The organism is Kitasatospora sp. NPDC048239 (assembly GCF_043202015.1).
Taxonomy (GTDB): domain Bacteria; phylum Actinomycetota; class Actinomycetes; order Streptomycetales; family Streptomycetaceae; genus Kitasatospora.
Genome location: NZ_JBICZP010000029.1, coordinates 1 through 45,983, shown reverse-complemented (window position 1 = coordinate 45,983; position 45,983 = coordinate 1). Strand labels below are relative to the sequence as shown.

The window sequence follows — 45,983 nt, the reverse complement described above, 5'->3', positions numbered from 1 at the left end:
CAGATCTACGAGGGCACCAACCAGATCCAGCGGATCGTGATGGCCCGCAACCTGCCGTAGCGCACCCGCGGCCCCAGACCACCCGGCCCCCGGCCCCCGACCACCGCGCGTGGCCGGGGGCCGGTCGTCTGCTCGGGGCCTTCTCGGGGCCCCTTCTCGGGAGCTGCTCGGGGCCTGCTCAGGACGCGAGTTCGCGGACGACGTCGGCGAAGCCGTGGGTCAGCGGGTTGGCGGTGCCCTCGGGCCAGGCGAGGGCGACCCGCAGCGGCTCGACATCCGTGAGCGGCACCCAGGCGAGGTCGGGGCGGGCGTAGTAGCGGGCCATGCTGGCGGGGGCGAAGCAGATCGCGGCGCCCTGGGCGACCTGTTCGAGCATCTCCTCGACGTTGTCGTTGGTCGGCCCCCAGCGCGGGGTGGAGCCGTCCGGGCGCGGGTTCACCGCCCACCAGTCGACCCAGGCGCGCGGCGCGCGCTCGGTCCACATCAGCGGCTCGTCGTTGACCTCCAGGACGGAGATGCCCTCGCGCCCGGCGAGCCGGTGACCGAGCGGGAGGCCGACGATCCGGGGCTCGCTGTGGACGGTCTCGGCGTGCAGTCCGGTGAGGTCGGCCGGCAGCCAGACGAAGGCCACGTCCACCCGGCCGTCGCGCAGCGCGTCCGCCTCCTGGCCCCAGTCGAAGCGCTTGGGCTCGACCCGGACACCCGGCAGGCGGCGGGCGAACTCGGCCCGCGCCCGGGTGGTCAACTCGCCCGCGCCGCTGGCCTCGAAGCCCACCCGCAGCACCCCGCTCTCGCCGCGCCGGTGGCGGTCGGCGGCCGCCGTGATCCGCTCCGCCTGGACCACCGTACGGCGGGCCTCGGCGACCACGTCGAGCCCCGCCGCCGTCGCGCTCACCCCGCCGGAGTGGCGGTCGAAGAGGCGCAGGCCGAGCTCGGACTCCAGGTTCCGCAGCGCGTAGGAGAGGGAGGGTTGGCTCACGTACAGGCGGGCGGCGGCCCGGCCCAGATTGCCCTCGTCGGCGATGGCGATGAGGTAGTGCAGCTGACGCAGCTCCATCCGGTGATCATAAGTCGTCTCTATCGGGCGGCCGAAGCTTTGTCTTGGACGTCCCAGGGGCTGGACTGGCATAAAAGTGACCGTCAACTTCGCACCACGACAGTCACTTGAACGGGAGAGCCCGATGACCACCCCCACGAAGAACCCCGCCGGCCGGGTCTGGCTGATCACCGGCGCCAACTCCGGCTTCGGCCAGGCGATCGCGGAGGCGGCCGTCGCGGCCGGCGACACCGTGGTGGCCGCCGCCCGCCGCCCCGAGACGCTGGACGCGCTGGTCGCCGCCCACCCCGACCGGGTCGTCCCGGTGCGGCTGGACGTCACAGACCCGGCCGGGATCGCCTCCGTGGTGGCCGACACCCTGCTCTGGTACGGGCGGATCGACGTCCTGGTGAACAACGCCGGGCGCGGTCTGATCGGTGCCGTCGAGGAGTACACCGACCGCGAGCTGCGCGAGCTGATGGAGCTGCACTTCTTCGGCCCGGCCGCGCTCACCCGCGCCGTGCTGCCGCACATGCGGGCCCAGGGCTCGGGCGCCGTCGTCCAGATGAGCAGCATGGGCGGCCGCTTCTCCTTCGCCGGCGTGGGCGCCTACTCGGCCACCAAGTTCGCGCTGGAGGGGCTGTCCGAGGCCCTTGCCCAGGAGGTCGCCGGGTTCGGCGTCAAGGTGCTGATCGTCGAGCCCGGCGCCTTCCGGACCGGTTTCGCCAAGGCCGACGCCCTCGCCCAGGCGGCGGTGATCCCCGCGTACGAGCCGGTCGTCGGCTACGTTCGCAGCGGGCTGCCGGACAGCGACGGCAGGCAGGCCGGCGACCCGGCCAAGGCGGCCGCCGCGATCCTGGCCGCCCTGGACGCCGAGCACACCCCGCTGCGGCTGGCGCTCGGCAACGACGCCTTCGACGGGATCCTCGGCGCCCTCGACAGCGCCCTCAAGGAGGCCGGGGACTGGGAGTCGGTGAGCCGCGGCACCGACTTCGACGAGTAGTGGGTCGACCCACGGAGAGGTTATGGAAACCCTCCAAATACGTAGTGGTCGAATCGGTTGGTCTGCGCACCTGATCGCCCATCACCCCCCTGGCAGAGTTGCGGATAGGTCGACCGCTCCCCGCACCCACCTGTACGGGGAGTTGTATCTCCACGACAATTCTGGGGGTTTCCTCGATGAGTGATGACACCAACCGCGCAGTGGTCACCGGCCTCGGCGCGACCACGCCGCTCGGCGGCGACGTCGCGTCGACCTGGGCCGGGATGCTGGCCGGGGAGTCGGGCATCCGCGCGATCGAGGAGGACTGGGCGGCCGGGCTGCCGGTGCGGATCGCCGGGCGCCTGAAGGTCGAGCCCTCCGAGGTGCTGGACCGGGTACAGGCCCGGCGGCTGGACCGCTGCGAGCAGGTGGCGCTGATCGCCGCCCGGCAGGCCTGGGCCGATGCGGGGGCGCCCGAGGTCGACCCGGAACGGCTGGCCGTGGTGATCGGCACCGGTACCGGCGGTGCGCTCACCATGCTGGGGCAGGACGACGTGCTGGAGACGTCCGGGGTGCGCAAGGTGTCGCCGCACACCGTGCCGATGCTGATGGCGAACGGCCCGGCCGCCTGGGTCAGCATCGAGCTGGGCGCGCGGGCCGGCGCGCACACGCCGGTGAGCGCCTGCGCGTCCGGGGCCGAGGCCATCGCCATGGGCCTGGACCTGATCCGCCTCGGCCGGGCCGACGTGGTGGTGGCGGGTGGCGCCGAGGCGTGCGTCCACCCGCTGCCGCTGGCCGGGTTCGCCCAGGCCAAGGCCCACTCCACGCGCAACGACGAGCCCGGGCGGGCGTCCCGCCCGTTCGACGTCGACCGGGACGGCTTCGTGATCGGCGAGGGCTCGGTGGTCGTCGTCCTGGAGCGGGTGGGCTTCGCCGCCGCCCGGGCCGCCCGGGTGCACGCCACCCTCGCGGGCGCGGCGGTCACCTCGGACGCCCACCACATCACCGGGGCCTCGGCCGAGGGCCAGGTCCGGGCGATGCGGCGGGCGGTGGCCGAGGCCGGGCTGGCTCCGCAGGACATCGCGCACGTCCATGCCCACGCCACCTCGACCCCGCTGGGCGACCTGGTCGAGGCGGAGTCGGTCGCCGAGGCGATCGGTCTGCACCCGGCCGTCACCGCGACCAAGTCGATGACCGGCCACCTGTTCGGTGCGGCCGGTGCGATCGGTGCCCTGGCCGCGATCCTGGCGCTGCGCGACGGCGTCGTCCCGGCCACCCGGAACCTCGACACCCTCGACCCGGCCGTCCGGTTGGACGTGGTGACCGGTGCCCCGCGCCGGGGCGCCCTGGCCGCCGCGCTCACCAACTCCTTCGGCTTCGGCGGCCACAACGCCTCGCTGGTCTTCACCCCGGCACCCTGAGCCGGCCCGCCGGCCGGCCTTCCGCCCGTCCCGCTGTCGCCGGGCCCCGAAAACCGGGGGACGCCCCGGCCGCCGTGGCTAGGGTGACCTGCATGTCTACGTCATTGCGGCTGGAGCCGGTCACCCCCGACAACGTCGATGCCGCGCTCGCGCTGAAGGTGCGTCCGGACCAGGAGGGCCTGGTGGCGCCCGTGGTGAAGTCGCTGGCCGAGGCCTACGCGTACGGCGACACCGCCTGGCCCCGACTGCTGTTCGACGGGGAGGAGCTGGTCGGGTTCGTGATGGCCTTCTTCGACGTCCGCTTCAACCCCGGGCAGCCGGGCGACCGCCCGCGCTCCGGCCTCTGGCGCCTCAACATCTCCGCCGGGGCGCAGGCCCGCGGCTACGGCCGCTTCGCGGTCGAGCAGGTCTGCGAGGAGGTCCGCCGTCGCGGCGGCGCCCGGGTGACGGTCACCTTCGTCCCCGGCGACCACGGCCCCGCCGGGTTCTACGAGCGACTGGGCTTCCGCCTCACCGGTGAGCTCAGCGGCGACCAGGTCGTGGCCGAGCGCGAGCTCACGGCCGGCTGACCGCCCGGCCACCGTCAGACCAGGTGGTCGAACTCGCCGGCCTTCACGCCGAGCAGGAAGGCGCGCAGCTTCGCCTTGCTGGTGGTGACGACGGTGTCGGGGGCGTCCGACTCGCGCAGGTGGATCAGATCGCCGTCGGAGGTGATCTCCAGGGCGGGCGGCTCCTCCCCGGCGCTGCGGGAGGTCGTCGGCCATACGGGCTGCGGGCGGTCGGCATTCGGCATGAGGTCGTCACCCGGCACGCGGTCGTCACTCGGCATGGGGGCAGGCTACCCGCCCCCGGCCGGTCCGACGCACGGCGAGGCGGACGGGCCGCCGGCTCGCCGGTCCGCGCGGCCCCGGGCTCAGTCGAGCAGCGCGGCCGCCTCCTGGCGGGCCTGGCGCAGCCACTGCGCGCGGGCGTCGTCGGCCGAGTCCGTCACCGTGCGCAGGACGAGCCGGCGGACGTCCTCGACGCCCACGTACGGCAGGACGCAGGCCGCCCAGATGCGCTGCAGCGGATCGCCGAACTCCTCGCGTTCGCGCTCCTCCGGGGTGTCGGAGGTGTTCAGCACCAGCGCCCGGCCGGCCTTGAGCAGCCCGGCCGGTTCGCCGTCCGCCGAGCCCAGCTTGTAGGCCACGCCGGGGGCGAGCACCCGCTGCACCCAGCCGGTCAGGACTGCGGGCGGCATGCCCCACCAGTTCGGGTGGACGAACACCAGGGCGTCCAGCGTGGCCAGCTCGGCCCGGTACAGGGCCAGTTGGGGGTCGTCGGCGTCGGCGGCGGCCGCGACCGTCCCGGTCTCCCCGGCGGTCAGCGCCGGCTGGAACCCCTCCGCGTACAGGTCGTGCGCCCGCACCTCGCAGCCGCGCCCGCGCAGTTCGTCCACCACGGCCTCGAACAGCGCGTGGTTGAAGCTGCCCGGCCTCGGGTGCGCCAGATAGACCCCGACCCGCGTCACCGTACCGCCCATGTCCCGTTCCCCCCTAGGGCGATGCTAGGCCATGCCCGGAGCCGGGTGCGGTCGAGGAGGCCCGGACGGCTCCTACAGCGCCCGGGGCTCCTCGACGGCGGCCAGCCGGGCCCGGCCCGAGGCCGTCTCGATCACCTCGTCCAGGACCTCCCGTGAGCGGAGCAGGTCGGAGATCATCCGGTCGATCCGCTCGCGTTCGCCGGTGAGTTCTGAGACCAGCCGCGGGGTGGCGAGTTCGGAGGGCCCGCCGTCCGAGTCCCGCATGCAGGGCAGTACTTCGGCGATCTTCCGGCTGTGCAGCCCGGCGGCGAACAGCTCCTGGATGAGGACGACCCGGTCGACGGCGGCCTCCGGGTAGTCGCGATGGCCGCCGAGGGTGCGGTCGGCGGCCAGCAGCCCCTGCTTCTCGTAGTACCGCAGCGAGCGCTCGCTCACGCCGGTGCGCCTGGCCAGTTCGCCGATCCGCATCTGTCCCCACCTCGACGTTCCCGGAAAGCACTTGAACCTGACACCGATGTTAGCTTCTACGGTTTCCGGCATGACGCAGACGACGAAGAAGACCCCGCAGCAGGCCCCGAAGAGCACGGCGGAGGCCTCGCCCCTGTTCCAGCCCGCCCGCCTCGGCGCCCTGGAGCTGCCCAACCGCCTGGTGATGGCCCCGATGACCCGCACCCGCGCGGACGCGGACGGCGTGCCGCGGTCGCTGATGGCCACCTACTACGCGCAGCGCGCCTCGGCCGGGCTGATCATCGCCGAGGCGGCCACCCCGAACGCCGTCGGGCGGACCTACGTCAACATCCCCGCGATCCACGCCGAGCGGCACGTGGCCGGGTGGCGGAGGGTGACCGAGGCCGTCCACGAGGCCGGCGGGCGGATGTTCCTCCAGCTCCAGCACGGCGGCCGGATCGGCCACCCCGACAACAGCGGCGGCCTGCACCCGGTCGCGCCCTCGCCGGTGCCGCTGCCGGACACCGTCCACACCGCGAGCGGGCACCAGGACGCGGTGGTGCCACGGGAGATGACGGTCGAGGAGATCCAGGCCACGGTGGCCGACTTCGCGGCCGCCGCCCGCAACGCGGTGGCGGCGGGCTTCGCCGGCGTGGAGGTGCACGCGGCCAACGGCTACCTGCTGCACCAGTTCATCGCCCAGGGGACGAACCTGCGCACCGACGGCTACGGCGGTTCGGTGGCGGGCCGGATCCGCTTCACGGTCGAGGTGGTCCGGGCGGTCGCGGCGGCGGTCGGGCCCGAGCGGGTGGGCGTGCGGATCGCGCCCGGGGTCACCGCCAACGGCATCGAGGAGGGCGACACCGAGGAGATCTACCGGGCGCTGGTACCGGAGTTGGCGGTGGAGGGGCTCGCCTACCTGCACGTGGTCTTCGCCGATCCGGAGCAGCCGGTGTTCCGGCGGATCCGCCGGGACTGGCCCGGCACCCTGATCGCCAACCCGGACCTCGGCTGGGGCCGGCCGCTCCCGGAGGACGGCGGCCGCTCCGCCGGCGAGCGCCTGCTCGCGGCGGGCGCGGACCTGATCTCCTTCGGCCGGGGCTTCCTGGCCAACCCCGACCTGGTCGAGCGGCTGCGCACGGGGGCGCCGCTCAACCCGGTGCGCGGCAACCTGATGTACGCGGGCGGTGCGGAGGGCTACACCGACTACCCGACGCTGGCCGCCGCAGCCCCCGGCCCCGCCGAGGCCGCCGAGCCCGGCACGGCGGCGCCCGTCCCGGCGTCCCGTGCGGCGTAGTCCGCGGCCGCGCGGCCCGGCGCCGCGGGTGCCTCCCGTGCGGCGCCCTCGCGCATCCCCACCCTGCGGGCCGGGACGCCGGCCCAGACTTCGCCGGGGCCGGTGGAGCAGGTGAGGACGGCGTTGGCGCCGACGATCGTCCCGGCGCCCACGGTCAGCACGCCCTCCTTGCAGACCACCTTGGCGCCCGCGCACAGCACCGCGCCGTCCTCCACCACCACCCGCCGCATCGCACTGCGCTCCTGCGCCACCCACGGGTCGGCCCGACCGATCGTCACGCCGTTGTAGAGCGTGACGTCCGCGCCGAGCGTGGTGTACGGGTGCAGGACCGTGCCGAAGCCCCGGTGGAAGACCGTCAGCCCCGGCCCGATCTCGGCCGCCGCCGGGACCTCCATCCCGTAGAGCGCGAGCGCCTCCTGGACCAGGCGGCCCAGGAGGCGGTGGCGGCGGCGGTAGACGAGTGCGGTGACGAGAGACATCCACCCATTGTGTCGGCCGCGTCACTCCACGTCACGCGACGCGAGGGCGCCCTACTTGGTGTCCGGGACGGCCGTGTCGTTCTTGAAGGCCTCGAAGACCTGCTTGGCCTTGGCGGAGTCCCACTTCACCGCGGACTCGCCGGTGTTGGTCTTGAAGTCGGGGTTGGCGATCGGCACGGTGATGCTCTTGCCGCCGCCGCCGTTGACGTCCTTCATGGCGAGGAAGAGCGAGCCGAGGTCGGTGAGGCCGGCGTCGTCGTCGACGATCAGGGTGCCGAGCCCGGAGTCCACCAGCGGGTAGAAGGTGAACGGGTTGAGCACGGTGGCCGGCGAGGCGGCCTGCTTGGCCAGGGCGCCGAGGAACTTCTGCTGGTTGCGCATCCGGCCGAGGTCCTGGTCGGCCATCTGGTGGCGCTGGCGGACGAAGGCGAGCGCCTGGGTGCCGGAGAGGGTCTGGCAGCCGGCCTTGAGGTCCAGGCCGGAGTCGGTGTCCTTGACGGCCTGGTCGATGCACATGTCCACGCCGCCGACCGAGTCGACGATGCCGACGAACCCGGCGAAGCCGATCTCGGCGTAGTGGTCGATGCGCAGGCCGGTGTTCAGCTCGACGGTCTGGGTGAGCAGCTTGCCGCCGCCCGCCGCGAAGGCGGAGTTGATCTTCGAGGTGGTCGCCTTGACGGTCTTCCCGTTCTCGCCCGCGTGCTCGGGGATCGGCACCCAGGAGTCACGCGGGATGCTCATCAGGGTGTTCCCGTTGTCCCCGACGTGCAGGACCATCATCGAGTCGCTGCGCTTGCCGCCCGCGTGGCCGGTGTGCAGGTCCTCCTCCTGGCTGTCGGAGAGGCCGTTGCGGCTGTCGGAGCCGACGATCAGCCAGTTGGTGCCCTTCCCGGCGGCCGGGCGGCCGGGGTAGTCGACCAGCACGTTCTCGTGGTTGAGCTTGGAGTCGGCCCAGAACCAGGTGGAGACACCGGTGACCATCATCGCGATCAGCAGGCCGAACACCGTCCACTTGACGATCCGGCGCCGGGGCCAGCGCGAGGGGCGGGCGGCCGAGGGCGGCTGGGTGCCGCCGGGGGCTATCGGCCCACCGGGCGTGCCGGGGCCGCCGGGCGCCCCGGGGCGTGCGCCTGGCGCACCGGGCCCCTGCGGAGGCACCGAGGGGCGGGCCGGCTGCCCGTACGCCGGGGGCTGCCCGTAACCGGGCGCCTGCTGCTGCCCGTAACCGGGGGCAGGCTGCTGCTGCGACGGCTGCTGGGCCGGCGGCTGGGGCTGGCGCGGCGCCGGGGCCCCCGGTCCGCGCGGGTTCAGCGAGGCCGGCAGGGGCGGTTCGGCCGCCGTTCCGCCCCCGCTGCGCCCGTACGCGCCGCCGCCACCGCCGTTGGCGCCGCTGCCGCCGTACGGGTTCCCGCCGCCGCCCGGGCGGCCCTCCTGCCACGTGTTCATGTGGGGAAGGATGCCCGACGCCGGGTGCGGTGACTCCCCCCGGGGCCCCTGCCAGGCCGCTTGTAGCAGTTTTGATGCACGTACCGGATCGTCCCGCCGCACGTTCGCCGGAGGCGGCGCACGATCCGTCCCGGCCGCTCGCCCACCACGCGTCCCGGTGCCCGTCCCACGGCCCGTCCAGGCCTTTGTTCACCAGCCGGACCGAACCTTGACCGGCACAACGCTGCGTGTTTGCATGAACGCCATGGATCAGCGAAGGACTCTCACGCGTCGGCGGCACGTCGACCTTCAGCGTGTGTCCTGTTCGCTCTGTCGCGGCTGAAGCGCGCCCGGCGCACCCTCTCCAGCTCCGCCCCACCCGCCGCCTCCCGTGCGGCGTCCTCACGGTTCCCGTAGCGCCGTCCCCGCGCCCTGCCCGGAGCCGTTCCCGCTTCCAGCCCAGAGGTGAACTCCATGGCCACCGTCCTGTCCGTTTCCGGATCGCCGTCCGCGACCTCCCGCACCACCCGCCTGCTGCGCCACGTCGACGCCCAGCTGGAGGAGCTCGGCCACCACGTGGTCCCGTTCGAGGTGCGCAGCCTGCCCGCGCACGCCCTGCTCTCGGCGGACTTCGACCACCCCGAGATAGTCGCCGCCCTGGAGCTGTTCGCCCGGGCCGACGGCGTGGTGATCGGCACCCCGGTGTACAAGGCGGCCTACTCGGGCCTGCTGAAGACCCTGCTCGACGTGCTGCCGCAGTACGCCCTGGCCGGCAAGGCCGTGCTGCCGCTGGCCACCGGCGGCTCCACCGCCCACGTCCTGGCGGTGGACTACGCGCTGCGCCCGGTGCTCAGCTCGATGGGGGCGGGGCACATCACCCAGGGCTGGTTCGTGCTCGACCGTCACATCACCGTGCGCGAGGACGGCACCACCGCGATCGAGCGCGAGACGGACGTGCTGCTCACGCCCGTGGTGGAGGCCTTCGCGACGGCGCTGGACCGGCTCGCCGTACCGGCCTTCGCAAGCTGACGATCCGTCAGGGCGGGTTCCGTGCGGGCGGACCCTGACGAGGGTGGCGGCTACCCCTAGGGGGAGGGGTGCCGCGCCCCGTACATCTCAGGTTGGGCGGCTTCATACCGGCGGATGACGAGTGGTTCGCCCGTCGCTCCTAACGTGGTTCACATCCCCGCCCGTGCGGACCGGCCCCCTGTGAAGGGGAGCCCGGTACCCATGGTGGGTGGGGCTGACTCCCGGTCGGGAAGTACGGCTTGCACCATGTCCACGGACGGGTGCGCTCGACAAGGCTGGGGTCAACGGGTGGGCCCACTTCTGAGGAGAATCCAGTGACGACGGCAGCAGCAGCCGTGTACGACCCCCAGCTTCCCGGCGGCACCGCCGCCGTCGCCGCCTCGGCCCGCCAGGTGACCAAGGCCTACGGCTCCGGCGAGACCAGGGTCACCGCGCTGGACGCGGTGGACGTCGACATCCAGCGCGGCCGGTTCACCGCGATCATGGGCCCCTCGGGCTCCGGCAAGTCGACCCTGATGCACTGCCTGGCAGGCCTGGACACCGTCACCGAGGGGCGGATCTGGATCGGCGAGACCGAGATCACCGGCCTGAAGGACAAGCAGCTGACCAAGCTGCGCCGGGACAAGATCGGCTTCATCTTCCAGGCCTTCAACCTGCTCCCGACGCTGAACGCGCTGGAGAACATCACGCTTCCGATGGACATCGCCGGCCGCAAGCCGGACGCCGCCTGGCTGGACCAGGTGGTGGAGACGGTCGGCCTCGCGGGCCGCCTCAAGCACCGCCCGACCCAGCTCTCCGGCGGCCAGCAGCAGCGCGTCGCGGTGGCCCGGGCGCTGGCCGCCCGTCCCGAGATCATCTTCGGTGACGAGCCCACCGGAAACCTCGACTCCCGGGCCGGCGCCGAGGTGCTGACCTTCCTGCGCCGCTCGGTGGACGAGCTCGGCCAGACCATCGTCATGGTCACCCACGACCCGGTCGCGGCCGGCTACGCGGACCGCGTGCTGTTCCTCGCCGACGGCGTGCTGGTCGACGAGATGCACGCCCCCACCGCCGACTCCGTCCTCGAACGCATGCGCCGTTTCGACGGCAAGCGCACCAGCTGAGCGGGGATTCGCAACCATGCTGCTCAAGACGTCACTGAGAAGCTTCTTCGCCCACAAGGGGCGGATGCTGCTCTCCCTGCTCGCGGTCGTCCTCTCGGTCGCCTTCGTGACCGGCACCCTGGTGTTCTCCAACACCGCCACCAGCACCTTCGACCGGCTGTTCGCCTCGACCGCCTCCGACATCGCCGTCAAGCCGGCCAAGACCGGCCTCGACGGCGAGGATGACGCACCCCGCGGCACGACCGCCACCATCCCGGTCGACACCGTGCAGAAGGTCGCCGCGACGCCGGGCGTGAAGACCGCCGTCGGCCAGGTGTCCAGCCTGGACGCCGTCCTGGCGAACCCCGCCACCAACAAGGCGATCGGCCCGACCAGCGGCGCACCCACCGTGACCGGCAACTGGACGGACACCCCGCGCAACCCGGTGGAGATCACCTCCGGGCACGTGCCGCAGGGCGCCGACCAGATCGTCCTCGACGCGGACACCGCCAAGAAGGCCGGCCTCGGCCTGGGCGCCAAGGTGCGGGTGATCGCCGGCAGCGGCAAGTACGACTTCACCGTCGCCGGCATCGCCACCTTCAGGACCACCAACCCGGGCGCGGCGCTGGCCTTCCTGGACACGCCCACCGCCCAGCGGGTGCTGCTCGGCACGACCGCCTACACCTCCGTCGAGGTGTTCGGCGACGGCAGCCGCTCCAACGACCAGCTGAAGGCGGCCGCCGTCGGCTCGCTGGGCGCCGGCTACCAGGTGAAGACCGCGGCCGAGCAGAAGGAGGAGAACAACAAGGACGTCGGCTCCTTCCTCGGCTTCATGAAGAACGCGATGCTCGGCTTCGCCCTGATCTCGGCCCTGGTCGGCGGCTTCCTGATCATCAACACCTTCTCCATGCTGGTCGCCCAGCGCACCCGGGAGATCGGTCTGCTGCGCGCCATCGGCGGCAGCCGCAAGCAGGTGAACCGCTCGGTGCTGGTGGAGGCGCTGATCCTCGGTGTGCTCGGCTCGACCGTCGGCCTCGGCGCCGGCCTCGGCCTGGCCGCCGGCCTGATCCAGCTGATGAAGGCCGTCGGCATGAACCTCAGCGCCGCCGACCTGCAGATCACCGTGGACGTGCCGATAGCCGGCTACGGCCTCGGCATCGCGGTCACCCTGGTGGCGGCCTGGTTCCCGGCCCGCCGGGCCAGCCGGATCGCCCCGATGGCCGCCCTGCGCGACCACGGCACCCCGGCCGACGGCCGCTCCAACGCCGTGCGGACCGTGATCGGCCTGGTGCTGACCGCGGGCGGCGGCGGCCTGCTGGCCCTGGCCGCCAAGGCCGACAAGGCCGCCACCGGCGGCCAGTACCTGGGCCTGGGCGTGCTGCTCACCCTGATCGGCTTCGTCGTCCTCGGCCCGCTGCTGGCCACCAGCGTGGTCCGGGTGCTCGGCGCGGCGCTGCCCGCCCTGTTCGGCCCGTCGGGCCGGCTCGCCCAGCGCAACGCGATGCGCAACCCGCGCCGGACGGGGGCCACCGCCGGTGCGCTGATGATCGGACTGGCCCTGGTGATCGGTGCCTCGGTCTTCACCTCGTCGGTGATCAAGTCCACCAACGAGCAGATCGACAAGTCGGTCGGCGCGGACTACATCATCTCCGGCGGCCGCACCGGCCTCACCGCCGAGATGGTCAAGGCCGCCGCGAACACGCCCGGCATCGACCACGTCACCGGCCAGAAGTACCTCCCGGCCGTGCTCACCACCCCGGACGGCAAGACCGCCAAGGAGGGCGTCTCCGCGGTCTCGCCGACCTTCGTCGCGGACTTCACGATGCCGGTCCAGTCCGGCAGCCCGGACTCGCTCAACCAGGGCTCGATCGTGGTCGGCCAGGACTTCGCCAAGGACCACAACCTCCGGATCGGCGACCGGATCGGCGTCGACTACGGCAAGGGCCGCACCCAGTCCCTGCCGGTCGGGATGATCATGACGAAGGGCAACTCGCTCTTCGACGGCAACTACTTCATCGGCGTGGACACCCTCGGCAAGGCCGTCCCGGCCGCCGACCAGGGGGCCGACGTGGTCGTCTTCGGCAAGGCCAAGGCCGGCGCGGACGTCGCGAGGACCCTCACCGCGCTGGAGGACTCCTTCAAGGAGTACCCGCAGGTCACCGTCCGGGACCAGGCCGGCTACAAGGACCTCGTCCAGGAGCAGGTCAACACCCTGCTCTACATCATCTACGGCATGCTCGGCCTGGCGATCGTGGTCGCGGTGCTCGGCGTCGTCAACACCCTGGCGCTGTCCGTGGTCGAGCGGACCCGCGAGATCGGGCTGCTGCGGGCGATCGGGCTCTCCCGCCGCCAGCTGCGCCGGATGATCCGGCTGGAGTCCGTGGTGATCGCCCTGTTCGGCGCCATCCTCGGCACCGGGCTCGGCCTCGCCTGGGGCATCACCGGGCAGCAGGTCCTCAAGGACCAGGGGCTGGAGACGCTGGCCGTCCCGACCGGCACGATCGTCGCCACGCTGATCGCCTCGGTGGTCATCGGGCTGCTCGCGGCCCTCGTCCCGGCCTTCCGGGCGGGCCGGATGAACGTCCTCGCCGCGATCGCGACGGACTGACCCTCAAGCCGGGGGGCGCACAGGGGGGACGGGGGGCCGCAGGGGCCGGGCGCGCATCAGCGCCCGGTCCCTGCGGCGTTCCTCCGGGCCCCGGGGCGGGCTCAGGGGCAGATGATGTCGGAGGCCTTCTCCGCCGCAGTCGCCGCCGGTGCGGCGGTCGGGGTGGCGGCGGTGCCGGGCCCGGGCGGCGGCGGGGCCGGAGCCGGAGCAGTAGCCGGAGAGGGGCCGGGAGAGGCCTGGTAGTCCCCGCCCGCGTACACCTGGAGGGTGGGCCCGAGGCCCGGGACGGCCGTCAGCTCGGCGCCCGGCAGGGCGGCCGCCAGCGTCCGGGCCGACTCGTCCCAGCGCGGGTCGTACCGGACGGCGGTCCGCGCCCCCGCCGTCCCCGCCGGGGCGTTGGACGGGGCCCCGGTGGTGGCGAAGCCGGCCCGCCGCAGGTCGCCGTCGACCCGGGCACCGAGGCCGGGCACCCCGGCCGCGTTGAACACCTGGACGTGCACCTGCTCAGGCCCGACCCCGGGCGCGGTGGCGGCCGCCGCCGAGGGCGGGGCGACCGGGGCCGCCGCGGTGTCCCCGAGCGGGCGCCCGGACCGGACCGCCTCGAACAGGGCCTTCGCCCCGGCCTGGTCCCAGAGCACCGTCGACCCCCACCCGTTGACCGGGTGGTCGAGCTCGGCGAGCGGCACGGTCGCGAAGTCCGCCCGGCCCGCCGAGAGGTCCTTCATCCGGCTCGCCAGGGTGATCAGGTCGTCCGGCGTGAGGCCCTTGTCGGCCTTGACCGAGCCGAGCACGCTGTCGGTGACCCGGGCCAGCCGGACCGGGTTGAGCAGGGTGCCGCCGCTGGTCACCTGCTGCAGCAGCTGGGCGACGAACTTCTGCTGCCGGTGCATCCGCCCGAGGTCGGAGCTGGCGTCCACGTGCCGGGCGCGGACGTACTTGAGCGCCCCGGCCCCGTCCAGGGTGCTGGTGCCGGCGGGCAGGTCGAGGCCGGAGTACTCGTCCTTGAGCGGCCTGGTGGTGCACACCCGCACCCCGCCCACGGCGTCCACGGCGGAGACGAACCCGGCGAAGTCCACCTGGAGGTAGTGGTCGATCCGCAGTCCGGTGTTCTGCTCCACGGTGGCGACGGTGAGCTGCGGCCCGCCCATCCCGTACGCGGCGTTGATCTTGCCCTTGGCCGCCGGGACCTCCTTGCGGGTGACCGGCTCGCGGTGGGCCGGGATGTCCACATAGGAGTCGCGCGGAATGCTGATCACACTGGCGCGGGCGCCGTCCCCGGCGAGCTGGACGATCATCATGGTGTCGGTGCAGTGGCAGGACTCGCCCCCGGCGTGCAGCACGTCCTTGAGGGTCCGCTCCGGGATGCCCTCGCGGTCGTCGGTGCCGACCACCAGGAAGGTGGTGGAGCCGTCGTCGGCCGGCCGGGCCCCGTCGCCGCTGAAGGCGTCGACCCGGTCGATCGAGCCGAGGCCGTGGAACACCGCCCAGCCGCCGCAGGAGGTGGCGAGGACGGCGAAGGCGGTGCCTGCGGCCAGCCTGCGGGGCCAGGAGCGGCGCCGGCCGGGAAGGCCGGAGAGGGGGGAGACGGGCATCTCTCGGATGGTAGGGGCGCCTCGCGCCGGGCCGAGTGAGGGCGCGCCGGGCCCGGGGAGTACGGTGGCCGTGTTCGAGGAAACGTTCCTCCGGTGAAGGGTGTGCGGAGGTACCCGAACCGGGACAAGACGGCGACCCGCTCACACCGGTACGGTTGGCCCCGATGAACACCAAGGCTGCTGAGGAGCTGCCGGCGGTCTCCGTGATCATGCCGGTGCTCAACGAGGAACGACACCTGCGCACGGCAGTCCGGCACATCCTGGAACAGGACTACGCCGGGCCGATGGAGGTGGTGATCGCCCTCGGTCCGTCCACCGACCGCACCGCGCAGATCGCCGCCGAGCTGGCCGCCGAGGACCCGCGGGTGCGGACCGTCGAGAACCCCACCGGTCGCACCCCGGCCGGGCTGAACGCCGCGATCCGGGGCTCCAGCCACCCGATAGTCGTGCGCGTCGACGGCCACGGCCTGTTGACCCCGGGGTACATCACCACGGCGGTCCGGCTGCTCGGTCAGATGGACGCCGCCAACGTCGGCGGCATCATGCACGCCGAGGGCGAGACGGACTGGGAGGACGCGGTCGCCGCCGCGATGACCTCCAAGATCGGCGTCGGCAACGCGGCCTTCCACACCGGCGGCCTGGCCGGCCCGGCGGACACCGTCTACCTCGGGGTGTTCCGGCGCGAGGTGCTGGAAAAGCTCGGCGGCTACAACGAGGAGTTCGTCCGCGCCCAGGACTGGGAGCTCAACTACCGCATCCGGCAGGACGGCGGCCTGGTCTGGTTCACCCCGCAGCTGCGCGTCACCTACCGGCCCCGGCCGAACGTGCGCGCGCTGGCGAAGCAGTACAAGGACTACGGCCGCTGGCGCCGGGTGGTCACCCGCTACCACCGCGGCTCGGTCAACCTCCGCTACCTCGCCCCGCCGGCCGCCTTCCTGGGCGTGCTGCTCGGCCTGGTGCTGGGCGCCGCCGTCCACCCGGCCTTCCTCGCCCTGCCGGCGGCCTACCTGCTCGGCATCGCCGGCGGTGCGCTGGTCGAGGGCCGGGGCCTGTCGTTCAAGGCGAAGGCCCTGCTGCCGGTGGCCTTCGCGACCATGCACCTCAGCTGGGGCTTCGGCTTCCTCACCTCGCCGCGCTCGCTGGCCCGCAAGGTGATCGGCAGCCGCGCGCCGTCCGCCACCAACGTGGTGACGGCCGAGACGACCTGATCCGGCCGACTTCCCCGACCCGCCCTCCCGCCCCGCCGCCCGGCGCTATCGTCGGTCGCCATGGGGACGGTTGAGGGCGGGTTCGGCGTCGGTGCCCGGATCGAGCCGACGGCGGACGTGGACGCGCGGGCGGTGCTCGGCGCCGGGACGACGGTCTGGCACCTGGCCCAGGTGCGCGAGGACGCGGTGGTCGGCGCCGACTGCATCATCGGGCGGGGCGCCTACGTCGGCCCCGGCGTGCGGATCGGGGACCGGGTCAAGCTGCAGAACCACGCGCTGGTGTACGAGCCCGCGGTGGTCGAGGACGGCGTCTTCGTCGGTCCGGCGGCGGTGCTCACCAACGACCTCTACCCGCGCTCGGTGGACGTCGACGGCCGGCTGAAGCGCGGCGAGGACTGGCACGCCCGCGGGGTGACGCTCCGTCACGGCTGCTCGATCGGCGGCCGCGCCGTGCTGGTCGCCGGGGTCACGGTCGGCCGCTGGGCGCTGGTCGCCGCCGGGGCCGTGGTCCACCGCGACGTCCCGGACTTCGCCCTGGTCGCGGGCGTACCGGCCCGTCGGATCAAGTGGGTCGGGCGGGCCGGCGAGCCGCTGGAGCCGGCCGGCCCGGCCCGCTGGCGCTGCCCCCGCACCGGCGAGGAGTACCTGGAGACGGACGGGACGCTGGCCCCCGCCACCGGGTGAACCGGCCCTGCGGCCCGTCGGCTACCTACTTGGCGCAGATGTCGGTGTCGTCCGCCTGGACCCGCTGGAGGTCCTTGGGGGCCTCGGTCGGGGCCGCGGCGGCGGTCGCCGGGGCGGCCAGGACGTCCTTGCCGAGGACCAGGACCAGCGCGTCCCTGGCGCCGGCCTTCGGGTCCTCCCTGACCGCCTCGGCGGGCAGTCCGAGGGCCGTGGCCAGGGCGGCCGCCTGCTCGGCGTGCCCGGCGGGGTAGGAGACCGAGGTGGTCGCCGTGGCGGCCGCGTTGGCGGCGGTGGCGGCCTTGCCGAAGCCCTTCGCCTGGAGCCGGTCGACGGCCTGCTGCGCCTGCCCGGGCGTCCCGCTGCCGTTGCGGACCGTCACCCGGACGTCCTTGGCGGACACGGCGGGCGAGCTGGACACGGAGGGCGCACTGGGCGCGGCGGGCGCCGCGGAGGGCGCGGCCCCCGGGGCGCCGGGGGCCTCCGGTGCGGCTGGGGCGGGAGCCGGAGCGGCGGTCTCGGTGAGCGAGCGGTCGGTGGCGATCATCGAGAACAGCTGTCCGGCGTCCGGCTGCTTGAGCACCAGCCGGTTCTCGTCCTTGGGGTCGTCCAGCACCGGCACGGTCGCGAAGGTGATGTTCTTGGTGTCGACCCCGCTGACGTCCAGCGCCAGGTCCTTCAGCTTGTCGACGCTGCCGATCCCGGAGTCAACGGTGAGCGCCTTGGTGGCGGCGTCCGCGAGCTTCCACAGCTTGGTCGGGCTGGTCAGGGTGTCACCGCTCTTGACCGTGCGGATCATCGAGCTGATGAACTGCTGCTGGAGCGGGATGCGGGTGAGGTCGCCGCCCAGGCCGACGGCGTGCCGGGTGCGGACGAAGGCCAGCGCCTCGTCGCCCTGCACCACGTGCCGGCCCCGGCTCATCTTCAGATGCGAGTCCGGGTCGTTGATGTCCTTTGCCGCGCACACCTCGACCCCGCCGACGGCGGTGGAGAGCGTCTTCACGGCGTCGAAGTTGACCATCACGAAGTGGTCGACCCGAATGCCCGTCATCTTCTCGACGGTCTTCCAGCTGCATCCGGGATCGCGGCCGTCCTGGCCGAGACTGGTGTTGAACATCGCGCGCGCCGAACCGGGGATCTTCTTGCCGGCCGTCTCGCATTCGGGAATCGGCACCATCAGATCGCGCGGAATGCTCATCACCGTCGCGTTGCTGCGGTCCTTGGCGATGTGGAACAACAGGGTGGTGTCGGCGTGCCCGGTGCTGCCCTCGTCGCCGTACTCGCGGCCCAGGCCCGCGCGGCTGTCGGTGCCGAGCACCAGGATGTTCAGCGCGTCGCCGGCCGCCTTGGGCCGCTCCTCCTCGCTGCCCAGCTGCACCTTGACGGCGGTGATGTTGTTGTTGAAGTGCTGGTACACGTAGTACGCGCCGCCGCAGCCGGCCACCAGCGCCATCGCTCCGACGCCCGCCGTCCACTTCAGCACCCGCCGCCGGCGGCCGCGCCTGGCGGCGCCCGCCCTGCGCTGGGCGGCCCGGCCGCCCGGGGCGCGCTCGGGGGCGGGGGCCGGCTCGGGTGCGGTGCGGCGCTGCACCGGGATCCCCGGCGCGGGGTCGAGCCGGTACTGCCCGGTGTCCGGGTCCAGCACCCACTGGTCGGCGGGGTCGACCTCCTGCCTGTCCTGCTGCACGGGTGCTCCCTCCCTCCGACCGGTCCACGGATCGGTGCGCGCGTTCTGCGCACCGACCCGGACACACTAGACGAGCCTGGCGAGGGAATTGTTCCGGATGTGATCTCCGCCATGTTCCGGAACGGCAATTCAGCAGGTAAAACGCTCCCTGGGAATTCACGCGGAAAGCCTTGGAAGATCGTGTTCTTACACAAAAGAGTGACCCGGGGCGGCGTCAATGCGGGGAGCAGCTGTCCACGTCGGCGGTACGGCCCTCGAAGCCGGTCGGCGAGGCCTCGGCGGTCGGTGACGCGCCGCCGGCCCGGTCCGAACCGGCCGAGGGGGTCGCGCCGCCCGGGCTCGCGAAGGGCCTCGGGGAGGGGGTCGGCGACGGGGTCCGCGAGAGGCTCGGCGAGAGGGCGGCGGCACTCGGGGAGGCGCCGGGCGAGGACGCCGGCGGGCGGACGGTGATCGGCCGGTCGTCGCGCAGCGCGGTGAACAGCTGGGTGGTCTGCGGCTGCACGAACTCGTCCCGGTCCGAGTCGAAGCGGTACGGCCGGCGGGGAGCGGTGAGGAAGGTCACGTCGGTGGAGGGGATGCCGCGCAGGTCCTGGGTGAGGTCGTAGAGCGCGCCCAGCGAGGAGAGGCCGCCGTCCGCCTGGATCGAGGAGGTCGCCGCGTCCAGGACCGGCCAGAGCCGGGCCGGGTTCAGCAGCACGCCCTGCGACTGCACCTTGCGGATCAGCGCGGCCAGGAACTGCTGCTGACGGCCCATCCGCTGGGTGTCGCTGCCGTCGCCCAGGCTCTCCCGGGCCCGGACGTAGCCGAGCGCCTGCTCGCCGTGCAGGGTCTGCCGCCCGGCCGGCAGGTCCAGCTTGGCGTCCTTGTCGTGGATCGCCTGCGGCACGCACACCTCGACCCCGCCGACGGCGTCCACCATGGACTTGAAGCCGGTGAAGTCGACGATCACGTAGTGGTCGATCCGGATCCCGCTGAGCTGTTCGACGGCGCGGATCGAGCAGGCCGCCCCGCCGGTCTCGAAGGCCCAGTTGAACTGCATCAGCCCGGGTCTGGTCCGGGTGCCGTCGGGCTTCTCGCAGGCCGGGACGGTGACCATCACGTCGCGCGGGATGGAGACCGCCGTCGCGTGCCTGCGGTCGGCCGCCAGGTGCAGCAGGATCGTGGTGTCCGAGCGCTGGCCGCCGGCCTCCCCGTAGGTGGCGTTGGCACCGGTCCGGTCGTCGCTGCCGATCAGCAGGATGTTCTCGGCGCCCTTGGCCCCGGCGGTCCGACTGGGCCGCTCGGCCTCCAGCTGGGCCAGCAGCCGGTCGGTGGCGGAGTCGGTCCGGATGTTGCCGTCCAGCTTGCGGTAGGCGATCCAGAGCAGCGCGCCGCAGGCGACCAGCAGAAAGGCGAGGGCGCCGGCGGTGATCATCAGCCACCGCCGGCGCCTGCGCCTGCGTCCGGGTGCGGTCGAGGGGGCCCCGGTGGGGGAGTCCTCACCGGGAGGGGGGTCGTCGGTCGGGGGGTGCTCGGTGTCGTCCTCGGCCATGGCAGGCATCCCTACCCGCCGGGCCGTGTGCGGGGGTTACCCGAGGCGCAGTGTCACCCGTTCGGATTCGGTCCGCTTCTCCCACTGCTCGTCGCTCAGGTCCTGGGAGTTCCGGCAGAGCACCACCGAGGCGCCGGCCGCCAGCGGTGCCAGCAGCCCGGCCTCCAGACCCGTCCAGTCGTCGAACGACAGGGTGGAGAGCACGCGGTCGCCGGGCCCCAGGCCGAGCCGGACGGCGCCCTCCCGGGCCAGTGCGACGGTCTGTTCGCCGGTCAGCTTGAGCGGCAGCCCGTCCACGGCGGTCTCCAGGGCGGGGGCGTCCGGGGTGACGGGGGAGTACGGCGCGAAGCGGTCGCCCTGGCCGGGGACCTCGGCGGCGTAGTCGAGGAAGCCGTCCGGGCGCTGCGGGAAGCGGCCGCCGAGCGGGCGCAGGGCGAGGGCCACCCGTTCGCCCTCGCAGGCCTGGGCGGCCGCCAGGCCGTCCGGGCCGCTGACCACCAGGTCGGCGGTGGCGGGCTCGCCGGCGGGTACCGCCGCGACCCCGACCGACCAGCAGGCCAGCAGCCAGACGGCGCTCTGCCAGTGGGCGGGCAGCAGCAGGGCGGCCCGGTCGCCCGGGCCGGCGTTCAGCTCGTCCTGGAGCAGGTTGGCGGTCTTGGCCACCCAGTTGTCGAAGGTCCTGGCGGAGAGCTCGACCCGTTCGCCGGTCGCGTCGTCGTAGAAGGTGACCAGCGGGGCCGCAGGGTCGACTGAGGGAGTGCCACCTCGCAGGAATGCGTGCAGCAGCTCGACGGGGGTTCGGGCATCGGCAGCGAAAGGCGCAGTCATGGTGCGCCCCAGCCTACGGCCTACCGGGTGGCGACCGGGAGGGGTGTCGGCCGGGTGCGGGAGGCGTGGCGGCGGCGTCGTTTTGCGGTAAACATCCCTTGTATGCGTATCTCATTGCCGGCCGTCCTCGTCGCCGGCTGTACCGCCGCCCTGCTCCTCCAGCCCGCCGCCCCCGGCGCCGCGGCCGAACCCGGGCCGCAGCGGCGCGTCTCGGCCGGCGGCGGCTCGGTGACGTCCCTTCCGCTGACCGGCGTGCGCGGCCTCGCGCCGCGCAGCACGCGGCCGTTCGAGTTGCTCGGGGCCGTCTGGGACGATCCCGAGCGCACCCTCGCGGGCGGCGCGGTGCGGGTGCGCACCCGCAGCGCCGTCACCGGGGCGTGGAGCGGCTGGCACGAGCTGGAGGCGGACGCCAAGGACGGCCCGGACGCCCGCGACGGCCGGGACGGTCCGGCCGGGGGCGCGGCGCACGGGGCGACGGCCCCGCTGTGGACCGGGCCGAGCGACGGGGTGGCCGTCGAGGTCGTGGCGGGCCCCGGCGGGCTGCCCGAGGGGCTGCGGATCGAACTCGTCGACCCCGGCCAGGGCGCCGCCGCGCCGTCCGCCGCCAGGGTGCTGCCGGCCGAGCCGCCTGCCGGGCCGTCTGCCGAGCCGCCGGCGGGGCACCCGGCCCCGCGCCCCGGCATCGTCACCCGGGCCGGCTGGGGCGCCGACGAGAGCCTGCGCGACCAGGACTTCGTCTACACCGGGCCGGTCCGCGAGGTCTTCGTCCACCACACCGCGAGCGCCACCGAGTACGCCTGCGCCGACGCGCCCCGGGTGATCAGGGCGATCTACCAGTACCACGTTCAGAGCAGCGGCTGGCGGGACATCGGCTACAACTTCCTGGTCGACCGCTGCGGCACGGTCTACGAGGGCCGGGCCGGCGGGGTCGAGCTGCCGGTGTTCGGGGCGCACACCCTCGGCTTCAACCCCGACTCGTCCGGCGTCGCGGCGATCGGCACCTTCGTCACCGACACCCCGCCGCAGGAACTGGTGGACGGCATCACCCGGATCGCCGCCTGGAAGCTCGGGCTCACCGACCAGGACGCGGCGGGCCACACCCGGCTGGTCTCCTCCTCGGACGCCAGCCGGTACCCGAAGGGCACCGAGGTCGTCTTCGACACCGTCTCCGGGCACCGGGACGCCTTCAACACCGAGTGCCCCGGCACGGTGCTCTACGGGCGGCTCGGCGACATCCGCACGGCGGCGGCGCTCCTCCAGGGGCGCTGACCCGGTACCGCGCGGCCGGGGCTGGCGCTACACCGGTCCCGGCCCGCGGCCGATCAGCGCGCGCAGTTCGGCGGTGAGCGCCCGGGCGAGGTCCGGGCGCAGGTCGTAGCGGGCCGGGGTGTTCTGCAGCAGCGCGATCCGCCAGCCGGCCCCGGCGTTGACCGCGATCACGGTGTGCAGGGCGTTGAGCGCCGGGTCGAGGTCCTCGCTGTCGTCCGGCACCAGGCCGGCGACGGCGTCCAGCTGCGCCACCCCCGGCCCGAGCCGCCGCACCCGGCGGACCTTCGCCACGTACTCGGGGGTGACGTGGTCGGCGAAGATCCGGCCCAGTTCGGCGGCGATCACCGACCGTCCGCTGTGCCGCGTCCCGTCGAACCCGATCACCTCCCCGTCCTCGGCGAACGGCCCGGCGAAGCCCGAGCCGTCCCGCAGGTTCCAGCCGTCCAGCGCCCGGTGGTAGAGCGCGTGGACGGCGCTCTCGTCCCCGGAGGACAGCTCCGGCAGCCGCGTATCGTTCATATCCCCATGGTCGGTGAAGGCGGTGGCGGCGGCAGGCGGAGGAGGTGCAGGGCGGTGACGGGCGAGGCGGTTCGGCGCTGGCGGCCGGGTTTTCCGCTGGACGCGGCCCGCACCCTGCTGCCGCTGCGGCGGGGCCCCGCCGACCCGGCGTACCGGACCACCGGCGACGGCGCGGTGTGGCGCGCCTCGCGCACCCCGGGCGGGATCGGCACCCTGCGGGTGCTGGCCCGCCCGGCCGAGGGCGAGGTGGAGGCGCGGGCCTGGGGCCCGGGCGCCGACTGGCTGCTGGAGCGGCTGCCGGCGCTGCTCGGCGCGCTGGACGACCCGGCGGGCCTGGTCCTGCCGCCCGGCCGGCTGCGGGAGGCCCAGCGGCGGACGGCCGGGGTCCGGCTGGGCCGCACCGGGCTGGTGCTGGAGTCCCTGGTGCCGGCGATCCTGGAGCAGAAGGTCACCACCGACGAGGCCTACCGCGCCTGGCGCACCCTGCTGCGGGACTTCGGCACCCCGGCCCCCGGCCCCGCCGAGGGCATGCGGGTGGCGCCCTCGGCCCGGGAGTGGGCGCTCGTCCCCAGCTGGGAGTGGCACCGCGCCGGGGTGGACCCGAAGCGCTCGGCCACCGTGCTGCGCGCCGTGCGGCTGGCCCCCCGGCTGGAGGAGGCCGCCGCGCTGGGGCACGCCGAGGCCTTCGCCCGGCTGACCGCGGTGCCCGGCATCGGCGTCTGGACGGCGGCCGAGACCCTGCAGCGCAGCAACGGCGACCCGGACGCCGTCTCGGTCGGCGACTACCACCTGCCGAACCTCGTCGGCTGGGCGCTGGCGGGCCGCCCGCGCAGCGACGACGCCCAGATGCTCGCCCTGCTGGAGCCCTACCGCCCGCACCGCCACCGGCTCTGCCGCCTCCTGACGGCCACCGGCGCCCACGCCCCGCGCTACGGCCCCCGCCTGACCCCCGCCGACCACCGGGGCCGGTGAGGGAAAGGGGTATCGGCGGTGTACACATTCGGTGTATGGCTGATTCGCTGAGCATCCGTGAAGCCCGAGCCCACCTCGCCCCAGGTGGAGGCGCCGAGAATCCTCACTGCGCTCACCGAGCTCGGTCATGACCCGTTCGCCGACGGCCCGAACGTGAAGAAGTCGGCCGGGCACGACGGTCTCCACCGGCTGCGAGTCGGCGACTATCGCGTGGTCTACGAGGTGCGGGGCGACGTGATGGTCATCCTCGTGGTCAATGTCGGCAACCGCCGTGACGTGTACCGCCGGTACTGACGGCTACCGCACCTCGATGAAGGCGTCCGCGGAGCGCTCGGGGCGTTCGCGGGGCGGTTCGGCGGGGCGGCCGACGGCGACGGCGCCCATCGGGTCCCAGTCGGCGGGGAGGTCGAGGGCGGCGCGGACGGTGTCGCGGCAGAACATCGTGGAGGAGACCCAGGCGGAGCCGTAGCCCTCGCCGGTGAGGGCGACCAGCAGGTTCTGCACGGCGGCGCCGAGGGCGACGGTGAACATCTCGCGCTCGGCGGCGGTGCGGCGCTCGTCGGGGTAGCTGTGGGAGCCGTCCATCACCAGGCAGGGGACCACCAGGGCAGGGGCGTCGCGCAGGACCTGGCCGCGGGCGGTGCGGCGGGCGATCCGCTGCTCGTCCCAGCCGTCGAGCTCGCGCAGGTCGTGCTGCCAGGCGGTGAGCATCGCGTCCAGCAGCCGGGTGCGCGCCTCGGGGCTCTCCAGCAGGACGAAGCGCCACGGCGTGGTGTGGTGCGGGGCGGGCGCGGTGACTGCGGCGGCGACCGCCCGGCGGACGGCGCCCGGGTCCACCGGCTCGGCGGTGAAGGCGCGGACGGTGCGCCGCAGGGTGACGGCCCGGCGCAGCGCCTCGGAGGTGCCGAGGCGGAACATGTCGTCGGCGGCCGGGCGGATCAGCGGCCGGACGCCGTCGCCGTCCTCGGCGGTGACCAGGTGGGCCAGGCCCCGGACGACGGCGACCGGGGTGCCGGTGGCCTTGCCCTTCACCAGGTCGGCGGCGGCGGCGAGCTCGTCGGCGGTGGCGGTGACGGTCAGCGCCAGCTCGTTGCCGTGGCTGTCGGTGCGGCCGCGGTGGTCCTCCAGGACGGGCAGTCCGGCGGCGCCGATGGCGACGTCGGTGAGGCCGTTGCGCCAGGGCCGGCCGAAGGTGTCGGTGACGACGACGGCGAGCCGGCGCCCGGTGAGCCGCTGGAGCCGGGCACGCAGTGCGCGGGCCGAGGCGTCCGGGTCCTCGGGCAGCAGCAGGACGGTGCCGGCGGCGGTGTTGGAGGCGTCCACCCCGGCGGCGGCCATCACCAGTCCGTTGCGGTTCTCGACGATCCGGATCGGGCCGCGCCGGGCGATCACCCGGACGGTCTCGGCGTCGATCGCGGCCTCGCGGTCGGCGGCGTTCAGCAGCCGGCCCTCGGCCTTGCTGACGATCTTCGAGGTGACCAGCAGGATGTCGCCGTCCTGGTACTCGCCGGCCTTGGCGATCAGCTCGGCGAGGTCGGCGCCGGCCCCGATCTCCGGCAGGCCCTCGACGGGCAGGACGTGCAGCGCGGGGTTCACGCCCGTACCTGCTCGGCGAGCGCCAGCGCGGCCCGGGCCATCTCGGCGGTGGCCGCGACGTCCGTCATCAGCAGCGGGACGGCCCGGCAGGCGATCCCGCCGGCCTCGACGGCGGCCACCGAGGCCTCGTCGGCGGTGTCCACCAGCCAGCCGTCCAGGAGGTCGGAGCCGTAGTCCAGCGCGACCGCCTCCGCCGTGGCCTCGACGCCGACGGCGGCCAGCACCTTGTCGGCCATGCCCCGGACCGGCGCCCCGCCGATGATCGGGGAGAGCCCGACCACGGGTGCGGGGGCGGCGGCCACGGCGGCCCGCAGGCCCGGCACGGCGAGGATGGTGCCGATCGAGACCACCGGGTTGGACGGCGGGAAGAGGATCACGTCGGCGGCGGCGATCGCCTCCAGGACGCCGGGTGCGGGCTTGGCGGTGTCCGCGCCGACCGGGATGATCGCCTCGGCGTCGACGGCGGCGTGCAGCCTGACCCAGTACTCCTGGAAGTGGATCGCCCGGGTGCCGTCCCCGTCGGTGATCCGGACGTGGGTCTCGACCCGGTCGTCGCTCATCGGCAGCAGCCGGACGCCGGGCTGCCACCGCACGCAGAGCGCCTCGGTGACCTGGCTGAGGGAGTACCCGGCGGCGAGCATCTGGCTGCGGACGAGGTGGGTGGCGAAGTCGCGGTCGCCGAGCCCGAACCACTCGGGCCCGACGCCGTACTCCTTCATCTCGGCCTTGATCGACCAGGTCTCGTCGGTCCGGCCCCAGCCCTGCTCCTCGTGGATGCCGCCGCCGAGGGTGTACATCACGGTGTCGAGGTCGGGGCAGACCTTCAGTCCGTAGAGGTGGATGTCGTCACCGGTGTTGCCGATGACGGTGATCTCGTCCTGCGGGCCGAGGGCCTCCTTCAGTCCGCGCAGGAAGCGCGCTCCGCCGATTCCGCCTGCCAGTGCCACGATGCGCATGCGTTCATCCTGCCACGGCCGGGGACCGGTCCGGACGGGTCGTCAGTGCGTCTCGGCACCCGTCCGGGAGCCCGCCTCGGCCTGCTGCTCGGGCACGCGGTCGGCGCCGTACTGGTTCATCTCGGTGAGGCCGGGGGTGTAGAGGTGGATGGAGACCGCGGGCTCCAGCGAGCCGTTGACCACCTCGTGCAGGTAGCCGGAGGAGAACACCCGCTGCCCGCCGGGGCGCAGTGTGCGGGCCTCGGCGCCGCTGGGGGTACCCCCGGCCGAAGACTGGGGGAGCGTGAGGGAGCGCTCGACCAGCTCGCCCTGGACGACGGCCATCACGCCGGAGGACTCGCCGTGGTCGTGGAAGCCGCTGCTCTGGCCGGGCAGCCAGCTGAGCAGCCAGACCTCGTAGCCGGGGCCGGTCTCCAGCCGGGCGTACCAGCGGGTGAGCGCGTCGTAGCGCACCAGCGGCTCCCAGCGGGTCCGGTCGGCGGCGATCTCGCGGACCAGCCGGGCGTAGCCGGCGACGGTGGTGGGGTGCTGGGGCAGGTCGGTGCGGGCGAGGTGGGGGAAGGCGAGCGGGTCGCCGGCGATCGAGACGTCGCTCAGCCCGTCGCCCCACGGGTGGGCGGAGCGGGCGGCGGTCGGGGCGGGGGCGGTGGGCGCGAGGCCGCGGCGGGCGGGCTTGTTGCGGTCGCGGTTGCGCTTGCGGAGACGGGGCATTCGCACGGGAGTCGTCCTCGGAGTACGGCTGGTTCGTCAGGGGATCAGCCGGATCCGGGATGTCCTGGGGCGGGATGTCGCGGGCGGCCTCTGTGCTTCCTGGGCGGCGCGCGGTGGGACGCGGGCGCCTAGATACAGCAGGAACAGAGGCGACAACAGGAGTTCACGGCAGGGCGGAGCGCGGAACCGCTCCGGGGGCTGGCGAACTCTGACATAGAGGAAAGGAGACCGCATGCGGAGGGGCAGTGTCAACTCCGGAGCCAGGACATTCAGGTGGGATGGGTCATGAACTACCGGATGGGGTGATAAATCACCCTCTATGTTTCGATGTGAAGATCGCCGGGAAGGCAGCCCGATGACCGACCTGTCACGGTGACTGCACGTCATCCAGCGGGTCGTTGCGGATGGTTGCAGGTGCTTGCGGATGGTTCCACGGGATCCGGGCGGTTAGTCCGATGTGTCCATATATGTACACTATTCGTAACGGCTTGGTGCCGAGGAGTGAATCCTGGCCCCAATACCAGAGCTCGGCTTGACTGAGCCAGAGTGACGCAACTGTAATTTCACTCGTGTCGTCAGCCGCACCAGGCAACGGCAACCACGGGGACGCCAAGTAGGGGCAGAGGAGGCGCGCCACATGAGCGAGCTCTTTGAGCTGTTGATCGGTGACGGCATCGAGGAGGAGGAAGAGGAACTCGGCTGGCAGGAGCGCGCGCTGTGCGCCCAGACCGACCCCGAGTCCTTCTTCCCCGAGAAGGGCGGCTCCACCCGCGAGGCCAAGAAGGTCTGCCTCGCCTGCGAGGTCCGCTCCGAGTGCCTGGAGTACGCCCTCGCCAACGACGAGCGGTTCGGCATCTGGGGCGGCCTCTCCGAGCGCGAGCGGCGGCGGCTCAAGAAGAGCGCGGTCTGACGAGGTCGGCCCCGACCCCGCCGAGCCTTCGACAACCACACAGCTGTACGGGCGCCTCACCGCGGTGGTGGGGCGCTTTCGCGTCCCCCGTGCACACCCTCTCCACGGACACCGCGGACAAAGGCGCCATCCGGAGCCGTTAGTGTGGTGCGCCATCCGGTTGCCGTTCACCGGCTGTGTCCACCGAGAACTGGGGCCCGCGCACTCGATGACCGTCTACAGCCACCAGAGCGGCTTCACCGCTGCCAGGCCGCCCGCCTATCCGCGCCACCTGGTCACCGCCGTGATCGTCTCGCACGACGGCGCCCGCTGGCTGCCGCAGGCCCTCGCCGGCCTGCTCGGCCAGGACCGCCAGGTCCAGCGGGTGCTCGCCGTCGACACCGGATCCACCGACAGTTCCCCGCAGCTGCTCGCCGACACCCTCGGCGACTGGCTCCCGGAGAGCGGCCCGATCATCCTCGGCCGCCGGGCCGGCTTCGGCACCGCCGTCGCCGAGGCCGTCTTCAACAGCCCGCCACTGCGCCCCGAGGACCTCCCGTACCGGCTCGACCCCTCCGGCTACGACCCGGTCACCGGCGGCTGGGACGACTTCGGCGACCCGCTCGGCCACGAGGACGACCTCGGCCGCGGCGGCCCCCGCGAGACCCAGCCGGTCGAGTGGCTCTGGCTGCTGCACGACGACTGCGAACCGCAGACCGACGCGCTGCGCCGCCTGCTCCAGGTCGCCGACTCCACCCCCAGCGCCGCCGTCGTCGGACCGAAGCTGCGCAGCTGGTACGACCGCCGCCAGCTGCTGGAGGTCGGCGTCACCATCGCCCGCTCCGGCCGCCGCTGGACCGGGCTCGACCGCCGCGAGCAGGACCAGGGCCAGCACGACCAGGTCCGCCCGGTGCTCGCCGTGTCCACCGCCGGCATGCTCGTCCGCCGCGACGTCTTCGAGGAGCTCGGCGGCTTCGACAAGGCACTGCCGCTGATGCGCGACGACACCGACTTCTGCTGGCGGGTCAACGCCGCCGGGCACCGCGTCGTCATCGCCCCGGACGCCGTGCTGCGCCACGCCGAGGCCGCCAGTCGCGAGCGGCGCGCCATCGACTGCGGCCCCTCGCACCCGCACCGGCTCGACAAGGCCGGCGCCGTCTTCACCCTGCTCGCCAACTCCAAGGGCGCGCTGTTCCCCTACGTCCTGCTGCGACTGGTGCTCGGCACCCTGCTGCGGGTCTTCGCCAACCTGCTCGGCAAGGACCCGAAGCAGGCCTTCGACGAGCTCGCCGGCCTCGGCCACGAGCTGATCCGGCTGCCCCGGCTGCTGCTCGCCCGCAAACGCCGGGCCCGCACCCGGGCCGCCGACGCGCTGGACGACCGCACGCTCTTCCCCGCGCCCGGCGCCACCGCACGGCTCGCCGTCGAGGGCGTGATCGGCTCGCTCGGGATAGGGGGCGCCGATGACTCCGGGGCCGGCCGGCACGGCTCGGTCGAGGCCGGCCCGGGCGACGAGGACGCCGAGGACCTGGTCGTCGAGCAGTTCACCCTGATCAAGAAGCTGGCCCGGCGCCCGGCGCCGGTGCTGTTCGCCGCCCTGCTGGTGTTCGCCCTGGTCGCCTGCCGCGACCTGTTCGGCGGCGGGCACCTGTTCGGCGGCGCACTGCTGCCCGCCACCGACGGCGCCGGCGGCCTGTGGGCGATGTACGCCGACTCCTGGCACCCCGTCGGCACCGGCTCCACCGCCGCGGCCCCGCCGTACCTGGCACTGCTGTCGGTGTTCTCCTGGATGCTGTTCGACCACGCCGACCTCGCGGTCACCCTGCTGGTCTTCCTCGCGGTGCCGCTCGCCGCGGTCAGCGCCTACCTGGTCTCCCGGCCGCTGCTCGACTCCAAGCTGGTCCGCGCCTGGGCCAGCGCCACCTACGCGCTGCTGCCCGCCGCCACCGGCGCGCTCGCCCAGGGCCGGATCGGCACCGCCGTCCTGGCCGTCCTGCTGCCGCCGCTGGCCCGCGCCGCCGCGATCTCCGCCGGCCTCGGCATCCGCGCCGAGAGCGCCGCCAAGGGCGCCCGGCCCGGCTGGCGCCCGGTCTGGATGACCGTCCTGCTGCTCACCCTGGCCACCGCCTTCGTTCCGCTCGCCTGGGCGCTGGCCGTGCCGCTCTGCCTGGCCGTGCTGGCCGCCGCCGTGGTCCGCGGCGGCGCCTTCGGCTCCGGCCTGGACGCGCTGCGCCTGCTCGGGCTGCGCATCCTGGTGATCCTCGCGGTACCGGTCCTGGTGCTCGCGCCCTGGTCGCTGCAGGTGCTCTCGCACCCGCAGCGGCTGCTGCTGGAGGCCGGCCTGCCCGGACTGCACGGCGGCGGCGCGAGCGCGTTCGGCCTGGTCCTGGTCAACCCCGGCGGCGCCGGGGTCCCGCCGGTCTGGCTGTCCGCGGGCGTGGTGCTCGCCGCGCTGGCCGCCCTGCTGCGCGCCGACCGCCGCCGTGCGGTGCTCGCCGCCTGGGGCGCGGCCGGCGCCGGCATGGTCTTCGCCGTCGCGGTGGCCGGCACCTCCGTCACCCCCGCCTCCGGCGGCCCGGCCGTGCCCGCCTGGGCCGGCCCGGCCAGCCTGCTCGCCGGCATCGCCCTGCTGGCCGCCGCCGCGATCGGCGCCGACGGCGCCAACTCCCGCGTGGCCGGCATCGCCTTCGGCTGGCGCCAGCCGGTCGCCGCCCTGGTGGTGGCGGCCGCGGTGCTCGCCCCGCTGGGCACCGGAATCTGGTGGGCCGTCACCGGCGCCGACGGTCCGCTGCGGCGGACCGAGGCCAGCCAGGTCCCCGCCTTCATCGCGGAGGAGGCCGGCACCAGCGACCGCTCCCGCACCCTCGTCCTCACCGGGGACCAGGGCGGCGGCGCGGTCCGCTACGTCGTGGTGCGCGGCGCCGGGCTGACCCTCGGCCAGGCCGAGTCCACCGTCGACCCCGCGACCGGCACCGAGGACGGCCTGAACCGGATGGTCGGCAGCCTGCTGGCCGGGTCCGGCGCCGACCAGGCCGGCGCACTGGCCGCCTACGGCATCGGCTACGTGCTGGTCGACCAGCCGCTGATCGGCACCTTCAAGGACGTCCTGGACACCACCCCCGGCCTGGTCAAGGCCAACCAGGACGGCAGCGCCGCGCTCTGGCAGGTCAACGGCGCCCCGGCGACCCGCGCCGTGATCACCGCCCCGGGCGCCCGCCCGGTCGTGGTGCCCTCCGGCCGGCGCGACCTGGACACCGCCGTCCCGGCCGGCCCCGAAGGCCGGGTGCTGCGGCTCGCCGAGACCGCCGCCCCCGAGTGGAAGGCCACCCTGGGCGGCACCGCGCTGGAGCCCGTCACCGTCGACGGCTGGGCCCAGGGCTTCAAGCTCCCGGCAGGCGGCGGCAAGCTCGTCGTCACCCGCGAGGGCAGCCTGCTGCACACCGGCTGGATCTGGGCCCAGCTGCTGCTCGGACTGACGATCCTGGTGCTGGCCCTGCCCGGCCGCCGCAGCCACAAGGACGACGACCTGCCCGAGGAGGTGGTCGCCGCCGCCGCGCTGGCCGCCGCCGCCCAGGCGCAGGCCCCCGCGCCCGGCAGCCGCCGGGCCCGCCGGATGGCCGAGCGCGGCGAGGGCGGGGAGCCCGGCGCCGAGGACGGCGGGGTCTACGAGGGACGGCCCGGTGCCATCCCGCAGCAGCCCGCGGGCGAGCCCCCCGTCGAGGCCGTCGCGGCGGCCGCCGCCGTCCAGGACGCCGAGCCCTACGCCGACCCGTACCAGACGTACCAGCAGGCCGACCCGTACAGCTACGACCCGTACACCGCCCAGCAGCCGGTGGCCGCCCCGTACGGCGGCCAGGGCTACGGCCAGGACGGCTACCCGCAGCAGACCGCCGACGGCGGCTACCAGCAGGGGGCCCAGCACGGGACCCAGCAGGGCGGCTACGAGCAGTACCAGCAGGACCAGCAGTACGGCTACGACCCCTACCAGCAGGACGGGCAGCAGCCGTGGGTGCCGGGGCAGCCGCAGGCCGAGCCCTACTACGACCCGAACGATCCCGATCCCAACGGGCCGGGCCGGTACCCGCACCACCACGGATCGGGGAGCTGACCCGCGATGAAGAAGCCCGCCTTCACCAGGAAGTCCAAGCCCGCCGCCGAGGCGCCCGGCCCCGCCGCAGGCGCGTTCGGGGACACCTCCGGGAACGCCGCCGCCAAGGCCGCCTCCTCAGGGGGGACGCGGACCACGCAGTCCTTCCTGGCCGCGGCCGCCGTCCTCGCGGTGGTGTTCGGCGTCGCCGAGCTGCGCCCGCCGGCCGCCCCGGCCAAGGCCGACCGGGGCACCGCGACCTCGGCGCAGGTCGAGCGGACGGCCGCGGTCTGCCCGCAGCCGATCCAGGGCCTGACCGGCTCGACCACCCTCACCGCGTACACCCCGCCCGGCACCGCCGCCGGCGGCGCCACCGCCGGGGCCGGCTGGATCAGCGACGCGGCGGCGCCGGCCACGCCCCCGACCGCGGCCCCCGCCGCCCCGGCGGCGCCCGCCGCCCCGGCCGGCGCGGACAAGACCGGTGCGGACAAGGGCGGCGCGCCCGCCGACGCCCGGCTGACCCTGGCCAAGCCCGGCACCCCCGTGGCCGCCCCCGCCGGCAACGGCGACACCGCCCCCGGCGCCGGGGCCGTCGCCACCGGCGCGCTCGCGCCCGGCTTCACCGTCACCCAGACCACCACCGTCACCGAGCAGCGCGGGCTGGGCCTGTCCGGCCTCACCTGCACCCCGGCCGGCACCAGCTTCTGGTTCGCGGGCGCCAGCACCGCGGGCGACCGCACCGACTACGTCAGCCTGGTCAACACCGAGGCCACCGCCGCCGTCGTCGACCTCAAGCTGTACGGCGACAAGGGCCTGATCGAGAACGACGCCGCCAACGGCATCACCATCGCCCCCGGCAGCTCGCAGTCCGTCCTGCTCCCGACCATCAGCAAGGGCCAGGTCGCCGACCTCGCCGTGCACGTGGTGGTGCGCAGCGGCCGGGTCGGCGCCGCCCTGCACGCCGCCGACGGCGCCAAGGGCGCCGACTGGGTGCCCGCCTCGGCCGACCCGGCGCCCACCCAGGTGCTCCCGGGCCTGCCCGCCGACACCGCGGGCGCCCGGCTGGTGGTCTGGGCACCGCCGGAGGACGACGCGGACCTGAAGATCCAGCTGTCCGGCAAGAACGGCTGGTTCACCCCGGCCGGCAACGAGTCGATCCACGTCAAGGCCGGCATGGTGGCCGCCGTCGACCTCGGCAAGGTCACCCGCGACGAGGTGGCCGGCCTGCGGCTGTCGCCCAGCGACGACAAGCACCCCACCCCGGTGGTGGTCGGCCTGCGGATCGACCGGGCCGGCCAGAACGGCAAGTCCGACGCCGCCTGGCTGAGCGGGACGGTGCCGATCGGCGCCCGCGCCACCGTGGCCGACAACCGCGGCGGCGGCGCGTCCACGCTGTTCCTCACCTCCACCGGCGAGGCCGCGACCGTCCGGGTCACCGCCTCGGCGGGCACCGGCGGCGGCACCCCGGCCACCACGGAGGTCCAGCTGCTGGCCGGCGGCACGGTCGCGCTCCCCGCACCCGAGCCGGGCGGACTGAACGGCGCCTACGCGCTCACCGTGGAGACCGTCTCCGGCGGCCCGGTCGCGGCCGCCCGGATGCTCGCGATCCCCGCCAAGGACGTGCCGATGTTCACCATCCAGGCGCTGCGCGACGACCGCAGCAGCGTCAAGGTCCCGCAGGCCGCCCAGGACCCGGGCGTCGTCCAGCGCTGACATACCGTCGAGGGGCGGTACCCGGGCCCGGGTACCGCCCCTCGGCCGTCGACCCGTGCCGACCCGTCAGTCCTCGTCGTACCGGGGGTCGATGGCATCCGGCGACAGCCCCAGCAGCTCCGCCACCTGCTCGATCAGGATCTCGTGCACCAGCGCCGCGCGGTCCTCCCGGGTCTTCGCCCGGATCTCCACCGGCCTCCGGTACACCACGATCTGGCTCTTGCGCCCCTGCCGGCCCGCCGACACCCGGCCCAGCGGCACCCCGCCGTCCGCCTCCGCGTCCTCCGGAGCGTGCAGCGGCACCTCCTGGACGGCGAACTCCACCTCGATCAACTGCGGCCAACGCCGTTCAAGGCGCTCCACCGACTCGCGCACGTAGTCGTCGAACAACTCGGAGCGGGTGAGCGAGATCGGCACCTGCGGCGGCGCCAGCGGGCCGCGCAGGCCCCTGCCGTGCCGGTCGCGGTGCCGGGGGCGGCGCGAAGGTCCCGTCGATGACTGCGGTGCAGAGCTGTCCATATCACTGCCGAGGGTAGTCCTTGGGCGGTCGGAAGTGGACCACCCCGACACCGAAACGCCCGGGGTGGCGGGCGCACGGACGGGCGCGCGGACCGCGACACGGCACACCCGCCGGGCAGCCGGTCTTCGCTCCCCGGCGAGGAGTGCGGTACCGTCCACCCTCGTGAGCTCTGTACGTCGTTGTTCGCGGACCGCGTGCGGCCGGCCGGCCGTCGCAACGCTGACGTACGTCTACGCGGACTCCACCGCCGTCCTCGGTCCGCTCGCCACCTACGCCGAGCCGCACTGCTACGACCTGTGCGCCGAGCACGCCGAGCGGCTCACCGCCCCGCGCGGCTGGGAGGTCGTCCGGCTCGCCGCCGAGGCCGGCCCGCTGCGCCGCAGCAGCGACGACCTCGAAGCGCTCGCCAACGCCGTCCGCGAGGCCGCCCGCCCGCAGACCCCCCGTCAGGGCCGCGGCCCCGAGGGCGAGTCCACCGAGGCCGGCCGCCGCGGCCACCTGCGCGTACTGCGCTCGCCGGACAACTGACCCGGCCCCCCGCCGCCCGTTCGGCCGGGCCCAGGCCCTGGTCAGGGCTCCTCCCGGCACCGGCCGTTCGCCGGATCCCGGTACGCTGCCCCCCTACCGGGTACCGAACGGCATGGCACCCGGACGTATCGTGACCATGGGCGATCAGCCCGTCGATCAGACAGACACCAGGGTGGAGCCGCAGTGCGCGACCTCAAGCAGCTCGTGAAGGCGTACGACGTTCGAGGCGTTGTGCCGGACCAGTGGGACGAGAGCCTGGCGCGCGCCTTCGGCGCCGCGTTCGTGAAGGTCACCGAGGCCTCCGCGATCGTCATCGGCCACGACATGCGACCGTCCTCCCCCTCGCTCAGCCGGGCCTTCGCCGAGGGCGCGGCCGCCTACGGCGCCGACGTCGTCGAGATCGGCCTCTGCTCGACCGACCAGCTGTACTACGCAAGCGGCAAGCTGGACCTGCCCGGTGCGATGTTCACCGCGAGCCACAACCCGGCCGAGTACAACGGCATTAAGCTGTGCCGCGCCGGCGCCGCCCCGGTCGGCCAGGACACCGGCCTCGCGGACATCCGCGAGCTGGTCGAGTCCTGGACCGCCGAGGACGACACCGTCACCGTCCCCGCCGTCGACGTGAAGCCCGGCGCGCTGTCCGCCCAGGACACCCTGCGCGGCTACGCCGACCACCTGCTCGGCCTGGTCGACCTCCGGGCGATCCGCCCGCTGAAGGTCGCCGTCGACGCGGGCAACGGCATGGGCGGCCACACCGTGCCGACCGTCTTCGACGGCCTGCCGATCGAGCTCGTCCCGATGTACTTCGAGCTGGACGGCACCTTCCCCAACCACGAGGCCAACCCGCTCGACCCGAAGAACATCGTCGACCTGCAGGCCAAGGTCCGCGAGGTCGGCGCCGACATCGGTCTCGCCTTCGACGGCGACGCCGACCGCTGCTTCGTCGTCGACGAGCGCGGCGAGCCGGTCTCCCCGTCCGCGATCACCGCCCTGGTCGCCGCCCGCGAGATCGCCCGGGCCAAGGCCGCCGGCGAGGACGAGCCGACCATCATCCACAACCTGATCACCTCCTGGACCGTCCCCGAGGTGGTCCGGGAGCTCGGCGGCAAGCCGGCCCGCACCCGGGTCGGCCACTCCTTCATCAAGCAGGAGATGGCCGTCACCGACGCCGTCTTCGGCGGTGAGCACTCCGCGCACTACTACTTCCGCGACTTCTGGCGCGCCGACACCGGCATGCTCGCCGCGCTGCACGTGCTCGCCGCCCTGGGCGGTCAGGAGGGCACCCTCTCCGCGCTGACCGCCGAGTACGACCGCTACGCGGCCTCCGGCGAGATCAACAGCACCGTCGCCGACCAGGCCGACCGCTCCGCCGCCGTCAAGGCCGCCTACGCGGGCCTGGAGGGCACCACCACCGACGAGCTGGACGGCCTCACCGTCGCCGGCGACGACTGGTGGTTCAACCTGCGCGCCTCCAACACCGAGCCGCTGCTGCGCCTCAACGTCGAGGCCAAGGACCCGGCGAGGATGGCCGAGCTGCGCGACGGCGTGCTCGCCATCGTCCGCGCCTGACGCAGGCTCGCGGTGCCCCGGCCGGTAGGGTTTCCTCTCGGCCGGGGCACCGCCGTGCCACCCCTCTGAACTGGAGCCCGAACCCCATGAAGCTGGAATCCTTCCTGCTGGAGATCCTGGTCTGCCCGCAGTGCCGGGCCGCGCTCACCGAGGGCGGCACCGAGGAGCAGCCCGAACTGCTCTGCACCGGCGAGAGCTGCGGCCTGGCCTACCCCGTCCGCGACGGAATTCCGGTGCTGCTGGTGGACGAGGCCCGCCGCCCGGCCTGATCCTTGGGGGCGGACGCCCGCGCCCGCCGGTCGCCCGCACGCCCAGGCCGTACACCCAGGCCGCACCCGCAGGTCGCACCACCGCTCAGCCCGCAGCGCCCAGCCAGCAGCCGGAGGCCCGCCGCATGCTCGACGACACCCTGCTCGACGACCCGGCCGCCCTCCAGCGCGCCGACCACGACCGCGCCCTGCTCGCCCTGGCCGGCTCCGGCGCCCGGGTCCGCACCGCGCTGCGGCTCGCGGACGCGGCCGGTGTCGACCGGCTGCGACCCGACGGCCGGCCGCGTTCCGTGCTGGTCGCGGGGCACGGCAGCGCCCTGACGGCGGCCGGGATCCTGGCCGCGCTGGCCGGCACCGCCAGCCTGGTCACCGCGCTGGCGCCGACCGACGCGGCGTTCGTCCCGCGCACCGACCGGTCGGTCGCGCCGCCCGCCTTCACCGCCGGGTTCGCCTGGCAGCTCCCCGGCTGGGCCGGCCCGCTCGACCTGCTGGTGATCAGCTCCGCGGAGGGCGGTGAGCGCGGCCTGATCGCGCTCGCCGAGCAGGCCTACGCGCGCGGGTGCGCGATCGTCGTCACCGCCCCCGCCGGCAGCCCGCTCGCCGAGGCCGCCCTCCAGGTCCGGGCGCTGCCGCTGCCGTACGTGCCGTCGGCCCTGCCCGACGACGGAACGCCGCAGCCCGGCTCCGCCGCCGAGCCCGACCTGCCCGCCGAGGACCCGGCCGCGCTCTGGGCCCACCTCGCCCCGCTGCTGGCGCTCACCCAGAAGATCGGCGTGACCCAGCTGGCGTACGACTCGCTGCCCGCCACCGCCGACCTGCTCGACGCGGCCGCCGTGCGCTGCCGCCCCGACGCGGCCGCGTACCGCAACCCCGCCAAGAGCCTGGCCGCCCGGCTGGCCGGCACCGTCCCGCTGCTCTGGGCCGAGGGGCCGGTGGCCGGGGCCGCCGCCGACCGCTTCGCCGCCCAGCTCGCCGACCGGGCCGGCCGCCCCGCCCTCGCCGGGCTGCTGCCGCAGGCGCTCACCGAGCACCGCGGGATGTTCACCGGCCAGCTCGGCGCGGGCGCGGACCCGGACGACTTCTTCCGCGACCGGGTCGACGAGCCGGACCCGCTGCACCTCCAGGTCCTGCTGCTGCGCCACGTCCCGGGCGAGACGCCCGCGGAGGAGGAGGACGGGGGCCCGACCGAGGTGCCGGCCGACGACGAGGGCCCGCGCAGCTTCGGCGCCGCCCGGGCGCACCGGCTGGCCGCCGCCCACGAAGTCCGGCTGACCGAGTACGCGAGCGCCCGCCCCGACCCGCTGCACGCGCTGGCCGAGCTGGTCGCGCTCACCGACTTCGCCGCCGTCTATCTGGGGCTCGCGGCGGCGCGGTCGTAGGACGGCGTCGGCGGGCCGGTACCGTATGCGCTCGACGGAACTCGACAGAGCAGAGCGCGGGCTGGGTGAACGGCCCCCGGCGGAGGGACCATTCCGAGCATGAGCACCGAAGGCGGCACCAAGGCACTGGTCGCGGCGTTGTCCGCGAACCTGGGGATCGCGGTCAGCAAGTTCGTGGCCTTCGCGTTCTCCGGCTCGTCGTCGATGCTCGCGGAGGGCGTGCACTCGCTGGCGGACTCGGGCAACCAGATCCTGCTGCTGGTCGGCGGCAAGCGCTCGCAGCGGCTGGCCACCCCCGAACACCCCTTCGGGTACGGGCGCGAGCGCTACATCTACGCCTTCCTGGTCTCGATCGTGCTGTTCAGCGTCGGCGGCATGTTCGCCGTCTACGAGGGCTACGAGAAGATCGCCCACCCGCACGAGCTGGACAACTGGTACTGGCCGATCGGCGTGCTGGTGCTCGCGATCCTGCTGGAGTCCTGGTCCTTCTTCACGGCGTACCGGGAGGCCGTCAAGGACAAGGGCGGGCACGGCTGGCCGGCCTACATCCGGCGGGCCAAGGCCCCGGAGCTGCCGGTCGTCCTGCTGGAGGACACCGGCGCGCTGATCGGCCTGGTGCTGGCGCTGTTCGGCGTCAGCCTGACCGTGATCACGGGGGACGGCGTCTGGGACGGCATCGGCACCGTGTCGATCGGCGTGCTGCTGATCGTCATCGCGCTCGTGCTGGCGATGGAGACCAGGTCGCTGCTGATCGGCGAGTCCGCCCACCCGGAGGTGGTGGCCCAGATCCGGGACGCCCTGGTCGACCACGACTCCGTCACCACGGTCATCCACATGCGGACCCTGCACCTCGGCCCGGAGGAGCTGCTGGTCGCCGCCAAGATCGGCGTCAACGCGGAGGACACCGCCGTCCAGGTCGCCGAGGCCATCGACGCGGCCGAGGTCCGGGTCCGCCGGGCCGTCCCGATCGCCCGGGCCGTCTACCTGGAGCCGGACATCTACAGCGCGGAGAAGGCGGCCCAGGGCGACGACCCGGCCGCCACCCCGGGCGGGCCGGTACCGGGCGCGCACTGACCGCAGCACCCCGGGCCGCTCCGGCGCGGCCCGTCCAGGGCCGGTCCAGGGCGCGTCCAGGCCCGGGCCGAAAAAGCCCATACCGAGTCGGCATCCGGGGCCGCCGGTGTAGATTCGTCCCAGAGCCAGAACGTCGCTGCTGATGGCGGTCGATCGGCGGCCCGTACCCGCGAGGGTGCGCGCCGGTCGAGGGAGAGAGGTCCTCCGACGGTTTGTGCTGTGCAGCAGGGAAGCCTGCCCCCGTTCGGGGCCGGGCCGCCCCGGCGTTGCCGCGCACCCGTGCAGCCCCGCCGTGCTGCGACGCACACCAGGACCTTGGCCATGCCCCACCCCCCATCAGCGAGGAGCAGACGCATGTCGACCGACATCACCGGTGACTTCAAGGTCGCCGACCTTTCCCTGGCGCCGTTCGGGCGCAAGGAGATCCAGCTGGCCGAGCACGAGATGCCCGGCCTGATGTCCATCCGCGCGGAGTACGCCGCTTCGCAGCCGCTGGCCGGCGCCCGGATCACCGGCTCGCTGCACATGACCGTGCAGACCGCCGTGCTGATCGAGACCCTCACCGCGCTCGGTGCCGAGGTCCGCTGGTGCTCCTGCAACATCTTCTCCACCCAGGACCACGCCGCCGCCGCCATCGCGGTCGGCCCGGAGGGCACCCCGGAGAACCCGCAGGGTGTGCCGGTCTTCGCCTGGAAGGGCGAGACGCTGGAGGAGTACTGGTGGGCCACCGAGCAGGCGCTCACCTGGCCGAACGGCCAGACCCCGAACATGATCCTCGACGACGGCGGTGACGCCACCCTGCTGATCCACAAGGGCGTCGAGTTCGAGAAGGCCGGTGCCGCTCCGGACCCGTCCACCGCGGACAACGACGAGTACCGGCTCATCCTCGAGGTGCTCAACCGCACCCTGGTCGAGACCCCGAACAAGTGGACCGAGATCGCGGCCACCATCAAGGGCGTGACCGAGGAGACCACCACCGGTGTCCACCGCCTGTACGAGATGCACCGCGACGGCAAGCTGCTGTTCCCGGCGATCAACGTCAACGACTCGGTCACCAAGTCGAAGTTCGACAACAAGTACGGCTGCCGCCACTCGCTGATCGACGGCATCAACCGCGCCACCGACGTCCTGATCGGCGGCAAGGTCGCCGTCGTCGCCGGCTACGGCGACGTGGGCAAGGGCTCCGCCGAGTCGCTGCGCGGCCAGGGCGCCCGCGTCATCGTCACCGAGATCGACCCGATCTGCGCCCTGCAGGCGGCGATGGACGGCTACCAGGTCGCGACCCTGGACGACGTCGTGGAGACGGCCGACATCTTCATTACGACGACCGGCAACAAGGACATCATCATGGCCTCGCACATGGCCCGGATGAAGCACCAGGCCATCGTCGGCAACATCGGCCACTTCGACAACGAGATCGACATCGCCGGCCTCGCCGCGCTGCCCGGCATCGTCAAGACCGAGGTCAAGCCGCAGGTCCACGAGTGGCGCAAGGCCGATGGCAAGACCATCATCGTCCTCTCCGAGGGCCGCCTGCTGAACCTGGGCAACGCGACCGGCCACCCGTCGTTCGTGATGTCCAACTCCTTCGCCAACCAGACGATCGCGCAGATCGAGCTGTTCACGAAGACCGAGCAGTACCCGATCGGCGTCTACGTGCTGCCGAAGCACCTGGACGAGAAGGTCGCCCGTCTGCACCTCGCCGCGCTGGGCGTGAAGCTGACGACCCTGAGCCAGGAGCAGGCCGACTACATCGGCGTCCCGGTCGAGGGCCCGTACAAGGCGGACCACTACCGCTACTGATCCGCCAGGCCCGCCGGTCGAGCGACCGGCGGGCCGACTGATCGGCTCCGGAACGCACGGCGGCCGGCACCTCCCCTGTGGGTGCCGGCCGCCGTGCGTTCCCCGTTCTCCCCCTTCTCCCCGTTTCCCCGGGTCTTCGCTCTGGAGCCTCAGTACCGCAGGACGTCGGTGGTCCAGGCGCTCTCGTCCACGCCCAGCACCGTGGTCCTGGCGAGCAGGCCCTCAAGGCCGCCGATCTGCTCCAGCGAGGGTGCGATACCCGCCCCCACGCCCACGCAGACCTTCACGTTGTTCTCCACCCGGCAGACGGGAGGGTTGGGGTCGGTGTACGGCGAGCCGTCCGTTCCGGTCGGGGACGCGGCGGGAGCGGCGTCCACCGGCTCCAGGTTGACGGAGACGTTCTTGCCCTCGAACTGGAACATCAGCCAGAAGTACCAGGGCGAGTTCCTGAGGGGGCTCGGCCGGTTGAGCGACACGTCGGTGGCCTTGAACGCCTCGGGCAGCCGGGCGAACCGCACCGGCAGCGGGATGTCCCACCTCCCGTACTTGGCATCGGCCGCGACGCGCAGCAGGACCTCGTCCGTCAGGTCCGCGGGCTCGCCGCCGTAGGCGCGGATCTGCGCCCACCGGCCCGAGGGCGTCTGCCACCGCAGCAGGCGGTCCGGCCTCGCCTGCGCCCGCGCGTCTGGGTCGACCAGCCAGAAGGCCGGCTGCCCGTTGACGGACGGCGCCTGGACCTTCTGCCGGTTCTCGTTCGGGCCCTGCTCGACCTCCGGTTCGGGGCCGGCCGGGTACAGGGTGAGGTAGATCCGGGGGGCCTGATCGCCCTTGCCGATGGCCTCGGTGAAGATCCCGTGGTAGCCGGTCTCGTAGCCGACGCCGGACGGGCCGCCCACCCAGTCCGGCAGCCAGCCGAACGTGACGTCGGTGGTCAGCGGGTCGATCGTGGGGGGCGCCGCGGACACGGTCGGCGACGGCGACCCGGTCGGAGTGACCGAGGGCGCGGCGGGCGGGGGAGGCGCCGCGGTGCCGCCGGCCGGCTGGAGCAGCAGGGTGCCGGTCAGGACCGCCGCCGTCACCGCCGCCACCGCACCGATCGCGGCGCCGCGCCGGCGGCGCAGCCGGGCCCGTCCCTTGCGGACCGCCTCCGCGGGGTTCAGGGCGGCCGGAGGCGCGGGCGTGTCCGCCAGTGCGATCAGCTGTTCGGCCAGCCCGCTGGACTCGTTGGTGGTCATGACGTCCTCTCTGCGGCTGCGGGGCGAACGAGAAGCGTGGTGCGGAGCGTCTCCAGGCCGCGCGAGGTCTGGCTCTTGACGTTGCCCGACGAACAGCCGAGCGCGTCGGCCGCCTGGTCGACCGTCAGATCGCAGTAGTAGCGGAGCACCACGGTGGCCCGTTGGCGGGGCGGCAGGGCCGCGAGGGCCTGCCGAAGGTCGAGTGAGGCGTCGAGGTCGACGCTCACGCCCGCCGCGTCGGCCTCGATCCCGCTCCGGGTCGTCCGCCGCCACCAGGGCGATCGCTGCTCCGCCAGGAACGTGTTGACCAGCACCTTGCGGGCGTAGCCGTCGACGTTCTCGACCCGGCCGGCCCTCGACCAGTTCACATAGAGCTTGGTGACGCTCTCCTGGACCAGGTCGTCCGCACGGTGCCAGTCCCCGCACAGCAAATAGGCGACCTTGCGCAGCCAGCCGCTCCTGGAGGCCACGTACTCGGTGAACTCCTCGTCGCGTGCCTGCTTCGCCATCTCCGCCCCCTCCCTCGTACCCGTACCGACGGCGCCGTGCGCGCCGTCCACCCCCTAATGCGGGCACCCGCACCGAACGTTGCATGCCGGTCGCCACTGATCGCGGACGTAGGCTTCGCTCCATGCCCAACGGCCGGTACTCGCACCACGACACCCATGACCACGTCCTGCTCGGCGAGGAACGCTTCAGCTGCGCGCCCGGACCGGCCGGCTGGCGGTACGTCTCCAAGACGTACGGACCGGACGGCCAGGTCCTCGGCACCGTCGACCTGACGCTGGACTCGCGGGCCCGGCCGCTGCGGATGGAGCTGCGGGCGGGCGGCTGGCAGGTCCGGGGCGGCGCCGTCGACGGGGTGGCCTGGGTGCGGACCGACCCGGCCGACCCGGCGGGGGAGCTCGCGGCGGAGGGGCACGACCAGGCCCACGGCTTCACCGGGCGCTCGCCGGGCTTCCTGGTCGCCACCGCCCGGATGCTGCGGCTGCGGGAGGGGGCGAGTGCGCGGGTGCGGCTGGTCGCCTTCACCGAGCCGGTCCTGGCGCCGCGCACCTTCGACCAGGGCTGGCTGCTGGAGGGCGTGGACACGCACGAGACGGACTCCGGTCCGCTGCTGGTCGAGCGGTACCAGGTCGCGGACCTGGAGACGGGCGAGCAGCAGGTGGTGCACCTGACGGGGGACGTCGTGCTGGCGGCCGCCGGGGTCGAGCTGGAGGAGCTGGAGTCGCCGCCGAACGCCTGGCCGGCCGAGTTCGGGGGCTGAGTCCGGGGCCAGGGCCCGGGCCCGGGTTATGCCGGTGGGGCGAAGCCCGTGCCGGGTGCCTGCGGGGGAGCGGGTGCGGTCTGCTGGGCCGGTGCCGGTGCTGCCGCCGGGTGCGGTGGGGGCGGGTACCCGTGCGCCTGCTGTGCGTGCTGGGCCTGCTGTGCGTGCTGTGCGTGCTGGGCCTGCTGCGCCGCGTACCCCTGGGCCCTGGTCCACTCGCGCCGCTGGCGCTCCGCGAGCACCGCGCCGAGGTACGCCGCCGGGTGCAGACCGTACGGGACCGGGTGGCCCGTACGGGCGGCGAGGTCCTCGGCGAGCCGGGCGGCGAGCTGGTGCGCCACCGCCTGGTCCAGCTGGCCGACCCGGCCGAGCAGTTGGCGGATCGCCAGCCAGAGCGGCTCCGGCACCGCCGAGAGGTCCAGGGCGACCAGCTCGCCGCCCAGTGCCTGCAGCAGCTGGGGAGGCACCGGCGGCAGCGCCGTCGCGGCCCCGCTCCCACCGGGCACCCGCTCGCGGACGACCAGCGTCCCCGCGAAGACGTCGCCCAGCCTGCGGCCCTCGGAGGACACCGCGGAACAGATCGCGGCCGGTACCCCGCTCAGCACGACGATCTCGAAGAAGCCCACCAGACCGCGGACCAGCGAGTGCCGGAACCGGACGGGCCCGCCGTCGCTGCGCACCACCCGCAGGCCCAGGGCCGCCTTGCCAAGCGAGCGTCCGCGGGTGAAGGTCTCGATCATCACGGGGACCGCGACCATGAAGAACACCGTGAGCCCGAGCGTGAGGGCGGTGAAGGCCGCGCCGTCGAGGTCGGTCAGGGCGAGGCCCAGGACCAGCGAGGTCACCACCAGCGCGGCGGCCTGCACGAGCAGGTCCATCCCGACCGCCAGCGCCCGGCTGGGAAGCTTCGCCGCGCGCAGGCCGAGAACGACCGCCTCGCCCGTCACCAGGTCGCTCAAGACACCCGTCCGTTCCCGTTCATGGCCCGTGGGGGAGACGTCCGCCGGATCGGCCCCCACGACCCCGTGAATTGCAGTCGCCAACATACGGGGCCGCCCGCCCGGGCGGGAAGGGAGGTCCGGGCAGCCGGCCCGGCCCGGTGCGACGCCTCCTCCCGATTGCCGTCCCGAGCGGTGCCGCACTGCCGGCCGGGAGCGGGCCGCCCACCGCGCGGACGGACCTTGGCAGCCGGCCCGGCCCGGGGTTCGCACGCGGTCCGGCACCGCCCGTGAACGCCCGTACGCCCTCTGGCATGCTGGGCCGCACCTGTCCGCACGCGCCTGCCAGCGCGCCCGCGTGCCCCGCGCCGACCATGGAGCTGCCGCATGGACCTGGACGTCTTCGTCGCCACCCACCAGGGGGAGTGGGCACGGCTGGACGCCCTCGCCAGGACCAGGCGGCTCACCGGCGAGGAGGCCGACGAGCTCGTCACCCTCTACCAGCGGGCCACCGGCCATCTGGCCAAGGTCCAGGCCGCCGCCCCCGATCCCACCCTCGAAGGCCGGCTGACCAGTCTGGTGTCCCGGGCCCGCGACGCGGTGGCGGGCAGCCGCAGCAGCGGCTGGCGTGACGTCGGCCGGTACTTCATGGTCAGCTTTCCGGCCGCGCTGTACCGGGCACGGCGCTGGTGGCTGCCGGTCGCGATCCTCTCGCTGTTCGCCACGGCGCTGGTCGCCTGGTGGGTGGCCAGCCACCCGGAGGTCCGCAACAGCCTCGCCACGCCCGCCGCGCTGCGCGAGATGACCAGGCCGGGCGGTGAGTACGAGGCGTACTACTCGGACCGCCCCGCCAGCTCCTTCGCCGCCCAGGTCTGGACGAACAACGCCTGGATCGCCGCGACCTGCCTGGTCTTCGGCGTCGCGCTGGGCCTGCCCGTCCTCTACATGCTCTGGACCAACATCCTGAACCTCGGGCTCGGCGTCGGTCTGATGGCTTCGGCCGGACGCCTCGACACCTTCCTCGGCCTGCTGATCCCGCACGGCCTGCTGGAGCTGACCGCGGTCTTCGTCGCGGGGGGCCTGGGCCTGCGGCTCGGCTGGACGGTCATCGACCCCGGCCCGCGCACCCGCGCGACGGCACTGGCCGAGGAAGGCCGCTCCGTCATCGGCATGGCGGTCGGGCTGGCCGTGGTGCTGGGCATCTCCGGAGTCCTCGAAGCCTTTGTGACCCCGTCCGGCCTCCCCACCTGGGCCCGTATCTCGATCGGCGTCCTGGCCGAGGCCTGCTTCCTGCTCTACGCCCTGGTCCTGGGACGGAAGGCCGCCGCGACCGGGGAGACCGGCGACGTGGACGTGGCCGACCGGGCCGACCTGCAGCCCGTCGCCGCCTGAGTCGATGTGATCGGCAGGCCTCTGACCTGCTACTCTTCTCGCATCTCAGCCAAACCATTGACGTGGTTCGGGTGGGCTAGTAGGTTAGAACGGTTGGGACAGACTGGACAACGGTCGTCCCGGGCGTTAGTGTCTACGACACCGCCAAATCGACGCGAACTCGGTTCACGAATAAGCGTCCGACGAGGTAAATCCTGGAACTGAGCACACCGAATCCTTTGATAGGCTTCGGAGCGAAGTTGAAGGAAATCCCCTCCAGCGGGAATTCAGAGAAACAAAAGTCGGGTAAAATCGTCCGAGCGGATCTGATAAGCTGGAAACACGAAAGAACGAAGCGCCCGGAGGGTCCGCTGGAAGGCGGTCCGAAGGAAGTGTCCGTTCCTTGAGAACTCAACAGCGTGCCAAAAGTCAACGCCAGATATGTTGACATCCCCGGCCTCGA

Annotated in this window: 41 protein-coding genes; 23 read left to right on the top strand and 18 right to left on the bottom strand. The window is 73.9% G+C overall.

Annotated features, from left to right (window positions below):
* Positions 1-178: 178 nt before the first annotated feature.
* Positions 179-1,057, bottom strand: coding sequence for a LysR family transcriptional regulator (locus ACGFZP_RS38440; RefSeq protein WP_392941816.1), 879 nt, complete (start codon positions 1,055-1,057; stop codon positions 179-181).
* Between the two features lie 124 nt (positions 1,058-1,181).
* Here ACGFZP_RS38440 and ACGFZP_RS38435 point away from each other — a divergent pair, with 124 nt between their 5' ends.
* The 3 genes from ACGFZP_RS38435 (at position 1,182) to ACGFZP_RS38425 (ending at position 4,008) form a co-directional block, all read left to right on the top strand.
* Positions 1,182-2,039, top strand: a complete 858-nt coding sequence (locus tag ACGFZP_RS38435) for an oxidoreductase (protein WP_392941813.1) — start codon at positions 1,182-1,184, stop codon at positions 2,037-2,039.
* A gap of 176 nt (positions 2,040-2,215) precedes the next feature.
* A complete protein-coding gene (locus ACGFZP_RS38430; protein ID WP_392941810.1) occupies positions 2,216-3,439 on the top strand; it encodes a beta-ketoacyl-[acyl-carrier-protein] synthase family protein in 1,224 nt (407 codons plus the stop codon).
* 92 nt (positions 3,440-3,531) lie between these two features.
* The gene (locus ACGFZP_RS38425) at positions 3,532-4,008 is read left to right on the top strand and encodes a GNAT family N-acetyltransferase (RefSeq protein ID WP_392941808.1); all 477 of its coding nucleotides are present in this window, start codon (positions 3,532-3,534) and stop codon (positions 4,006-4,008) included.
* 14 nt (positions 4,009-4,022) lie between these two features.
* On the opposite strand, the gene ACGFZP_RS38420 is transcribed toward ACGFZP_RS38425, so the two are convergent.
* From ACGFZP_RS38420 to ACGFZP_RS38410, 3 genes are all read right to left on the bottom strand, one after another.
* The gene (locus tag ACGFZP_RS38420) at positions 4,023-4,268 is read right to left on the bottom strand and encodes a DUF397 domain-containing protein (RefSeq protein ID WP_392941806.1); all 246 of its coding nucleotides are present in this window, start codon (positions 4,266-4,268) and stop codon (positions 4,023-4,025) included.
* An 84-nt stretch (positions 4,269-4,352) separates the two neighbouring features.
* Complete coding sequence (locus tag ACGFZP_RS38415; protein ID WP_392941804.1) at positions 4,353-4,961, bottom strand: NAD(P)H-dependent oxidoreductase; 609 nt, start codon at positions 4,959-4,961, stop codon at positions 4,353-4,355.
* A gap of 72 nt (positions 4,962-5,033) precedes the next feature.
* Complete coding sequence (locus ACGFZP_RS38410; protein WP_392941801.1) at positions 5,034-5,429, bottom strand: MerR family transcriptional regulator; 396 nt, start codon at positions 5,427-5,429, stop codon at positions 5,034-5,036.
* A 70-nt stretch (positions 5,430-5,499) separates the two neighbouring features.
* Here ACGFZP_RS38410 and ACGFZP_RS38405 point away from each other — a divergent pair, with 70 nt between their 5' ends.
* The gene (locus tag ACGFZP_RS38405) at positions 5,500-6,705 is read left to right on the top strand and encodes an alkene reductase (protein WP_392941798.1); all 1,206 of its coding nucleotides are present in this window, start codon (positions 5,500-5,502) and stop codon (positions 6,703-6,705) included.
* On the opposite strand, the gene ACGFZP_RS38400 is transcribed toward ACGFZP_RS38405, so the two are convergent.
* Positions 6,615-7,184 carry a hypothetical protein gene (locus ACGFZP_RS38400; RefSeq protein ID WP_392941795.1) on the bottom strand — a complete coding sequence of 190 codons (570 nt, stop codon included), beginning with the start codon at positions 7,182-7,184 and terminating at the stop codon, positions 6,615-6,617. The two genes, ACGFZP_RS38405 and ACGFZP_RS38400, sit on opposite strands and share 91 nt — an antisense overlap.
* 51 nt (positions 7,185-7,235) lie before the next feature.
* Positions 7,236-8,630 (bottom strand): LCP family protein, encoded by a 1,395-nt coding sequence (locus ACGFZP_RS38395; protein WP_392941793.1) that lies wholly within the window; start codon positions 8,628-8,630, stop codon positions 7,236-7,238.
* Positions 8,631-9,083: 453 nt separating this feature from the next.
* Between ACGFZP_RS38395 and ssuE the strand changes: the two genes are divergently transcribed.
* The 3 genes from ssuE (at position 9,084) to ACGFZP_RS38380 (ending at position 13,328) form a co-directional block, all read left to right on the top strand.
* Positions 9,084-9,638: an NADPH-dependent FMN reductase gene (gene ssuE / locus ACGFZP_RS38390; RefSeq protein WP_392941790.1), complete on the top strand. Its 555-nt coding sequence runs from the start codon at positions 9,084-9,086 to the stop codon at positions 9,636-9,638.
* 314 nt (positions 9,639-9,952) lie between these two features.
* Entirely contained in the window at positions 9,953-10,741 is a 789-nt protein-coding gene (locus tag ACGFZP_RS38385) for an ABC transporter ATP-binding protein (RefSeq protein WP_392941787.1), read from the top strand.
* A gap of 16 nt (positions 10,742-10,757) precedes the next feature.
* On the top strand, positions 10,758-13,328 hold the full coding sequence (locus ACGFZP_RS38380; RefSeq protein WP_392941784.1) for an FtsX-like permease family protein: 2,571 nt from the start codon (positions 10,758-10,760) through the stop codon (positions 13,326-13,328).
* Positions 13,329-13,429: 101 nt separating this feature from the next.
* Here ACGFZP_RS38380 and ACGFZP_RS38375 read toward each other — a convergent pair whose 3' ends face one another.
* Positions 13,430-14,920: an LCP family protein gene (locus tag ACGFZP_RS38375; RefSeq protein ID WP_392941782.1), complete on the bottom strand. Its 1,491-nt coding sequence runs from the start codon at positions 14,918-14,920 to the stop codon at positions 13,430-13,432.
* A gap of 164 nt (positions 14,921-15,084) precedes the next feature.
* Between ACGFZP_RS38375 and ACGFZP_RS38370 the strand changes: the two genes are divergently transcribed.
* Positions 15,085-16,128: a glycosyltransferase family 2 protein gene (locus ACGFZP_RS38370; protein WP_392941779.1), complete on the top strand. Its 1,044-nt coding sequence runs from the start codon at positions 15,085-15,087 to the stop codon at positions 16,126-16,128.
* A 60-nt stretch (positions 16,129-16,188) separates the two neighbouring features.
* Positions 16,189-16,812 carry a DapH/DapD/GlmU-related protein gene (locus ACGFZP_RS38365; RefSeq protein ID WP_392941776.1) on the top strand — a complete coding sequence of 208 codons (624 nt, stop codon included), beginning with the start codon at positions 16,189-16,191 and terminating at the stop codon, positions 16,810-16,812.
* Between the two features lie 25 nt (positions 16,813-16,837).
* Here ACGFZP_RS38365 and ACGFZP_RS38360 read toward each other — a convergent pair whose 3' ends face one another.
* The 3 genes from ACGFZP_RS38360 to ACGFZP_RS38350 form a co-directional block, all read right to left on the bottom strand.
* Positions 16,838-18,496 carry an LCP family protein gene (locus ACGFZP_RS38360; protein ID WP_392941774.1) on the bottom strand — a complete coding sequence of 553 codons (1,659 nt, stop codon included), beginning with the start codon at positions 18,494-18,496 and terminating at the stop codon, positions 16,838-16,840.
* A gap of 214 nt (positions 18,497-18,710) precedes the next feature.
* Positions 18,711-20,027: an LCP family protein gene (locus tag ACGFZP_RS38355; RefSeq protein WP_392941772.1), complete on the bottom strand. Its 1,317-nt coding sequence runs from the start codon at positions 20,025-20,027 to the stop codon at positions 18,711-18,713.
* Between the two features lie 36 nt (positions 20,028-20,063).
* Positions 20,064-20,855: a TIGR03089 family protein gene (locus ACGFZP_RS38350; protein WP_392941769.1), complete on the bottom strand. Its 792-nt coding sequence runs from the start codon at positions 20,853-20,855 to the stop codon at positions 20,064-20,066.
* 102 nt (positions 20,856-20,957) lie between these two features.
* Between ACGFZP_RS38350 and ACGFZP_RS38345 the strand changes: the two genes are divergently transcribed.
* Positions 20,958-22,124, top strand: coding sequence for a peptidoglycan recognition protein (locus tag ACGFZP_RS38345; protein WP_392941766.1), 1,167 nt, complete (start codon positions 20,958-20,960; stop codon positions 22,122-22,124).
* A 27-nt stretch (positions 22,125-22,151) separates the two neighbouring features.
* Here the strand turns inward: ACGFZP_RS38345 and ACGFZP_RS38340 are convergent, their stop codons facing one another.
* Positions 22,152-22,643 carry an SgcJ/EcaC family oxidoreductase gene (locus ACGFZP_RS38340; RefSeq protein WP_392941764.1) on the bottom strand — a complete coding sequence of 164 codons (492 nt, stop codon included), beginning with the start codon at positions 22,641-22,643 and terminating at the stop codon, positions 22,152-22,154.
* A gap of 6 nt (positions 22,644-22,649) precedes the next feature.
* Here ACGFZP_RS38340 and ACGFZP_RS38335 point away from each other — a divergent pair, with 6 nt between their 5' ends.
* Positions 22,650-23,615, top strand: a complete 966-nt coding sequence (locus ACGFZP_RS38335; RefSeq protein WP_392941762.1) for a DNA-3-methyladenine glycosylase family protein — start codon at positions 22,650-22,652, stop codon at positions 23,613-23,615.
* A gap of 57 nt (positions 23,616-23,672) precedes the next feature.
* Positions 23,673-23,909 (top strand): type II toxin-antitoxin system RelE/ParE family toxin, encoded by a 237-nt coding sequence (locus ACGFZP_RS38330; protein WP_392941759.1) that lies wholly within the window; start codon positions 23,673-23,675, stop codon positions 23,907-23,909.
* A 3-nt stretch (positions 23,910-23,912) separates the two neighbouring features.
* Here ACGFZP_RS38330 and ACGFZP_RS38325 read toward each other — a convergent pair whose 3' ends face one another.
* The 3 genes from ACGFZP_RS38325 to ACGFZP_RS38315 are packed head-to-tail and all read right to left on the bottom strand — an operon-like array spanning position 23,913 to position 26,884.
* The gene (locus ACGFZP_RS38325; RefSeq protein ID WP_392941757.1) at positions 23,913-25,211 is read right to left on the bottom strand and encodes a coenzyme F420-0:L-glutamate ligase; all 1,299 of its coding nucleotides are present in this window, start codon (positions 25,209-25,211) and stop codon (positions 23,913-23,915) included.
* Positions 25,208-26,167, bottom strand: coding sequence for a 2-phospho-L-lactate transferase (cofD, locus tag ACGFZP_RS38320; protein WP_392941755.1), 960 nt, complete (start codon positions 26,165-26,167; stop codon positions 25,208-25,210). Before cofD ends, ACGFZP_RS38325 begins: the two co-directional genes overlap by 4 nt.
* A 42-nt stretch (positions 26,168-26,209) precedes the next feature.
* Positions 26,210-26,884, bottom strand: a complete 675-nt coding sequence (locus ACGFZP_RS38315) for a cysteine dioxygenase (RefSeq protein WP_392941752.1) — start codon at positions 26,882-26,884, stop codon at positions 26,210-26,212.
* Positions 26,885-27,515: 631 nt separating this feature from the next.
* Here ACGFZP_RS38315 and ACGFZP_RS38310 point away from each other — a divergent pair.
* From ACGFZP_RS38310 to ACGFZP_RS38300, 3 genes are all read left to right on the top strand, one after another.
* Entirely contained in the window at positions 27,516-27,788 is a 273-nt protein-coding gene (locus ACGFZP_RS38310; protein ID WP_148644569.1) for a WhiB family transcriptional regulator, read from the top strand.
* A 208-nt stretch (positions 27,789-27,996) separates the two neighbouring features.
* The gene (locus tag ACGFZP_RS38305) at positions 27,997-31,875 is read left to right on the top strand and encodes a glycosyltransferase (protein ID WP_392941750.1); all 3,879 of its coding nucleotides are present in this window, start codon (positions 27,997-27,999) and stop codon (positions 31,873-31,875) included.
* 6 nt (positions 31,876-31,881) lie between these two features.
* Positions 31,882-33,567: a DUF5719 family protein gene (locus ACGFZP_RS38300; RefSeq protein WP_392941747.1), complete on the top strand. Its 1,686-nt coding sequence runs from the start codon at positions 31,882-31,884 to the stop codon at positions 33,565-33,567.
* A gap of 66 nt (positions 33,568-33,633) precedes the next feature.
* Here the strand turns inward: ACGFZP_RS38300 and ACGFZP_RS38295 are convergent, their stop codons facing one another.
* Entirely contained in the window at positions 33,634-34,086 is a 453-nt protein-coding gene (locus ACGFZP_RS38295; protein WP_392941744.1) for a metallopeptidase family protein, read from the bottom strand.
* Between the two features lie 163 nt (positions 34,087-34,249).
* Between ACGFZP_RS38295 and ACGFZP_RS38290 the strand changes: the two genes are divergently transcribed.
* From ACGFZP_RS38290 to ahcY, 6 genes are all read left to right on the top strand, one after another.
* On the top strand, positions 34,250-34,615 hold the full coding sequence (locus tag ACGFZP_RS38290) for a DUF3499 domain-containing protein (RefSeq protein WP_360192635.1): 366 nt from the start codon (positions 34,250-34,252) through the stop codon (positions 34,613-34,615).
* 183 nt (positions 34,616-34,798) lie between these two features.
* On the top strand, positions 34,799-36,184 hold the full coding sequence (locus ACGFZP_RS38285; RefSeq protein ID WP_392941740.1) for a phosphomannomutase/phosphoglucomutase: 1,386 nt from the start codon (positions 34,799-34,801) through the stop codon (positions 36,182-36,184).
* Between the two features lie 86 nt (positions 36,185-36,270).
* On the top strand, positions 36,271-36,453 hold the full coding sequence (locus tag ACGFZP_RS38280) for a Trm112 family protein (protein ID WP_387951742.1): 183 nt from the start codon (positions 36,271-36,273) through the stop codon (positions 36,451-36,453).
* Between the two features lie 125 nt (positions 36,454-36,578).
* A complete protein-coding gene (locus ACGFZP_RS38275; protein WP_392941736.1) occupies positions 36,579-37,832 on the top strand; it encodes an SIS domain-containing protein in 1,254 nt (417 codons plus the stop codon).
* Positions 37,833-37,931: 99 nt separating this feature from the next.
* Positions 37,932-38,906, top strand: coding sequence for a cation diffusion facilitator family transporter (locus ACGFZP_RS38270; RefSeq protein WP_392941733.1), 975 nt, complete (start codon positions 37,932-37,934; stop codon positions 38,904-38,906).
* A gap of 354 nt (positions 38,907-39,260) precedes the next feature.
* On the top strand, positions 39,261-40,709 hold the full coding sequence (ahcY, locus tag ACGFZP_RS38265; RefSeq protein WP_392941731.1) for an adenosylhomocysteinase: 1,449 nt from the start codon (positions 39,261-39,263) through the stop codon (positions 40,707-40,709).
* A 149-nt stretch (positions 40,710-40,858) separates the two neighbouring features.
* On the opposite strand, the gene ACGFZP_RS38260 is transcribed toward ahcY, so the two are convergent.
* Positions 40,859-41,944, bottom strand: a complete 1,086-nt coding sequence (locus ACGFZP_RS38260) for a hypothetical protein (RefSeq protein ID WP_392941729.1) — start codon at positions 41,942-41,944, stop codon at positions 40,859-40,861.
* The gene (locus ACGFZP_RS38255) at positions 41,941-42,453 is read right to left on the bottom strand and encodes a SigE family RNA polymerase sigma factor (protein ID WP_392941727.1); all 513 of its coding nucleotides are present in this window, start codon (positions 42,451-42,453) and stop codon (positions 41,941-41,943) included. The genes ACGFZP_RS38260 and ACGFZP_RS38255 overlap by 4 nt, the downstream gene beginning before the upstream one ends.
* 122 nt (positions 42,454-42,575) lie before the next feature.
* On the opposite strand from ACGFZP_RS38255, the gene ACGFZP_RS38250 reads away from it, so the two are divergent.
* On the top strand, positions 42,576-43,211 hold the full coding sequence (locus tag ACGFZP_RS38250) for a hypothetical protein (protein ID WP_392941724.1): 636 nt from the start codon (positions 42,576-42,578) through the stop codon (positions 43,209-43,211).
* 26 nt (positions 43,212-43,237) lie between these two features.
* Here the strand turns inward: ACGFZP_RS38250 and ACGFZP_RS38245 are convergent, their stop codons facing one another.
* Positions 43,238-44,170 carry an RDD family protein gene (locus ACGFZP_RS38245; protein WP_392941722.1) on the bottom strand — a complete coding sequence of 311 codons (933 nt, stop codon included), beginning with the start codon at positions 44,168-44,170 and terminating at the stop codon, positions 43,238-43,240.
* Positions 44,171-44,536: 366 nt separating this feature from the next.
* On the opposite strand from ACGFZP_RS38245, the gene ACGFZP_RS38240 reads away from it, so the two are divergent.
* Positions 44,537-45,541, top strand: coding sequence for a stage II sporulation protein M (locus ACGFZP_RS38240; protein ID WP_392941720.1), 1,005 nt, complete (start codon positions 44,537-44,539; stop codon positions 45,539-45,541).
* The last annotated feature ends 442 nt before the right edge of the window (positions 45,542-45,983 follow it).

Bases quoted from the DNA above. Each gene is read 5' to 3' on its own strand.
- ACGFZP_RS38440 (WP_392941816.1), bottom strand. From the start codon at position 1,057: ATGGAGCTGCGTCAGCTGCACTACCTCATCGCCATCGCCGACGAGGGC.
- ACGFZP_RS38435 (WP_392941813.1), top strand. From the start codon at position 1,182: ATGACCACCCCCACGAAGAACCCCGCCGGCCGGGTCTGGCTGATCACC.
- ACGFZP_RS38430 (WP_392941810.1), top strand. From the start codon at position 2,216: ATGAGTGATGACACCAACCGCGCAGTGGTCACCGGCCTCGGCGCGACC.
- ACGFZP_RS38425 (WP_392941808.1), top strand. From the start codon at position 3,532: ATGTCTACGTCATTGCGGCTGGAGCCGGTCACCCCCGACAACGTCGAT.
- ACGFZP_RS38420 (WP_392941806.1), bottom strand. From the start codon at position 4,268: ATGCCGAGTGACGACCGCGTGCCGGGTGACGACCTCATGCCGAATGCC.
- ACGFZP_RS38415 (WP_392941804.1), bottom strand. From the start codon at position 4,961: ATGGGCGGTACGGTGACGCGGGTCGGGGTCTATCTGGCGCACCCGAGG.
- ACGFZP_RS38410 (WP_392941801.1), bottom strand. From the start codon at position 5,429: ATGCGGATCGGCGAACTGGCCAGGCGCACCGGCGTGAGCGAGCGCTCG.
- ACGFZP_RS38405 (WP_392941798.1), top strand. From the start codon at position 5,500: ATGACGCAGACGACGAAGAAGACCCCGCAGCAGGCCCCGAAGAGCACG.
- ACGFZP_RS38400 (WP_392941795.1), bottom strand. From the start codon at position 7,184: ATGTCTCTCGTCACCGCACTCGTCTACCGCCGCCGCCACCGCCTCCTG.
- ACGFZP_RS38395 (WP_392941793.1), bottom strand. From the start codon at position 8,630: ATGAACACGTGGCAGGAGGGCCGCCCGGGCGGCGGCGGGAACCCGTAC.
- ssuE (WP_392941790.1), top strand. From the start codon at position 9,084: ATGGCCACCGTCCTGTCCGTTTCCGGATCGCCGTCCGCGACCTCCCGC.
- ACGFZP_RS38380 (WP_392941784.1), top strand. From the start codon at position 10,758: ATGCTGCTCAAGACGTCACTGAGAAGCTTCTTCGCCCACAAGGGGCGG.
- ACGFZP_RS38375 (WP_392941782.1), bottom strand. From the start codon at position 14,920: ATGCCCGTCTCCCCCCTCTCCGGCCTTCCCGGCCGGCGCCGCTCCTGG.
- ACGFZP_RS38370 (WP_392941779.1), top strand. From the start codon at position 15,085: ATGAACACCAAGGCTGCTGAGGAGCTGCCGGCGGTCTCCGTGATCATG.
- ACGFZP_RS38365 (WP_392941776.1), top strand. From the start codon at position 16,189: ATGGGGACGGTTGAGGGCGGGTTCGGCGTCGGTGCCCGGATCGAGCCG.
- ACGFZP_RS38355 (WP_392941772.1), bottom strand. From the start codon at position 20,027: ATGGCCGAGGACGACACCGAGCACCCCCCGACCGACGACCCCCCTCCC.
- ACGFZP_RS38350 (WP_392941769.1), bottom strand. From the start codon at position 20,855: ATGACTGCGCCTTTCGCTGCCGATGCCCGAACCCCCGTCGAGCTGCTG.
- ACGFZP_RS38345 (WP_392941766.1), top strand. From the start codon at position 20,958: ATGCGTATCTCATTGCCGGCCGTCCTCGTCGCCGGCTGTACCGCCGCC.
- ACGFZP_RS38340 (WP_392941764.1), bottom strand. From the start codon at position 22,643: ATGAACGATACGCGGCTGCCGGAGCTGTCCTCCGGGGACGAGAGCGCC.
- ACGFZP_RS38335 (WP_392941762.1), top strand. From the start codon at position 22,650: ATGGTCGGTGAAGGCGGTGGCGGCGGCAGGCGGAGGAGGTGCAGGGCG.
- cofD (WP_392941755.1), bottom strand. From the start codon at position 26,167: ATGCGCATCGTGGCACTGGCAGGCGGAATCGGCGGAGCGCGCTTCCTG.
- ACGFZP_RS38310 (WP_148644569.1), top strand. From the start codon at position 27,516: ATGAGCGAGCTCTTTGAGCTGTTGATCGGTGACGGCATCGAGGAGGAG.
- ACGFZP_RS38305 (WP_392941750.1), top strand. From the start codon at position 27,997: ATGACCGTCTACAGCCACCAGAGCGGCTTCACCGCTGCCAGGCCGCCC.
- ACGFZP_RS38300 (WP_392941747.1), top strand. From the start codon at position 31,882: ATGAAGAAGCCCGCCTTCACCAGGAAGTCCAAGCCCGCCGCCGAGGCG.
- ACGFZP_RS38295 (WP_392941744.1), bottom strand. From the start codon at position 34,086: ATGGACAGCTCTGCACCGCAGTCATCGACGGGACCTTCGCGCCGCCCC.
- ACGFZP_RS38280 (WP_387951742.1), top strand. From the start codon at position 36,271: ATGAAGCTGGAATCCTTCCTGCTGGAGATCCTGGTCTGCCCGCAGTGC.
- ACGFZP_RS38275 (WP_392941736.1), top strand. From the start codon at position 36,579: ATGCTCGACGACACCCTGCTCGACGACCCGGCCGCCCTCCAGCGCGCC.
- ACGFZP_RS38270 (WP_392941733.1), top strand. From the start codon at position 37,932: ATGAGCACCGAAGGCGGCACCAAGGCACTGGTCGCGGCGTTGTCCGCG.
- ahcY (WP_392941731.1), top strand. From the start codon at position 39,261: ATGTCGACCGACATCACCGGTGACTTCAAGGTCGCCGACCTTTCCCTG.
- ACGFZP_RS38260 (WP_392941729.1), bottom strand. From the start codon at position 41,944: ATGACCACCAACGAGTCCAGCGGGCTGGCCGAACAGCTGATCGCACTG.
- ACGFZP_RS38255 (WP_392941727.1), bottom strand. From the start codon at position 42,453: ATGGCGAAGCAGGCACGCGACGAGGAGTTCACCGAGTACGTGGCCTCC.
- ACGFZP_RS38250 (WP_392941724.1), top strand. From the start codon at position 42,576: ATGCCCAACGGCCGGTACTCGCACCACGACACCCATGACCACGTCCTG.
- ACGFZP_RS38240 (WP_392941720.1), top strand. From the start codon at position 44,537: ATGGACCTGGACGTCTTCGTCGCCACCCACCAGGGGGAGTGGGCACGG.